The 42,900-nt window shown below is 61.2% G+C and carries 24 protein-coding genes (1 of these 24 cut by a window edge); 20 read left to right on the top strand and 4 right to left on the bottom strand.

Annotation, left to right across the window (positions count from 1 at the left end):
* Window positions 1-181: 181 nt before the first annotated feature.
* From ACH2AT_RS00335 to ACH2AT_RS00290, 10 genes are all read left to right on the top strand, one after another.
* On the top strand, window positions 182-1,573 hold the full coding sequence (locus ACH2AT_RS00335; protein WP_394962522.1) for an undecaprenyl-phosphate glucose phosphotransferase: 1,392 nt from the start codon (window positions 182-184) through the stop codon (window positions 1,571-1,573).
* A gap of 64 nt (window positions 1,574-1,637) precedes the next feature.
* Window positions 1,638-3,194, top strand: coding sequence for an oligosaccharide flippase family protein (locus ACH2AT_RS00330; RefSeq protein ID WP_394962520.1), 1,557 nt, complete (start codon window positions 1,638-1,640; stop codon window positions 3,192-3,194).
* Window positions 3,191-4,192, top strand: coding sequence for a hypothetical protein (locus ACH2AT_RS00325; protein ID WP_394962518.1), 1,002 nt, complete (start codon window positions 3,191-3,193; stop codon window positions 4,190-4,192). The genes ACH2AT_RS00330 and ACH2AT_RS00325 overlap by 4 nt, the downstream gene beginning before the upstream one ends.
* 47 nt (window positions 4,193-4,239) lie before the next feature.
* On the top strand, window positions 4,240-5,364 hold the full coding sequence (locus tag ACH2AT_RS00320) for a glycosyltransferase family 1 protein (RefSeq protein ID WP_394962516.1): 1,125 nt from the start codon (window positions 4,240-4,242) through the stop codon (window positions 5,362-5,364).
* A 43-nt stretch (window positions 5,365-5,407) separates the two neighbouring features.
* Window positions 5,408-6,697, top strand: a complete 1,290-nt coding sequence (locus ACH2AT_RS00315) for an O-antigen ligase family protein (RefSeq protein ID WP_394962514.1) — start codon at window positions 5,408-5,410, stop codon at window positions 6,695-6,697.
* A complete protein-coding gene (locus ACH2AT_RS00310) occupies window positions 6,663-7,961 on the top strand; it encodes a hypothetical protein (RefSeq protein WP_394962512.1) in 1,299 nt (432 codons plus the stop codon). The genes ACH2AT_RS00315 and ACH2AT_RS00310 overlap by 35 nt, the downstream gene beginning before the upstream one ends.
* Window positions 7,958-9,172, top strand: coding sequence for a glycosyltransferase (locus ACH2AT_RS00305; RefSeq protein ID WP_394962510.1), 1,215 nt, complete (start codon window positions 7,958-7,960; stop codon window positions 9,170-9,172). The genes ACH2AT_RS00310 and ACH2AT_RS00305 overlap by 4 nt, the downstream gene beginning before the upstream one ends.
* Window positions 9,169-10,344 carry a glycosyltransferase gene (locus ACH2AT_RS00300; protein WP_394962508.1) on the top strand — a complete coding sequence of 392 codons (1,176 nt, stop codon included), beginning with the start codon at window positions 9,169-9,171 and terminating at the stop codon, window positions 10,342-10,344. The genes ACH2AT_RS00305 and ACH2AT_RS00300 overlap by 4 nt, the downstream gene beginning before the upstream one ends.
* 333 nt (window positions 10,345-10,677) lie before the next feature.
* Entirely contained in the window at window positions 10,678-11,793 is a 1,116-nt protein-coding gene (locus tag ACH2AT_RS00295; protein ID WP_394962506.1) for a DegT/DnrJ/EryC1/StrS family aminotransferase, read from the top strand.
* 110 nt (window positions 11,794-11,903) lie between these two features.
* On the top strand, window positions 11,904-12,563 hold the full coding sequence (locus ACH2AT_RS00290; protein WP_394962504.1) for an acetyltransferase: 660 nt from the start codon (window positions 11,904-11,906) through the stop codon (window positions 12,561-12,563).
* A gap of 92 nt (window positions 12,564-12,655) precedes the next feature.
* On the opposite strand, the gene ACH2AT_RS00285 is transcribed toward ACH2AT_RS00290, so the two are convergent.
* A complete protein-coding gene (locus ACH2AT_RS00285) occupies window positions 12,656-13,855 on the bottom strand; it encodes a coenzyme F420-0:L-glutamate ligase (protein WP_394962526.1) in 1,200 nt (399 codons plus the stop codon).
* A 309-nt stretch (window positions 13,856-14,164) separates the two neighbouring features.
* Here ACH2AT_RS00285 and ACH2AT_RS00280 point away from each other — a divergent pair, with 309 nt between their 5' ends.
* Window positions 14,165-15,538, top strand: coding sequence for an MATE family efflux transporter (locus ACH2AT_RS00280; RefSeq protein WP_394962502.1), 1,374 nt, complete (start codon window positions 14,165-14,167; stop codon window positions 15,536-15,538).
* Window positions 15,539-15,605: 67 nt separating this feature from the next.
* Here ACH2AT_RS00280 and ACH2AT_RS00275 read toward each other — a convergent pair whose 3' ends face one another.
* Both ACH2AT_RS00275 and ACH2AT_RS00270 read right to left on the bottom strand, forming a co-directional pair.
* Window positions 15,606-16,745 (bottom strand): DUF4317 domain-containing protein, encoded by a 1,140-nt coding sequence (locus ACH2AT_RS00275; RefSeq protein ID WP_394962500.1) that lies wholly within the window; start codon window positions 16,743-16,745, stop codon window positions 15,606-15,608.
* A gap of 20 nt (window positions 16,746-16,765) precedes the next feature.
* Entirely contained in the window at window positions 16,766-17,653 is an 888-nt protein-coding gene (locus tag ACH2AT_RS00270; RefSeq protein ID WP_394962498.1) for a LysR family transcriptional regulator, read from the bottom strand.
* A gap of 176 nt (window positions 17,654-17,829) precedes the next feature.
* Here ACH2AT_RS00270 and ACH2AT_RS00265 point away from each other — a divergent pair, with 176 nt between their 5' ends.
* The 3 genes from ACH2AT_RS00265 (at window position 17,830) to ACH2AT_RS00255 (ending at window position 21,926) form a co-directional block, all read left to right on the top strand.
* A complete protein-coding gene (locus tag ACH2AT_RS00265) occupies window positions 17,830-18,183 on the top strand; it encodes a hypothetical protein (RefSeq protein ID WP_394962496.1) in 354 nt (117 codons plus the stop codon).
* Window positions 18,184-18,282: 99 nt separating this feature from the next.
* Window positions 18,283-20,022 (top strand): ABC transporter ATP-binding protein, encoded by a 1,740-nt coding sequence (locus ACH2AT_RS00260; protein WP_394962494.1) that lies wholly within the window; start codon window positions 18,283-18,285, stop codon window positions 20,020-20,022.
* 17 nt (window positions 20,023-20,039) lie between these two features.
* Window positions 20,040-21,926: an ABC transporter ATP-binding protein gene (locus ACH2AT_RS00255; RefSeq protein ID WP_394962492.1), complete on the top strand. Its 1,887-nt coding sequence runs from the start codon at window positions 20,040-20,042 to the stop codon at window positions 21,924-21,926.
* A gap of 73 nt (window positions 21,927-21,999) precedes the next feature.
* On the opposite strand, the gene ACH2AT_RS00250 is transcribed toward ACH2AT_RS00255, so the two are convergent.
* Window positions 22,000-24,576 carry a YhgE/Pip family protein gene (locus tag ACH2AT_RS00250; protein ID WP_394962490.1) on the bottom strand — a complete coding sequence of 859 codons (2,577 nt, stop codon included), beginning with the start codon at window positions 24,574-24,576 and terminating at the stop codon, window positions 22,000-22,002.
* Window positions 24,577-24,806: 230 nt separating this feature from the next.
* On the opposite strand from ACH2AT_RS00250, the gene ACH2AT_RS00245 reads away from it, so the two are divergent.
* The 6 genes from ACH2AT_RS00245 to ACH2AT_RS00220 all read left to right on the top strand — a co-directional run.
* The gene (locus ACH2AT_RS00245) at window positions 24,807-25,397 is read left to right on the top strand and encodes a TetR-like C-terminal domain-containing protein (RefSeq protein WP_394962488.1); all 591 of its coding nucleotides are present in this window, start codon (window positions 24,807-24,809) and stop codon (window positions 25,395-25,397) included.
* 322 nt (window positions 25,398-25,719) lie between these two features.
* On the top strand, window positions 25,720-26,112 hold the full coding sequence (locus ACH2AT_RS00240; RefSeq protein WP_394962486.1) for a FadR/GntR family transcriptional regulator: 393 nt from the start codon (window positions 25,720-25,722) through the stop codon (window positions 26,110-26,112).
* A 78-nt stretch (window positions 26,113-26,190) separates the two neighbouring features.
* Entirely contained in the window at window positions 26,191-28,140 is a 1,950-nt protein-coding gene (locus ACH2AT_RS00235) for a sensor histidine kinase (RefSeq protein ID WP_394962484.1), read from the top strand.
* A complete protein-coding gene (locus tag ACH2AT_RS00230; RefSeq protein ID WP_394962482.1) occupies window positions 28,137-28,802 on the top strand; it encodes a response regulator transcription factor in 666 nt (221 codons plus the stop codon). The genes ACH2AT_RS00235 and ACH2AT_RS00230 overlap by 4 nt, the downstream gene beginning before the upstream one ends.
* A gap of 119 nt (window positions 28,803-28,921) precedes the next feature.
* Window positions 28,922-29,956, top strand: a complete 1,035-nt coding sequence (locus ACH2AT_RS00225) for a tetratricopeptide repeat protein (RefSeq protein ID WP_394962480.1) — start codon at window positions 28,922-28,924, stop codon at window positions 29,954-29,956.
* Window positions 29,957-30,019: 63 nt separating this feature from the next.
* Window positions 30,020-42,900, top strand: partial view of a hypothetical protein gene (locus tag ACH2AT_RS00220; protein ID WP_394962478.1) — the 5' portion only. 12,499 nt of this gene lie beyond the right edge of the window; only the first 12,881 of its 25,380 coding nucleotides appear in the window; the start codon lies at window positions 30,020-30,022; the stop codon falls past the right edge of the window.

Here is a 42,900-nt window from a genome sequence, read left to right as displayed (position 1 = left end):
AACAATTTCCCCATGAGGCCTCTCAACTGGCTTTCTCCTTATGAGTTCACTGTCCAATATGTTTGACAAACCTACATGAACTAGAGACCGACGGATTCCAGCGTAGTTGGCAACTGTGGCTATTTGTGATATAATAAATCAACTATACATGCACACCATCTAAAAAGGGGGACGAACGCCCTTGATTCGGAAAAATCAACGTCTGATCAACGGACTGAATCTTCTTTCGGATTTGATCCTGATTTTTACAGCGTACTTTGCTGCGCTGCTCACCAAATTCTTTTTGCTGGAGGGACATAGCGGCCCTATTGTTTGGCTGAATGAGCCGGTCTATTGGGCAGTGGCTTTCGCTTACAGCGCGCTGCTCGTACTGGTGTATTTTTTTGCCGGACTGTATGGCTCCTACCGGTTCAAGCAGATGGGCAGCGAAGCACTAACGATCCTGCTCATCAATGGCGTCGGTGTGCTGTCTCTTATGGCCCTGATGTACTTGGTGCGCATGAGCGAATTCTCCCGTGTGGCGCTGTTTTTGTTCTGGCTCTACTCCAACTTGTTCGTCCTTTCCAAACGTACTTTTGCGCGGGCGCTTTTGCGCCATTACCGCAAGCTGGGTTACAACCAGAAACATGTGGTGGTGGTAGGCAGCGGCCACTTCGCTCATCAGTATATCGAGGACGTGAAGCGCAATCCTCATATGGGGTTCACAGTGGACGGCTATGTGAGCGAAGATAACTGCCCGGAGTTGGGGCAGCGGCTGGGCACCTTTGACGAACTGGAACAGGTGCTGGATGGACGCCTGGTGGACGAAGTCGTGGCGGCGTTGGAGCCGGACGAGATCGGCTATATGAAGCAGGTGCTGACCACCGCGGACAAGACCGGCGTGCGCATCAGCATCATTCCCTTTTACAACGATTACATCCCCTCTTACCCAACCATTGATGTGGTGGGCCGCACGAAGCTTATCAATATGCGCACCACCCCGCTGGACAATGTGATGTGGCGGATGATCAAACGGGGAATGGATGTGGCCGGCTCGCTTGTCCTCATTCTTCTTACCAGCCCGATCATGTTGTTTGCAGCCATCGGCGTGCGCCTTTCCAGTCCTGGCCCCATCCTTTTCAAGCAGGAACGTGTGGGGCGGAACAAAAAGCCGTTCCGTATGTGGAAGTTCCGCAGTATGCGCATCACTGGGACCGAGGACACTGGCTGGAGCACCAGCGCCGATCCGCGCAAAACGAAATTCGGCAGTTTTATCCGAAAGTACAGCATCGACGAACTGCCTCAGTTCTTCAATGTACTGAAAGGGGATATGAGCCTCATCGGCCCGCGGCCGGAGGTCCCGTTCCATGTGAATCACTTTAAGGAGGAGATCCCCCTCTACCTTGTACGCCAGCAGGTGAGGCCAGGAATCACCGGCTGGGCCCAAGTGAACGGCCTGCGGGGCGATACCAGCATCGAAAAACGGGTGGAGTATGACATCTGGTACATCGAAAACTGGAGCTTCTGGCTTGACATCAAAATTCTCTTCATGACTGCTTTCGGCGGCATGAAGAATGATGAAAAGATAGTGTGAGTGTATCTTGCGAATATATTCGTTCGACAGGTATGCGAAGTCTCATAACTGTGAGAGAATTTTCATGGACGAAAACATCGAAAAAAAAAGCAATCGACAGATTCTGTCAGGAAGTGCCATGGCATATTTGTCTTTGGCGGTAAACATCGTCGCAGGGATGATATATACTCCGTGGATGATCCGCCAGATCGGGCAGAGTCAGTATGGACTGTATACGCTGGCAGTTTCACTTATCAGCATCCTGATGTTTGATTTTGGTATCGGCACTGCCCTATCTCGTTTCGGGGCGCAGTACCGCGCGAAAAATGATGTTGAGGGAATGGCTCGGTTTTATGGCCTGGTCAACCGTTTGTATCTGGCGATTGATGGGCTGGCGCTCCTTGTAGCGTCGATTCTTTTCTTTTTTCTGGGGTCAATATACAATAGCCTTACAGCGAACGAACTTGCATCTTTCCGCGTTGTATATGTAATGGTGGTTGGCTACAACCTGTTCGCGTTTGCTTACACGCCGCTCAACGGAATGCTGAACGCCTGTGAGGAGTTTGTCGCGCTGAAGTTCAGCGAACTGCTCACAAGAGTTCTGACCATCATTTTGGTAGTAGTAGCTCTTACCCGTGGAGGCGGGCTGTATTCACTCGTAGCGGCTAATATCGTCAGTGGAGCAGCGGCGATTCTGTTTAAATTGTGGGTGGTTCGCCATAGGTTGAACCTTCGCCCCCAAAGGGATCGTCTGGATCTCAACATGCTTCGAGAACTGCTTTCCTTTTCTGTTTGGACGGCAGTCATGGGCGTGGCATCCACTTTGAGTACAGGCCTTATGCCGTCTATTGTTGCCATTGGCCGCGGGTCTCTTGAAACGGCGATTTATGGTGCGGCTACTACGCTCAATGGGTATGCATATTTGCTGACGGCCGCCATTGGAGGAATGTTTTTACCCAAAGTGATGCGCCTTTTTGAACGGGAGAACGCACCGCAGGCGCTGACTGCACTGGCAATTAAGGTTGGTCGACTTCTGATGATGCTGGCCTCCTTGATTTTGGCAGGATTCTTCTTGATTGGTAAGGAGTTTTTTGTGCTGTGGATGGGGTCGGAATATGCTCCGGCCTACGGAGTTGCTTGTGCACTTCTTGTGGCGGAACTGTTGGCAGCACCACAAACAGTTTTCTCCACAGCCATGACTGCACGGGGGTTCCTGAAGCCAATCGCCATTTCGAATTTGATTTTTTCAGCGGGGATACTTGTTGCAGGTTGCGCAGTGACCAGGGCAATGGGAGCGTTTGGGTGCGGTATGGTTATCTGCATAGGGTATCTTTTGCGTGAATTGGCTCGAATGATCTTTTATAAAAAATATTTAAGTATCGACCTTTCACAATATATTAAAAGAATCTACGGGCCAATGGCGATATATTTCCCATCAATGTTGGTGGCGTTTTTGCTGCTCCGTGGGTTCACGGCGCTCAATTGGGGGAGACTGGTAGCCAAAGGCGCAATTGTATGTGTGGCGTACCTGCTTGTAAGCGTAGTATTTGTTATGAATTGGCAGGAAAGAGCGGTTGTAACGGCGATTTTAAAAAAGATCTGGGCCAAGTTCAAAGGGCTAAGAAGGAGGAACGATATATGAAACCTTTTCTGGTGGATGTGCCGGTGGTGATTTATTTGTGGATCCGCCCACAGCTGCAGCGTGAGACTTTCGCACCGGTTTGTGAAGCAAGACCTAGTACTCTGTTCCTGATCTCTGATGGCGGAAGGAACGAGGCAGAGTGGGAAAAAATCTACGAATCCAGGCGCATAGTGGAGTCTATGATTGACTGGGACTGTAAGGTGTATAAATTATATGAAGAAAAAAACAACGGCATGTATGCGATGATGCGTAAAACCAACGCGTTTGTGTTCGCTGTTGTGGATCGTGCCATTGTGTTTGAAGATGACACTATTGCCGATCCCTCTTACTATGCCTTTTGCGCTGAGCTCCTGGAAAAGTATAAAGATGATCTTAGGATTCAAGGCATAGCCGGGCGGATCCTCGTAGATGAAAACACGGAAACGCCGTACGATTACTTCTTTTCCGGCTATATGGGGCCGGGCACAGGCGATGCAGTTTGGAAGAGAACCACGCAGATTTTTGACACCGATGATTGGTTGAAGGAACCGTATTATCGAAATGGGATATTAAGGATGCTTCCGGGGTTTAAAACGGTCTACAAACAGCTCGATGTGGATGGCCGTTATGATGGACATCTGCCCGGGAGCGAGTTTTACTATGCACTGCAGAAGCGGCTGGAGGGACAGTTATGTATTTGCGCGAAGAAAAATATGGTTCGGCAGATGGGAGCAACTGACGACGCTACTCACGGTGTGGAGTGGCGGAAGCTGGATAAAAAGACCCAACGAGCATATGTGCAAGAAGTACACCCTTGTACCTTCCCGCTGAAGCATCCGCCGTATGTGATGCGGGACGTTCGATACGATGCCACAGCAAAAAAGATTTCAGGTAGCAAACTTGAATTGCAACGGCGCAAGTTTGTCACACGCTGCAAACGATTATGGTACGGAGACGGGATCTTGATGTGGAAGAGTTTTGTTAAACGTTACATCAAGCGTGACATTCGGGAGAATTGAATGGGGGCTATCCCGAGAATCAAGATGTTCAAAGCGAGGAAAAGCCAGTGAGCAAACCGATTCGCATTGCCCAGGTGCTCAACCGTATGGACAGCGGCGGCATCGAGGCAGTGGTAATGAATTATTACCGCCACATCGACCACAAGCAGATACAGTTTGACTTTTACTTTGCCGAAGACAGCACTTTTCCGCAGCGTGCAGAACTGGAGCGCCTCGGAGCGGGAATCTACCCCATCCCGGCCTACAGCCATCCGCTGGCCTATCACAAGGCACTGTACGGTGCGTTCCGGGAGCACGGCTACAAGGTGGTGCATGCCCATCTGTCCACCATGTCGGTGTTCGCGCTCTTTGCTGCCTGGCGTGCCGGAGTGCCGGTGCGCATCTGTCACAATCACTCCACTGCCGCCTGGGGCGAGGGGAAAAAGACCTTGCTGAAGTATCTGCTTCGTCCTTTTAATAAACTTTTTGCCACCGCGTGGTTTGCCTGCGGCGAAAAAGCCGGGCGCTGGATGTACGGAGACCGGGCCTTCGAAAAAGGAAAAGTCTATGTGATGCCCAACGCCATTGATACAGAAAAGTTCACTTTCGACCCGATGGCCCGCGCTCAGCTGCGGCAGGAGTTGGACATACCCAATAGTGCTTTTGTGGTGGGCCATGTGGGGCGGTTCACTTATGCAAAGAACCATGAGTTCTTACTGCATGTATTCAAACTGATCAAGCAGAAGCGCCCGGAGGCCAAGTTGCTTCTGGTTGGTGAAGGCGAACTGGAGCAGCAGGTAAAAAACCAGATTAAACAGCTTGGATTGGAGCGTGCGGTGATTTTCACTGGCGCCCGGGAGGATGTGGCTAAGCTATATTCCTCGATGGATGTATTCTGCCTGCCCAGCCGATATGAGGGGTTTGCCATTGTGGCGCTGGAAGCTCAGGTAAACGGCCTTGCATGTTTCTTCTCAGACCGAATCACGAATGAAGTAATACTTCGCCCGATTAGTGGGAATATCCAGGAGGAGAACGTTTGCCAACTGCCCTTGGCTGAACCTGAAAGATGGTGTGAGGCCATACTGGAATCCAAACGCCAGCCTACGCATCTGGAACTTCGAAAATACGATATAGCGATATGCTGTGCGCAAATCGAAAACTTCTATTTAAAGAACGAGGAAAGAAATGGTTGACACAATAGGACGCCTCTATTCAAATAAGATCCGATGGAGACTTTTGTTAATCCAGCTGATCCTGCTTTATGTCCCCTCCTTTCAGTTTTTCTCCATTCCCACCGATAATGGAAGTATCCCTGCAAGCCTGTGCTACTTTTTCTCACTGGTATTTGCTCCATATCTTATGATTCTGCTTCCCCACCTTCGACTCCCTCACTGGTCGATACTTGGGCTTTTTGTGCTGGTATATGTCCTTGCGCTGATTCGATGGCCGCAGTACGGCCTTTCCAAAAGCATTTTGCATTGGGCGTTTGGGCTTTATCTGATCGTTACGGTGCTGAATGTGGGGGCGGATTTTACAAAAGAGCAGTGGCTTAGACTTTTGGAAGTCGGAGCTTGCACTTTTGCAATTTTGCATGTGTTTTACATGCTTGAAAATTATGACTTGGTTCTGAAACTTTTGAGGGAGTACCGGGAAGGCGTTCTTTCGGCAGATCAGATGCGGGTGAACTGTTCCGCAATAGCAAGCCTGACGCGCGGAGGGCGCAATTTGGATGCAACCTGGCTGGCCCTTGGCGGTTTTTTTGTGCGCGGGAAAAAGAAGGCGGTCTACGGCACCTACGCGATTCTTTTTGCGTTCTTCGGCGCTTCTCGGGTTGGAATGATTTCTTCACTGTGTCTGATTCTATGGACCTTGGTTTATGACCGTGTCTTTCGGTTGACATTCAAAAACCTGAAGTGGTACATTTTGTATGGCCTGTGTATTTTGTTGCTTTTGGCGGGTTCCGGAATGATGCGTGTTGGGGTAGAAAGTATCGTTCCCGACTCATTGATGTTCTGGAAGCAATCTGAGATGGCCGAAACAGAAAACCTCCAACCGGAAGAACCCCAGATCATTGACGGCTACCTAAGCGGGCGAGGAGCAATGTGGGAACGCTTCCCTCAAATGCTTCGGGATAATCCCCTGGGCTTTGGTGTTGGAAATGCCCTTCGAGTAATGCGTCAAAGCTATGGCTTTACCAGTTATGAAGACGTTATGCACAATGTCTTTATGCAGCTTGCGCTGGATGAAGGAATACTGGGCGGTCTTTGGTTCCTGGGGCTGTGTGCGGCATTTCTTTATGGTCAACGCAAAGAGCGGTTCCGATCCCCCTTTGCGGCTTATCTGCTGACCTATCTGATCCTGTCTGTTGTGCAGTTCCACGGCGGCGAGGCGTTGATGCAGTTCACCCTTGCGGTATTTCTTCTGGAACGAAACGCCTGGTTCATGGTGCCATGGGCGAAAAAGGTGATTAATGAAAGAGGGGAAACAACATATGCAACCCCTGAAAGTACTGTTGATCACCCGTGAGTGTTTGCGCGGTGATTCAAACGAAGGAAATACTTTGCTGAACCTGTTTGCGGGCCTGCCGGTGCAGCTGTGGAATGTCTATTGCAAACCCGGCTTGCCGGACAATGCGGTTTGCAATGGCTATTTTCAGCTCACAGACAACATGGCGCTGCGGACTCTTTTCAAAGGAGAGTCAATGGGAAAGCGGGTGGAGCCGGAAATTGCAGGGCAAGCAAACGGCTCTCAAGGTGAGCGGGAAAATAAGCAGCTGTACGATTTGTTTCGCAGCCATAACTGGGAAATCTTTTACCTGACGCGGGAGATCCTGTGGCAGCTTGCCGGCGTGAAAAGTGAAGCGCTTGCAGAATTCGTCCGTCAGGCTTCTCCGGATATCATTGTGGCGCCCCTTTGTTACAGCCGCTATGTTCTGGCTGTGCAGCGTTTTGCAATCAAAGCGGCAGGCGTGCCGGCGGTCACCTATGTTTACGATGACCTGTATTCGTTGCGGCAGTTCCGACTCTCGCCCTTTTACTGGCTCAACCGGTTCCTTCTGCGCGGAGCAATCCGCAAAACGATCCCGCTGTATCGATTTGCGTATACCATGACAGAACAGCAGGCACAGGAGTACCAAAAGTACTTTGACCTTCCGCTGAAAGTCCTGCGCAAAGGAGCGCAGACCGGCCCTTGCAAGAAAGCGGAACACAAGGGCGTGCGCATAATCTATGCCGGCGGGATCTATTACGGCCGCGACTGCACGCTTGCGAAGGTGGCTGATGCGGTGCGTAAACTGCGGGAGCAAGGAAACGACGTGGAGCTGCATGTCTATACTGCCTCTCCGCTGAAACAGAAAACAGCGGCGAAGCTGAACGATAGGGCGGCAAGTTTTGTTCACCCGGCAGTATCCGCCGCGGAGCTTGCCCGCCGCTATGCCGAGAGCGACATCGCTCTGCATGTGGAATCGTTCAAAAGAAAGGACGCCCTGCTTACCCGCTTGTCCTTCTCCACAAAAATCGTGGACTGCCTGGCCAGCGGTTGCACAGTGCTTGCCATCTGCCCGCCTGTCAATGCCGGTTGGCAGTACCTCAGAGAAAATGACGCGGCAATCTGTGTGGACAGAGAGGGCGGTATCGAAAGCGCAGTGTGCAGATTGGTCCTGGACGAAGCAACGCGCAAGTGCTGCGCGGAAAAGGCGGCGCACCTGCTGCGGGAAAACCACGATGAGCAGCAGATCAAGCAGGGGCTTTACAACGACCTGCTGTCGCTGGTGGAGAGGAAAAAACAATGAGAATTGCCCACATCAACGGCGTGTACGGGGTTGGAAGCACCGGTCGCCTGGTGAAAGATTTGGTAGAGTGTGGTCGTGAAAACGGCCATGAGAGCCTTGTGCTCTATTCGGAAGGTTCCGCTGAAGACAATTGTGCTGTGCGGTACATCAGCGACAGTGAGCGCAACGCCCATGCGCTGCTTTCCCGCCTGTCCGGGCTGCAGGGATATTGGAGCAAACGGCCCACCATGCGCCTGATCGAACGACTGGAAAAATTTTCACCTGATGTGGTGCATCTGCATGTGGTCCACGGAAACTGTCTCCATCTTCCTTCGCTTTTTCGATATCTGACCGTAAATAATATCCCGGTGGTGCTCACTCTGCACGATTGCTGGTGGTTTACCGGACGCTGCGCGTATCCGTTGCACTATCTGTGCGACCGATACCAGGCCCGCTGCGCGGATTGCCCCGCGAAGAACGATGTTTGCCCCAGTTGGCTGTTTGACCGGGCGAACAAAATGCAAAGGGACAAAGAGCGCTGGCTGTGCGGGCTGGCGCACTTAAAAGTGGCTGCCGTAAGTAAGTGGGGAGCCCGGGTGGCCGCGGAGTCCTTTTTGCGCAACAAGGATATCCTTTGCGCCTATAACTGGGTGGACACACAGGCATTCCGCCCGGAAGAGTGCGAAGCACAGCGTTCCGGGCTGATACCGGACGGGAAAAAGGTGATCTTGGGCGTTTCGTCGTTCTGGGACGAGCGCAAGGGGCTGGATGACCTGCTGTGGCTGGCGCAACAGCTGCCGGAATGCGCGATGGTGTTGGTCGGAACGATGAAGCAGAGGGGCGAATTGCCGGCCAATGTGATTTCAGTTCCCGCCACTGACAGCAAGGAGGAACTGGCCGGACTTTACAGCCAGGCGGATGTGTTCTTGAACCCAAGCCGTATGGAAACCTTTGGCTTGACCACGGTGGAAGCCATGGCATGCGGCACGCCGGTGGTCGTGTACGATGTGACCGCCTGTCCGGAACTTATCGGCCCGGGAACCGGCCTGGTCGTGGCGGTGCAGGACGGTCGGCAGGGCCTGTTGCAGGCAACGCGGACATTGCTGGAAACTCCGGCGTCCGGCGAGCGATGTGTGAGCTGGGCCAGAGAAAATTTTTCCATCAATGTGGGGTCTGCACGTTATTATCATATCTATCGTGAAATAGTGGAGGAGAAAAACAAACCGGCATGAAAACCGTTTACTATGTGGGCTTTTACAGCAGTCCGGAGGATAACCTTCGGCGCAAGAATGTGCGCCAAAGCATCGCCGGGACTGTGAAAATGGATTTTATCCTCAAATGCCTCAGAAAGCTGGACTGTAAAATCGTGCTGGTGTCCATTATGCCCTCGCAGGACAGTGGATTTCAGCGTCAGGAGACCATTGTGGTCAATGACCGTGAAACCCATGTTTATCTGCCGGCCCTTGTGCTGCGGGTGTTTGGCAAAAACATTGTGCGCGGGGATCTCAGCCTGTTTTTCCTGAAGCGCTTCTTGCGAAAGAATGTTGCTAAAGATGATGTGGTTATCAGTTATCACTCACTGGTTTTCGGTCAATTCTTTCAAGCGCTGCGCAAAAAACTTGGTTTTCGTTGGGTCAGTCAGGTAGAAGAACTCTATCGCTTGTCTGCTGAAGCGCACAAGAACAAAGAACTGTTGTGGAAAGAAGAAAAGATGATCGCAGGCGCTGACGGATACCTGTTCGTAAATGACATCCTTCCGGAAAAGTATGCAAAACAGGCGCCATACGCGGTGTCCTATGGGAATTATACTGTGTTCTTGGAAGAACGGGCCAAGGAAACGAATGCAGCAAAAAAGCACATTGTCGTTTATGCGGGTATAATTACAGAAGACAGCGGCGTGTACCTGTTGATACAAGCGATGCGCAATCTTCCCAGTCAATATCAACTTCGTATTATTGGCATGGGGCCGGACAGGAACATAGAAGAGATGCATAGGCAAATTGCGTATGTGAATGAGAAGACGGAACAGGGAAAAGTCCAGTATCTGGGCACAAAAACGGGGGAGGAACTTACGAGATTCCTGGCCGAATGTGATATAGGGTGTAGTATGCTGAACACCAGTGACGATTTTTTGGTGGCGTTCCCGTCTAAAATACTTACCTATCTGGGCCATGGACTAAAAGTGGTTGCCAGCCGTTCGGCGTGTGTTACAAAAAGCAAACTCGCTCCTGTTTTGTTCTTTTGCGATAACAATGAGGAGGCGCTCGCGCAGACCATTGTTAAGGCGGCAAATAGTGGATTCACTGGGGGTTCAGACTGTTTGCGGCAAATGGAAACATCATTCTGTGAACGTTTGGCGAACGTGCTTGATGTCCCAATGAAACGGGTTGATGGTGTGATGTGAATTTTTGGCGATACAAGGCACCGAGTTGTGTATTACCGGTGTCCCGGCCGGTATTAGGGAAAAAGAATCACAAGGAAACGCGAACGGACATGAAAATGAATCGGGGAAGATTATGGGTTCCGGCGCAGAACAAAGGTGTATCGGAACAGAGGGGCGTCGTGCTGAGCCCGTTTTGAGAAAGCTTGTACTTCCTTTCACAATGCGGAGAAAATCGGGAAACTGCCCTTTGAAGCGTTTGCGTTGCCATAAAGCAAAGCCTGAAAAAGGCGAAAGACGAGAAAATCGATGATCGAAACAGCATGCCGGAAATGTAGACGTTAAAGGTGAATACAAATGGAAAATAAAATTCTGGTCACACAATCTTCTTTACCCCCTTTGGAGGAGTACGTTGAAGAAATTCGGCCAATATGGGAATCTCATTGGCTTACCAATATGGGCGAGAAGCACAAGGAACTGCAGGCAAAACTTAAAATGTTCTTGGCTGTGCCTGAAATCGAGATGTTTACCAACGGGCATATGGCTATCGAACTGGCGCTGCAGGCCCTGGATCTACCAAAGGGCGGTGAGGTGATTACTACACCGTTTACCTTTGCGTCCACTACGCACGCCATTGTTCGCAATGGCCTGCAGCCGGTGTTTTGCGATATCGATCCCCATACCTTCACCATAGACTCTGCCAAGATTGAGGCACTGATCACCCCAAAGACCTGCGCCATTGTTCCAGTGCACGTTTATGGCAATATATGCGATGTTGACGCCATCGGCGATGTAGCAAGGAGGCATGGGCTTAAGGTACTGTACGACGCTGCCCATGCGTTTGGAGAAAGCTATAAAGGAATTGGCGTGGGCAATTTCGGAGATATATCCTGCTTTAGCTTCCATGCCACCAAGGTGTTCAATACCATCGAGGGCGGGGCTGCGACATACAAGGATCCAGAACTGGGAAAACGATTGTATGAATTGAAAAATTTTGGTATTCGTGGTCCGGAGTCAGTGGCAAGTGTAGGCGCAAACGCCAAAATGAATGAGTTCTGTGCCGCGATGGGGCTGTGTAATCTGCGGCATCTGGAAGAAGAGATAGAAAAGCGGCGCGCAGTGGTAGAACGATACCGCCAGCATTTGGAGGGTATAAACGGGATACAGCTGAATGCAATTCAGCCTGAAGTCCAATATAACTATGCCTATTTTCCGGTGCTGTTCGATAAAAAAGCATTCGGTGCAGACCGAAATGAAGTTATGGATAAGCTTGCGGAGAGCGATATCGGTGCACGTAAGTACTTCTACCCATTGACAAACCAATTTGAATGCTTCCAGGGGCAGTACGACCCCCAAAAGACGCCGATTGCGTACGACGCAGCGCAGCGCGTGCTGACGCTCCCGCTCTATTCAAATCTTCGGATGGAAGAAGTGGACAGGATCTGTAGCGTAATAAAAGCCAGCCCGCAATGAATGGTGAAAAGTGGCCGTTGGAAAAGAGTCTTTTTGCGGTATTGCCTAAATCCTTTGCGTCGAACGGCTCTGATGGCGCGCAACGGAGGAAGAAGTAAAGGGGGAGGGCCATGAAAACGCTTGCGATTTATGGAGCTGGCGGCATGGGACGAGAGGTGCTCGACCTTGCAAGAGAAATCAATGAACGAGAGAAGCGCTGGAAGGACATTGTGCTTCTGAATGATTTTCGGGCAAAAGACTCCGTCAACGGAGCTCCGATGTATACGTTCGCGGAGTTTTGTGCAGAATGGGATCCAGTCTGCGCAGAGGCCGTGGTCGCACTTGGAGAACCGGAGCTGCGCGCATTACTAGCGCAAAAGCTCACAGAAAAAGGATATAGCCTCGCCACATTGCTCCATCCCACTGTGACAATAGGCACAGGGGCGAAGATCGGTGCAGGCACGATTATTTGCAATCGGACTTTCGTTTCCTGCAACACACAGATCGGTGCGAACGTGTTGATTCAGCCGGGATCATGTGTTTTTCATGATGTAACAGTGGGAGACCACTCTGTAATCTCTGCGTTTGTAAGCCTTGCAGGGCATGTAACCATTGGAGCGAGGACGTACATCGGAATGAGTGTTCCAGTGCGGGAGAAAGTTACCATTGGCAGTGGGTCCATTGTAGGTATGGGTGCAGTAGTCATAAAGGATATTCCGGACGATGTTTGCGTGTACGGAAATCCGGCAACAGTGATACGAAAAAACGAGTCCAAGCGCGTATTTCGCTAATGTGGGAAATGGAATAAGATCATCAAAAACCAACAGGCGGCGCAGCAAAAGCTGCGCCGCCCGTTAGCTTTTGTATCCGAGCTAATCTGTGGTCACTTCGTCTCCTTGGCGAAGTTATCAAAATACCCCTGGATGAAGATGATGGGGGTGCCCTTGTCGCCGGAGCCGGAGGTCAGGTCGCACAGGCTGCCGATCAGGTCGGTCAGGCGGCGGGGGGTGGTGCCCTGGCTGGCCATCTGGCCCTTCAGGTCGGCGTCCTTGTGGGAGATGCTGTCCTTAATGGCGGCGGTGAGGGCTTCGCCGGAAAGATTGGCGAAATCGTTGTCCGCCAGATACTTCAGTTTCAGCTCGTTGGGCTGGCCTTCCAGGCCGGAGGTGTAGGCGGGGCTGACCACGGGGTCCGCCAGCTCCCAGATCTTGCCCACGGGGTCCTTGAAGGCGCCATCGCCGTAGACCATGGCCTCGATCTGCTTGCCGGTGGCCTTGCGCAGGCTGTCGGCCAGGGCGTTCACAAAGGTCTGACAGTCGCGGGGGAAGAGCTTCACGCTGTCTTCGGTGGCCTTGTTGGAGCCCAGCAGGCCGAACTGCTCGTTGCAGCCGCTGCCGTTCACCGGGGCGGTCATGATGTCGCTGAGCAGCAGCACCTTCTCCGCGCCCGCGGCCTCCAGGCGGCGTTTGGAGCGGAAGCGGCTGTGGATGTCGCAGCACAGCACGTTCTTGGTGTAGGGCAGGATGGCCCGCACGTCGTTGGCAAACACAAACTCCACCTCGCAGCCCTGGCTGCGGAACAGTTCGCCGTAGTACTCCACATAGTCCACGCCGGTGAAGGGGTGCTTGCCATAGCCGAACAGCTCGCGGTATTTCGCCTCGGTCAGCACGTCGCTCCAGGGGTTCACGCCCTTTTCATCCAGCAGGTCCTCGTCGAACAGGTGGTTGCCCACCTCGTCGGAGGGGTAGCTCATCAGGATATAGGCCTTCTTGAAGGCGCGGGCGATGCCCTTGAGGCAGATGGCGATGCGGTTGCGGCTGAGGATGGGGAAGGTCAGGCCGATGGTGTCGGCGCCGAACTTGGCGGCACAGTCGGCGGCGATGGCGTCCACGCTGGCGTAGTTGCCCTGGCTGCGGGCCACCACGGCCTCGGTCACGGCCACGATGTCCCTGTCCTGAAATTCGATGTTCTGCTCCTCGCCGCAGGCGAGGATGGCGTCGGTGACGATCTTGACCAGGTCGTCGCCCTCCCGGATGACCGGGCAGCGCACGCCGCGGGATGTAGTGCCGACAGTTCGCATAATTCAGTTCTCCTTTACCCTTTCGATCTGCGCCCGGTCCTGGGGCCCGCCGGCCTGCCGGGAAAAAGTCCGTTCCTATTATATAGGATACGCCCGGTGAAATGCAAGGGAGCAAACCGCCCAAAGGGCCAGATTTGGCCAAAGGCGGGCACTTTTTTCTTTTTGATCTTCGTTTTTGCCCGCCAGTGAAGAAGTGAAATGTAAAGAACATGTGAAATAACCGCTTGCGCCCGGCCCGTTTTGTGCTATGATAGGACACGGACGTTGTTTTTTCGAATGGAAACGAATGTGTGAGAAAGAAGGCGCATCGGCTTGGCTGGCAGCTATGAGATGAACATGACCAGCGGCCCGCTTCTGGGCAAGATCCTGACCTTTTCCTTTCCCTTGATGTGCTCGGGCGTTCTGCAGCTTTTGTTCAACGCGGCGGACATCATCGTGGTGGGCCGGTATACCGGGCACACGGCGCTGGCGGCGGTGGGTTCCACCTCGGCGCTCATCAACCTGATCGTCAACCTGTTCGTGGGCCTTTCGGTGGGCGCGAACGTGCTTATTGCCCGCAGCTACGGCGCGAAAAATATGGACGCGGTGCACAAGGGCGTGCACACCGCCATGCTTACCGCGGTGGTGGGCGGCGTGTTCCTGATCTTTGTGGGCGTGGCGGCCTCCCGCCCCATGCTGAGCCTGATGGGGACCCCGGACGACGTGATCGACCAGGCCGCCCTCTACCTGCGCATCTACTTCGTGGGCGCGCCCAGCCTGCTGGTCTACAACTTCGGCGCGGCTATCCTGCGGGCGGTGGGCGACACCCGGCGGCCCCTCTACTTCCTCACCCTGGCGGGCATCATCAATGTGGTGCTGAACCTGGTGTTTGTCATCGTGTTCTCCCTGGGAGTGGCGGGCGTGGCCCTGGCCACCATCATCAGCCAGACAGTTTCCGCCTATCTCGTCGTGGTCTGCCTGCAGCACAACACCGGCGCGTTCCGGCTGGTGCTGCACGAGCTTCGCATCGACCCGGCGCAGTTCCGGGAGATTTTGCGTATCGGGGTGCCCGCCGGCGTGCAGGGTATGGTGTTCAGCCTGTCCAACGTGCTCATCCAGTCCTCGGTGAACAGCTTCGGCTCGGCGGTGATGGCGGGCAACACTGCGGCCTCCAACATCGAAGGCTTTGTCTACACCTGCATGAACGCCGTGTCCCAGACCTCCATGAGCTTTGTGAGCCAGAACGTGGGCGCCCGCCGCTTCGCCCGGGTGGACAAGGTGGTGGCTCAGTGCATGATGCTCTCCACAGCGGTGGGCGTTGTCCTGGGGGGGAGCGCCTATCTGGCGGGCCGCTGGCTGCTGGGCATCTACACCTCCGACGCCCAGGTCGTTACTTATGGCCTTTACCGCATGAGCGTGATCTGCACCACCTACTTTCTTGGCGGCTGGATGGACTGCATGGCCTGCACCGTGCGGGGGCTTGGGTTCTCGCTGCTGCCCATGGTGGTGTCGGTGCTGGGCGCCTGCGTGCTGCGCATCATCTGGATAGCGACCCTGTTCCAGTGGCAGCCCACCCAGTTCTGCCTGTACCTGTCCTACCCGGTGTCCTGGGGAATAACGGCGGCGGCGCACCTTGTGTGCTTTTTCATCCTGCGCAAAAAGGTGCGCACGCAGACCCCCGAAGAACCGGCTGCGGCAGCGGCCTGAACTCTGAAGCGAAGAAAGGCCCCCGGCTTTCAAAAAGCCGGGGGCTTTTTTCTGCGGAAATGAGGGCTCACTCCCCGATGCGCACCTCCACGCCGTTCACCTGCACGCCCTCCTCGGCGCGGATGAGGATGTAGCGCACCCCGTCGATGACCCGGGTCTCCACCAGGTCGCCCCGCTCGGGGTTCACCTGGATGGTCACATCGGGGCAGCGCAGTTCCAGGCGCTTGGTGTCCACCAGGTTCTTGGGCGGCAGGGCGGCTTCGGGGCCGAAGTCCTCCTCGAAGCGCTGCTCGAAGGCCTCCACCCGGGCGTCCTCCACGCCGCATTCCTCCAGCACACGGGCGGCGGCGTGCCTGTCCAGCAGCAGGGGCTGGGCTTCGCCGCTCTCTTTGTGCTCGGCGATCATGCTGCACAGCTGCTCCTGCACCGACTGCACCACCTGGCAGCTGCACTCCTCGCCCAGCGCTTCGGTGAGGATGGCGTCAAAGGTCTCCTTCTGGGCCTCGGCGGGCATGGGCAGCGGGGCGGCGAAGATGCGGTCGGTGAAGGCGGTGTGGCTGTGGGAGGTGTCTTTGGTGTAATAAAGCGCGCCGTAGAGGTTGGTGGAGCGGTCGTCGAAGGCGGGGAAGAGAAAGCCCATCTCCGGGGCGCTCACCAGCCAGTCGATGTCCCGGCTGCGGAAGAGGTTCTCGTAGACAAAATAGCTCAGCGCGGGCTTGGTCATCTTCACCGGGCACACGCTGCACAAAATGCCGGCGTACATCTCCTCGCTGCCGTCCTCGGCGCGCTGGCCGTCCTTGGAAAAGCCGGGCACGTCGTAGGCGTCGCAGGTGAGCAGGATGAGGTAGTTGCCCTCCACGTCGATGGTCTCGATGGCCCGGGCGAAGAACTCCTCCCGGGCGGCCTCGTCCTGCAATCTGGAATCGCGCAGGGCCATCAGCAGGGCGTGCTCGTCTCCCGCGTTGCCCGCCACCTGGGCGGTGGTGAAGGTGATGTCCAGCAGGTTGCGCCCCAGCGCGCCCGAGAGGGTGCGGCGCAAAATGGCCAGGAACTTGTCCGCTTCCTCCTGGCCGGAGAGGGTGAGGGACTGGTCGAACCGGGCCACGATCTGCCGCTCCTCGTTCACATAGCAGCCCACCACATGGCTGATGTTCGACTTGCCCTGGCGGTAGCGGCGGCGGATCTCGGCGATCTCTTTTTCGTTCATGGGGATGTGTTCCTTTCTTTTCATGGTTGAGGGTCGGACAGCGAGCCCTCCAGCAACGTGAACAGCCGCTTGAGGGTCGGCGTGAGGCTGCCGGTGCGGTAGAGCGCACCGAAGGAGAGAGGCTGGAACTGGGGCATCGGGATGTAGCGCAGGCCCGGCAGGCGCGCGCCGGGCAGGTCCGGCAGCAGGGTGAAGGCGTAGCCCGATTCCACCAGGGTGCAGGCGATCTCAAGACTGTCGCAGAAGAGCATCCGGTCCGGCCCGCGGCCTGCCAGAGCCTGGGTCAGGACTTCGGAAAAAGGCTGGGAATAAAGAGGCGGCGGGCAGCTGGCGATGCGCCCGTCCTGGCGGTTCAGTTGTTCCAGGGTGAGCTGTTCGAAGCCCGCCAGCGGGTGGCCCGGCGCGCAGACGCAGGCCACGGGGCAGTCCGCCAGGCGGCGCCGGCTGGTCTTGGGGCCCGCCTGCTGCATGGTGAAGATGGCCTGCACGTCGTCTTCCTCCAGAAGGTGGTCCAGCGAGGCGGAGGGCACCTGCCGCAGCACCGGAAGCAGCCCGGGCAACTCTAAGCGCAGCTTTGCCAGAGGCTGTCGCAAGGCCTGCAGCACCAGAAAATTCCGGCATCCCAGCCCGAGGCGCTGGGGCAGCGCCTCCCGCCACTGGCGCATCCGCGCCCGGGAGAGGCCCGTCAGCTTCAATATCTCCCGTGCATACTGGCTGAACTGATGGCCCGCCAGGGTCAGACGCACGCTCTTGCTGGTGCGGTGGAACAGCTTGACCTCCAGCTCCGCCTCCAGCGTGTTGATCTGGTGGCTCACCGCCGGCTGGGTGATGTGCAGTTCCTGCGCTGCCCGGGAAAAGTTCAGGTGGTTGGCCACCGCCAGGAAGCATTCCAGCTGCGTCGTATTCAACAAAAACCCCTCCCCGGTTTCGAGTGTTTTTTATTGTATGCGTAAATATAATAAAAGCTGTTTATAGATAATAACACATTTGAATTTCCCTTGCAAGCAAAGCTGTGCTATAAATTGATAAGGCAGCGAACAGTTTTCACCTTAAGGATTCCCAAAAGAGGCGAAGGAGCATGGAAGTGGACCGCAGAAGCCTGGCGACGCAGAACCGCCAGATCAGCATCCGTATGGAGCAATTCACCGACCGGATGGTGGAGCGCACCGGGCTTTCCACGGCGCAGGCGCATCTTTTGATGCGCATTCTGAGCTTTGGGCCGGAGGGCACCACCCTCACCGAGCTGCACCGTCAGTGCGGCTACTCCATGGCGGCGCTGAGCAGCATCCTCGGAGCGTCTGCGCAAGGGCGGTTACGTTCGGGCCGAGACCACCGAAGCCGACAACCGCTGCAAGCGGCTGTTCGCCACCGAAAAGGCGGAGCAGGCGCGGGCCGCGCTGGACCGGGCGCTGAAAAGCAGCTACGAAGCGGCTTTTGAGGGGTTCACCCAGGGGGAACTGTGCCAGCTTGAGGCGATGCAAAAGCGCCTTTTGCAAAACCTGGCAAGCCCAGGCAATGTTTGAAGGGAGTGGATACAATGAAGCAAGTGCTCAGTCAACTGAAGCAATACAAAAAACCGACCTGCCTTTGCATTTTGATGGCGGCGCTGGAAGTGATGATGGAGATCCTGCTGCCGTTTGTTACCGCCCGCATCGTGGACGAGGGGCTGGAGGCCGCCAACATCGGCGCGGTCTACCGTTACGGCGCCGTCATGGTGGCGCTGGCCTTTTTGGGCCTTTTCTTCGGCGCGGCGGCGGGCAGGTTCGCCTCCACAGCGGCCTCGGGCCTTTCCGCCAACCTGCGGCAGGCGCTGTATGACAACATCCAGACGTTCTCTTTCTCCAACATCGACAAGTTCAGCGTGCCGGGCCTTGTGACCCGCATGACCACCGATGTGACCAACATCCAGAGCGCCTTTATGATGATCATCCGCGTTGCGGTGCGCGCGCCGCTGATGTTTGTTTTCAGCTTTGCCATGTGCGTGTACATCAGCCCCCGCCTGTCCGCCACCTTCCTCATCGCGGTGGTGTTCCTGGTGGCGGCCATCGGCGCCATCATGGTGGTCACCCTGCGCATTTTTGACCAGGTGTTCCACAAGTATGACGAGCTGAACGCCAGCGTGCAGGAGAACGTCTCCGCCATCCGGGTGGTAAAGGCCTTCGTGCGGGAGGACTATGAGAACGAAAAGTTCACCAAAGCCTCTGAAAACATCCGCAGGATGTTCGTCAAGGCCGAGGGCCTGCTGGCCTTCAACAACCCCGCCATGATGATCGCGGTCTATTTCTGCATCATCATGGTCAGCTGGCTGGGCGCCCAGTTCATCGTGGCGGGCGATCTGTCCACCGGCGATCTGACCAGCCTGTTCAGCTACATCATGTCCCTGCTGATGAGCCTGATGATGCTCTCCATGGTGGTGGTGATGATCGCCATCTCCCTGGCCAGCGTCCACCGTGTGGGCGAGGTGCTGCGGGAGACCCCCGACCTGGCCGAGCCTGAGGACCCCATCACCGTCATCCCCGACGGCAGCGTCGATTTCGACCATGTGAACTTCTCCTACAAACACGGCAGCGGCAAAAACGCTTTGTCGGACATCGACCTGCACATCCGTTCCGGCGAGACCATCGGCGTCATCGGCGGCACCGGCAGCGGCAAGAGCAGCCTGGTGAACCTCATCTGCCGCCTTTATGACGTGGACGGGGGATGCGTCAAGGTGGGCGGCGTGGACGTGCGCCGCTGCGACATGGAGGCCCTGCGCGACCAGGTGGCCGTGGTGCTGCAAAAGAACACCCTGTTTTCCGGCACCATTCTGGAAAACCTGCGCTGGGGCGACCCCGACGCCACCGAGGAAGAGTGTGTGGAGGCCTGCAGGGCGGCCTGCGCCGACGAGTTCATCGACCGCATGCCCGACGGCTACAACACCCGCATCGAGCGGGGCGGCGCCAACGTCTCCGGCGGCCAGAAGCAGCGTTTGTGCATTGCCCGGGCGCTGCTGAAAAAGCCCAAGGTGCTGATCCTGGACGACTCCACCAGCGCGGTGGACACCGCCACCGACGCCAAGATCCGCGCCGCCTTTGAAAAGAAGATCCCCGGCACCACCAAGATCATCATCGCCCAGCGCGTTTCCAGCGTGGAGCATGCAGACCGCATCCTGGTGCTGGACAACGGCCGCATCAACGGCTTTGACACCCACGAGAATCTTTTGAAGACCAACGCCATCTACCAGGAGATCTACGAGTCTCAGGTCAAGGGCGGCGGCGACTTCGACCAGCCCGCGTGAAAGGAGGGGGAGAGAATATGAATCCGAAAATGTCGCGCCCCGCAGACCCTGCCGCGGTGCTCAAGCGGGTCATCCGCTATATGCTTCACTACTACAAGGTGCCCTTTGCGCTGGTGGTGCTGTGCATCATCATCAATGCCGGCGTCAGCGTGCTGGCGGCCACCTTCCCCCAGACCCTGGTGGACGATTACATCATGCCCATGATCGCCAGCGGCTCCACCGATTTCAGCGGCCTTGCCGCCCAGATCCTGCGCCTTGCCGTCATCATGGCTCTGGGCGTGGTGGCGGCCTTCAGCTACAACCGCATCATGGTCAGCATCAGCCAGGGCACCATGTGCCGGCTGCGGGGCGATCTGTTCCGCAACATGGAAGCGCTGCCCATCAAGTATTTTGACACCCATGCCCACGGCGACATCATGTCGGTGTACACCAACGACGTGGACACCCTGCGCCAGATGCTGGGCCAGTCCACGCCGCAGATCATCAACTCCTCCATCACGATGGTGGCCACGCTGGCGACCATGATCGTCATCAACCCGGCGCTCACCGTCATCTCCATCCTCACCGCCGTCGTGATGCTCATGGTGACCAAGAACTTCTCCCGCATCTCCGGCAAGTACTACATCCGCCAGCAACGGGACCTGGGCGCGGTGGACGGCTTCATCGAGGAGATGCTGGACGGCCAGAAGGTGGTCAAGGTGTTCTGCCACGAGGAGGCCGCCAAGGCGGACTTCGCCAAGGTGAACGAGGCGCTGCGGGAAAGTGCCGACCTGGCCAACCGTTACGCCAATCTGCTCATGCCCATCAACGCCAACATCGGCTGGCTGAGCTACGCGCTGGTGGCCATCCTGGGCGCGGTGCTGGGCATCAACGGCCTGGCGGGCGTCACCCTGGGCACCGTCGTCACCTTTGTGGGATTGAACAAGAGCTTCACCCAGCCCATCACCCAGGTGAGCCAGCAGGTGAATTTCGTGGTCACCGCCGCCGCCGGCGCCCAGCGTGTGTTCGACCTGATGGACCAGAAGCACGAGACCGACGAGGGCTATGTGGAACTGGTGAACGCCAGGGAGAACGCCGACGGCCAGCTGGAGGAAGTGACCGAGCGCACCAACGTGTGGGCCTGGAAACATCCCCACCACGACGGCACCACCACCTACACCAAGCTGGAAGGCAGCGTGGTGTTCGAGGGCGTGGATTTCGGCTACGATGGGAAGAAACTGGTGCTCCACGATGTGAGCCTGTGGGCAAAGCCCGGCCAGAAGATCGCCTTTGTGGGCGCCACCGGCGCGGGCAAGACCACCATCACCAACCTCATCAACCGCTTTTATGACATCGCCGACGGAAAGATCCGCTACGACGGCATCAACATCGGCAAGATCAAAAAGCCGGACCTGCGCCGTTCCTTGGGCATCGTGCTGCAGGACACCCACCTTTTCACCGGCACCGTGATGGACAACATCCGCTACGGCAATCTGGACGCCACCGACGAGGAATGCATGGCCGCGGCGAAGCTTGCCAACGCCGACGGTTTCATCCGCCGCCTGCCGGACGGCTACAATACCATGCTCACCGGCGACGGCGCGAACCTCAGTCAGGGTCAGCGCCAGCTGCTGGCCATCGCCCGGGCGGCGGTGGCGGACCCTCCGGTGCTGATTTTGGACGAGGCCACCTCCTCCATCGACACCCGCACCGAGGCGCTGGTGCAGAGCGGCATGGACGCGCTGATGTACGGGCGCACCACCTTCGTCATCGCCCACCGCCTGTCCACCGTGCGCAACGCCGACTGCATCATGGTGCTGGAGCAGGGGCGCATCATCGAGCGGGGCACCCACGACGAGCTCATCGAAAAGAAGGGCAAGTACTACCAGCTCTACACCGGCAGTTTTGCCGAGGAGCCGGCGTAAGACAAAACACAAATCGCCCCCGTCCGGCACAGAAGCCGGGCGGGGACACTGTTTTGTTTTATTCAGCTGTGGTTTATGCCAGCCGGTGGCGTTCCAGCCAGGGGGTGAGAGTGGGTCTGCCCGCCCGGATGTGCTTTGCCCGCACCGCGAACACCGCCACCGTGAGCAGGGTGAACGCCAGGGCCCACAGCGCCAGATACACGGCGCAGCCGCTCACGTCCTGCCCGGCGCAGATGGCACTGCGGAAGGCCTTGACGGTGTAGGTGAAGGGCACCCAGTCGTGGAGGTATTTCACGAAGGAGCCGGAGATCTCCAGCGGGTAGGTGCCCACCGAACCGGCCAGCTGCACCACCATGAACACCAGCATCAAAAAGCTGCCGATGCGGCCCAGCAGGCTGGTGAAGAAGTACATCACCGACATGAAGGTGACCGATGCGAGGCAGGCGATAAGCAGGGTCTGGCCCATCCGCGCGGGGGCAAAGCCGTCCAGCGCGTGGAGCGCGCCCACCATCACTACTGCCTGCAGCAGCGCCACAGGGTAGAGCACCGAGGCTTTGCTCAGCCACCAGGCCGCGCCGCTCTTGAGTTCACCCTGATACTCGGTGAGGGGATACATCAGGCTGAAGGCGATGCACCCCACCCACAACGCCACCGACATCATGTAAGGCGCCATGGCGTGGCCGTTGTCCGGCACTTCGGTGAGCTTGGCCTCCTCAGCGCTCACCGGGGCGGCGATCATTTCGGCCGCCTCGTCGCCGGTGTTGGTCTCGGCGATTTGCTGCGCGCCGTCCGAAAGGGAAGCGCCCAGCGTGCCGGAACCCTCCTTCAGCTGGTCCAGGCCGTCGGTCAGTTCACCGCTGCCCTCATAGAGCTTGGAAGCGCCGCCGCCGATCTGGGCCGCGCCGCTGGCCAGGGCCGCCGCGCCGCTGTTCAGCGCCGCGCTGTTCTTCTGCAGCTCGCCGGTGCCGTCCGCCAGCTGGCCCGCGCCCTTTTGCAGTTCGTCCACGCCGGTCTTCAGGCGGGTCAGCCCGTCGGTGAGGGCGGGCAGCTTGGCGGAAAGGTCGCCCAGCCCGGTCTGCAGCGCCGCGCTGCCCCCGGCCAGCTGTTCCAGGCCGCCGCTCAAATCCTGCGCGCCCTGGCGCCCCACGCTGGTGCCCTCCTGTTGCAGGTTCTGGCCGCCCTGGGCGGCCAGGTCGATGCCCTGCACCAGCTGGGGAGCCTGCTGGGCGAGGGTGGCCGTGCCCTGCTGCAAGGTGGCAAGGCCGCCGGTCAGTTCAGCGGACTTGCCCGCCATCTGGCCGAGACCCTCCGCCAGGGCGGGCAGGCCGGTGCTCTCATCGTTCAGCGCCGCGGCTCCGGCGGCTGCCGTGTCCACCCCGGCGGTGTAGGTGCCAAGGTTCTGCTGCAAACTGGCCGCGGCCTGCTGCAGCTGGTCCAGTACAGCGGCGGTCTCCGGAGAAAGAGTCTGGGCCTGCGCTGTCAGAGCGTTCAGACCCTGGGCCAGCGCCGCGGCCCCCTCGTTCAGAGCGGCGGAATTGGCCGTCAGGGCCTGCAGGCCGCTGTTCAGCCGGGCCGCGCCCTCCCGGGCGGCAGCCGCCCCGGCAGAGGCGCTTTCCAGCCCGGTTTGCAGGGCCGCCGCGCCGGACTGGGCCTGCTGCGCCCCCGCGTCCAGCGCCGCCGCACTGTCCGGCAGGGAGGCGGTCTGGGTCTGCAATTGGGCAAGGCCGCTGTTCAGTTCGGTGAGTTTGTCGTCCACCTGGGCGGCCCCGGCGGCAAGGGTGTCGCCGCCCGTTTTGGCGTCGTTCACACCGGTGGCCAGGTCCTGAACGCCTTTGCTCAGCTTGCCCGCGCCCTCCGTCAAAGCGGGGGCCGCGTCGCCCAGCTGCCCGGCGCCCTGGGCCAGCTGGCCCGCGCCCTCTTTCAACTTGGCCGCGCCCTGAGCCGCCGCGTCCACACCGGCGGTGTACTTGGCAAGGCCCTCGGTGAGTTCGGTGCTGCCATTGCGGAAGGTGAGGGTGCTGTCCGCCAGGAGTTTCAGGTTATCCCGGATGGTCTGGCCGCCCTCGGCCAGATCGGATGCGCCCTCTTCCAGCTTCGCCGCGCCGCCGGCCCCATCCTGCAGCCCATCGCCGATGTCCGCCAGCCGTTCCAGCATGGTCTCTGCGTAGGTCCGGGTCACACTCTCCCGCACTTCGGCCTCGATTTTGGCCATGGCGCTCTCGCCCAGCTTGGAGGCGATGTAGTTGGTGCCGGGGTTGGTCTCATAGCCCAGCTCCATGGCCTTGGGCGACGGGCCGGTGACGGTGGCCGCGTTGGCCGAAAAGTCCTTGGGGATGGTGATGACCATGTAATAGGTCCCGTCCGCAAGTCCCTTTTGGGCGTCGTCCGCGTCCACAAAATGAAAATCGAGGGAGCCGTCCTCCCGCAGGTTGTCGGCCAGCTCGCTGCCGATGGACAGCGTCCCGCCGTTGTATTCCACCGGCTGGTCCTCGTTCACCACCGCCACCGGCAGACGGTCCACACTGCCGTAGGGATCCCACATGGACCCGAGAAACAGCGTGGTGTAGATGGTGGGAATGGCCACCACGGCCGCCATCACCACCAGCATGATCCAGTTGCTCCGCAGAGCTTTCCATTCGTTTTTCAGCATGACCTGAAATTTCGCACCCTTTCCTGTGCAGTCTTGCAAAAAAAAGCAACACAGCGTTGATTTTGCATCGCGGTATTGCTTTTTCCGTGAGGAGAATTATACTGAAAGGGAGAAAAACACTCAACCGTTGATTTTTCAGCCAAATGGCGTTTAATCGACACGATGACGAGAAACTGTTGAACATTCAAAAAAGATTTACAATTTGCCCGGCGGGCAGAAAAGGAGAGGCCATGGACGAAACAAAGGACCGGCGCATCCGGCGCACCCGCCGGCAGATACGGCGGGCGCTGGCACAGCTGATGCGGCAAAAGAGCGCCAGCGAGATAACGGTGAAGGAACTGGTGGACCTGGCGGACATCAACCGCTCCACCTTCTATCTGCACTACAACGACATCTTCGACCTGCTGGCGGCGGTGGAGCAGGAGCTGTTCGACGAGATATACGCGGCGGTGCACATCCACCCGGTGAGCTCCTTCGAGCAGGAGGGCCTCGCCTTCATTGAGGAGGTCTTTTCCATCCTTTACGACAATCAGGAGATCTGCGCCGCCCTGGTGGGGCCCCACGGGGACATGGCCTTTCTGCACCGCATCGAGCGGATGATGGAGGAGAACGTGCTGCAAAAGCTGCGGGAGGATTTCCCCGAGCGGCGCAGCAGCATCGACTACGGCTTTGCCTTCTGCACCACCGGCGCGGTGGGCCTCATCAAGCGCTGGCTGGCGGACGGCTGCGGCGAGCCGCCCCGGACGATGGCGCGCCTGACCTATCGGATGATACACAACATGATGACCCTCGGCCTTGCCCGGCCCGTGGACGAGGACTGAACGCACAAAAAGAAAACGCCCCGCGAAGCCGCCAGAGACGGCCCCGTGAACACCGGCAGACAGCCCGGCAGCTGCCAACCGGCGGTCTCGCAGTAAATTTGAAACAACAAGGAACACGCCCATCTCCTTCAGCCATTTGCATGGTAAAATAGGGGCGTGGTATCTGGTATGACCAATGCGGGGAGGAAGACGCAGTGGAATTTGAAAAAATCTCGGCCCCCAGCCTGAAGGACCTGTTCGTCAAGCAGATACAGGGGATGATCCTTTCAGGGGAGCTGGCCCAGGGCACGGCGCTGCCCCCGAGCGGGAACTGGCCCGTCAGATGCAGGTGCGCCGGGCGCTGGAACAGCTGGCGGCGGGGCTGGTTTTGCGCAACGCCACCGACAAGGATATTGACCGCCTGGGCGGCCTTGTGGCCCACATCGCCGGGGCCCAGACGCCCCAGCAGGCGGCGGAGCGGGCCTTTGAGTTCCAGCACGAGCTGGCCCTCATCAGCGGCAACAGCATCCTGCCCCTGTTCTATTGCTCCTTCCGTGCGCCGGCCATCGTGTTGTGGGTGCGCTTTTGCCGCCGCTACGGCATCGAGGCCCTCTGCCGCAACACCAGGTTGCTCTACACCCACCTGAAAAACCGGGACGAGCAGCAGCTGCGCCGCTGGATCGAGACCTATCTGGGTGAGGCCATCGAGGGCTGCCAGCAAATTTATAGCGAGTGACTTTGCAGTTTTGCAATGATTTTGGCGTTGTGCGGCGGATGTGGTACAATATTTAAAAAGGGGGAAAGGGGCCTCGCCATGGGTTTTAAAGGCATTCTTCGGGAAACGGCCCGCTGGCTCTTGCCGGTCATGGTGGTCGCCTGCAGCCTGCTGGCTTTGGCGACGGCTTTTTTCGGGCGCGCCTCCTCAGAGCAGAGCATCGCGGCGGCAGACGGCGTGCTGGACGTCCGCGCGGCCAGCCTGGAGGACGGCGTGTACCAGGTGGGCGGCAGCTGGGACTTTTACCCCGGCGCACTGTACGGCCCGGCGGACTTCGCCGCGGGGACCGTGGGGGCAAAGGCCGGTCAGGACGCCTCGCCCTCCGACTGGGCCTGCGGCACCTACCGCCTGCGCATCCTGGCCCGGCCGAACCAGTATTACGCCCTTTGCGGCTTCTCGCTGGACTATGCCACCCGCGTCTTTGTGAACGGGGTGCAGGCGGCGGAGTACGGGCAGGTGTCCGAAACGGAGGAAGGCTTTGTGCCCCGGGTGGGCTACATGACCGTTCCGCTCTTCTCCGGCACAGGCGGCGAGATCGAACTCATCGTTCAATATTCCAATTACGTCCACAACGACGGCGGCCACATCCCGCCCTTCGAGCTTTCCACACCGCAGAACATCGAGGAATTCAAGGCGGCGGGCGACCTTGTGTCCCTGGCCCTCAGCGGCGGCCTTCTGCTGCTGGCGGCCTACTTTCTGCTCAGCGCGGCGGTGCGGAATAAACCCAGCTTTCTCTGCCTTGCCCTGTGCTGTGTGCTGACGGCCCTGCGGGACCAGAACTTCTTTGTGGTCCATCTGCTGGCGCCGGACGCATCCTGGTATCTGGCCTACCGGGCGCTCATCCTCATCGTCATGTTCATGCCGGTCTGCGTTCTGCTGATGTTGAAATGCCAGTATTGGACGGCCAGCGCCCAGGGCCCCCTTTGGGCCTATCTGGGCATGGCCGGGGCCGCGGGCGTGCTCGTCTGCCTGCTTCCCACCCGGGAGCTGGTCACCATTTCCACCCTGGTGTACTATCTGTCCATTCCCTATCTCGCGTATCTGGCGTTCGGCGTCGCGCGGGTCTATCTGCGGCGGAAAAAGCTGGGCCCGGCGGATGTCCTTGTGCTTCTGGGCTTTATCCTGCTGCTGGCCGGGCTGGCTTATGAAGCGCTCATGACAGGGCGCAGCGCCCAGGTCACCCGCTACGGGGCCGCCGCCTGCGGCATGCTGGGGTTTGTGTTCCTCAACGCGGCGGCCATGAGCCTGCGGGGGCAGCGGCAGGAGGCGGAACTGATCGCCAGCCGCAGCCGCAGCGAGATGCTGGAAAAGATGAACCAGCTGAACATGGATTTTCTCCACAAGGTGGCCCACGAACTGAAAACGCCGCTGACGGTCATCTCCGGCTATGCCCAGCTCACCGGCATGCAGCTGGCGGCAGGCCGCATCGCCGGCGAGGCCCCCGCCAACCTCAAGACCATCCAGCAGGAGGCCCAGCGCCTGGCAAACATGGTGACCCGGCTGATGGAGTACTCCTACGGGCGCAAAAGCGAGCTTTCCTTTGGCCCGGTGGAGGTGGAGGAACTGCTGGAAAGCGTGGGCGCCATCGCCGTGCCCATGTGCGTGAAAAACAACAACACGGTGCAGGTGCTGCCCGGCTCCGGGGGACAGGTGCACGGCAACTTTGAAATGCTGGTGCAGATCTTCATCAACCTGGTGGTGAACGCCAGCAAGAACACCCGGAACGGCCGGATCACCATCAGCGCCGGGGACGGCGGGCCGCAGGGGAGCGTGCTGTTCCGCGTGGCGGACACCGGCGGCGGTATCGACCCGGCGCTGCTGCCCCGCATCTTTGAGCAGGGCGTCAGCGGCACCGGCGGAAGCGGGCTGGGGCTGACCATATGCCGGGAGGCGGTGGAGGCCCATGGCGGCCGCATCTGGGTGGAGCGCACCGGCCCCGGCGGCACCACGATGGCCTTTACGGTTTTGAAGGAGGCGAAGGAGCAATGAATACCATCCTGCTGGTGGAGGACAACCCCCACATCATGCGCATCAACGCCGAAGTGCTCAGCCTGCGGGGCTACGAGGTGCTGCGAGCGGCCACCGCCGCCGAAGCGCGCAGGCAGCTTCAATGGCATCCGGTGGACCTCATCGTGCTGGACATCATGCTGCCCGACGCAAACGGCCTGGACCTGTGCCGCGAACTGAAGTGCCGGTACCATGTACCCATCCTGTTCCTCACCGCCCTGGGGGAGAACCAGGACGTGGTGGAGGGCCTTCGCGCCGGGGGCGGCGATTACATGACCAAGCCCTATGACCTGGAAGTGTTCGTGGCCCGGGTGGAGGCCCGCCTGCGGGAAAGAAGCGACAGCCGCCGCCACATCACCTACGGCTGCCTGCTGCTGGACACCGTCGCCCTGACGGGGTTCGTGAACGGGCGGGACATCCAGCTCACCCAAAAGGAGTTCACCGTGCTCTTGCTGCTGGCCCAAAACGCCGAGCGGCGTGTGTCCAGCAGCGAACTGGCCCGGGAGGTGTGGGGCGACGGAGCGGACCAGGAGAACAGCGCCCTGTGGACCCTCATTTCCCGCCTGCGCAAAAAGCTGAAGAGCGATGAATCCCGGCTGGAGATCGCCTCCCTTCGGGGCGGATACCTGCTTGAGCAATTATGACAGTTTTTTTGAAAGAGAGCCTTGCAATTTTGTAAGGCTCTCTTTTTTTGGCGTTCCGATTGGTAAGATAAAAACGGAGACGTGTGCCCTCCGGCAGGGGGGTGGAAGGAGGCCGAAGGATGAAACAGGAAAAACGCAGGCTGAAGCCGTGGGTCCGCTGGGCCGCCGCTTTTCTGGCGCTGGCCTTCGCGTTCACCTTCGGCGCCCAAAGCTGGATCACCGTGAAGATATCGGCGGAGGAGAGCAACGCCGCCAAGACCTACCTGGCCCAGCAAACCGATTACGTCAACGCCTCCCAGCTGGAGCGGCTGCGCACCAAGCTACAGACCCTCACCCGGCCCGACGGCCTGGAAGACTACTACCGGCTGGCCGAGACCCACATCGCCGCCGAGGAATACGACGAGGCGCTGGAATGCGTTCAGCGCTGCCTTGAACTTTACGAGCCGGAATACGGCGCCACCCTCCAGGCGGAACTGCTGCTGAAGGAGGGCTGCCTGCTCACCATCCTGAACCGGGCGGACGAGGCCGAAACCGCCATGGAACAGGTGGTGCGGCTGGCCCCCGGCCTGGCGGACGCCTATCTGGTGCTGGCCCAGCTCCACGCGGGCAGCGGCGACACCCAGGCTCTGGCCGCCGATCTGGAACGCTATCTGGAATTGCAGCCCGCTGCGGCGGACATGCGGCTGCTGCTGGCCCAGCTTTATCTGGCCCAGGGCCAGAGCGGCGAGGCGCTGCAACACGCCGTCTGGCTGCAGGCCAACGGCGGCGCGCAGAACGCCGATGTGGCGGGGCTGTTCGCCGGCCTGGGGCTGGCGAAGCTGCAAGCGGAAGACACCGCCGGCGCGCTGGAATTTTTTGAGACGGCCCTTGCGCTGGACAGCACCGTTGACTCCCTGTGCTACTACGCCGGGCTGTGCTGCCTGCTGATGGAGCGCTACGACGAAGCGGTGGACTACTACAGCCGCTCCATCCAGCAGCAAAGCTCTTTGCAGATGAGCCATTACGGGCGGGGCGCGGCGGAGCTGATGCGCGGCGAGCCGGACATGGAGCAGGCCGCCGGGGATCTTGCCTTTGCCGCCGGATATGACGGGGCGGACGCCGACCCGGTCATCAGCGCGCAGGCCGAAGACCTGCTGAACACCATCACGGAATAAACGGGAAAACCGAACAGGGAAGAACGCGGCGCGGTGCGCGCCGGGGCCGAAGGAGGCGTTTCCATGAGAGACTCTTTGACAGCGAAAAACGCAAAGAAGGGAGCACAGCGCGCTCTTGCGCTGCTGGCCGCACTGACGGCAGCTTTGTTCCTGTCTGTCAGCGTTCATGCCGAAGATGCCGCTGCCCAGACGGGCGGCGGCCTTGCCGCGCCTGTGACCCAGGGCACACAGCCCACCGGCACCGAGCCTGCGGATGCGCCCCCGACTGCGCCGGCGGGGACAGAACCCACGGGCGGCACGGACCCCACGGACGGCACCGAGCCCACGGACGGCACCGAGCCCACGGATGGCACGGACCCCACCGGCGGCACCGAGCCCACGGGCGGCACGGAACCCACGGACGGCACCGAGCCCACGGACGGCACGGAACCCACGGATGGCACCGAGCCCACCGGCGGCACCGAGCCCACCGGCGGCACCGACCCCACCGGCGGCACCGAGCCCAACGGTACCGACCCTGACGGTACTGACCCCATCGGCGGTACCGACCCTGACGGTACTGACCCCATCGGCGGTACCGACCCTGACGGCACGGACCCCGACGGTACTGACCCCGACGGCACCGACCCCGATGGCACTGACCCTGACGGTACTGACTCCGACGGGGAGGGGCTGGAAGACGCGGGCGGTTCCGTGGTGGACCCGAACGCGCCGGAAGACACCGCGCCCCCCACCGACGGCAGCGTTCTGGAAGACAACGGCGGCTCCGAAGTGGAAGAGGACTTCATGGTGCCGGAGGGCAGCGCCACTTTGTCGGTGAACGGCAAAACGCTGGACTCCGAGGCCTTCAAGAACGACACATCCAACAGCGCGATCGTCAACGCCCTGAACGGCGCGGTGGACTACCTGCTCACCAAACCGGCCGCCGCCACGGGCAAGTACGCGGTGGAGATCCAGGTGGAGGTCACCGCCGGCACCTACGAGGGCGACGTGGACCTCTCGGCCAACAGCGCCCTCTACACCGCTTTGCTGGACGCCATCCAGTTCTATCTCACCGGCGGCGACCCGGGCCCCGCCCCCACGGAGGACAATTCCGTCAGTTCGGTGCTGTTCACCGACGCCACCCCCGCGTACCCCTACGCCTCCATCTCCATCGTCTCCGACCAGTATAAGAACGGTCAGGCTTCGGACGGCAGCGCCAACATGCAGGGCAACTTCATGGCGGACGGCTTCGACGTGCTGCTGGCCGGGCTGTACTTCTCCTCAAAAGAGCAGATCCAGATCAAAAACGCCCTGGAGTTTACATACGAGGGCACCGAGCTGGACGACAACGTGGCCATCACCACCGAGAACGTGGCCGTGGTGAATGTGAGCAGCGGCGGCGGCGATGACCGCATCGGCCTGCAGGTGACCCAGGCGCCCAGCGCCACGGTGGGCATCGGCAACTCCGACCCGCTGGCCATCTTCAACGCGGTGAAGGACATCTACAACGCCTCCCAGTCCTCCTCCACCGGCGAGGTCGTGCAGGACACCGCCAACAACTTCGCCCTTGCCATCAAGGAGCGGGTGAAAGAACTCATCGCGGACATTGAAAGCCGCACCATGACCAAGGTGAACGTGAACACCGGCGACGGCGTCGACGATCTGGTGGTCCGTCTGGTGAACTCCACCAACGTCTACGCCGGCAGCGGCATCGACCCCCGCACCGGCAAGTTCATGGCCCTTTACAACTTCGACATCGACCTGGGCGGCACCGACCTCACGGTGGACCTGGGCGCCGGGGCTGACACCATGTCCGTCACCGGCGGCCTGACCATGGTCAATGGCCGCAACCTCTACCAGGAGTTCTCCCAGCTCATTTCCAAATACGGGCTGGAAGAGGACCAGATGCAGTACCGCAGCAGGTACGTCATTTCCGGCGGCGGCGGCGACGACGTCATCACGCTGGACACCACCAGCGCCTTCCACGACGTGTTTGGCCTGGACGTGACCATCAACGAGGAAGCGGACGGCGGCTACGACCGGCTGCACCTCACCGGCAGCCTCGCCGCGAAGTACGTCTATAACGGCGAGGACATCCTGGGCGACGTGCCCTTTGAACAGCGCATTTGCAAGACCGAGGACGGCCTGCATCTGAACGCCCAGAGCGTTATCCGGCTGCTGCCCGATCTGTCCATCGACATCGTGGAGGAACTTCTGAACACGGTGGCCCTGCGCCAGGCCATGGACATCCGCTTCGGCGGCGGCCTGGACGCTGTGACCGACCGGCTGGAAAACAAGCGCACCATCGAACTCAACGACAACAACGCCCCCACCATCAATGCCCAAGACTTCACCGACTATGTGGTGTGCCGCGCGCTGGACCCCACCGTGGACGTCACGGTGAACCTGGTCGCCGCCGTGCGGGGCATGGCGACGTACCTGTCCAACCTGCTGGTGGAAGCCTCCGGCAAAATTACCGTTGAAAAGCTGCTGGCGGACGGCCTCACCGTCATCCTCGAAGCGCCCGAAGTGGAGATTTTGGGCCCGGTGTCCGGCGGGCACATCCTCATCCTGGCCGAGGCCGAGGACCCGGACGTTCTGGCCGAGGACGAGCTGACCATCACCGTGGCGGAGGACGAACTCAGCGGGACCGCGCTGGAATACGGCGTGGGCCTTTACGAGGCTTCCCCCACCGTGCGCATCGTGGTGGCTGATGGCGCGTCCCTCAACGCCGCCGGCGTGGTGGACCTCATCGCCTCCATCCGTCAGACCTCCGGCATGGTGGACGTGATGGCGGGCGTGGCCTCCAACTTCCCCAACTTCGTCATCGTCAAGCAGCCCACCGCCGAGATCCTGCTCCACGGCAGCATCACCGCCGCCCAGGGCCCCATCCACGCCCTGGCCTCCACCCTGGTGAACTTTGACTGCGCCGAGCTGCTCAGCTACATCCCCCTGTCCTTCGCCTGGGGCCAGGCCCGCACCACCCTTCTGGTGGACGGCGGCGCCAGGCTGACCAGCGGCGCGGGCACGGCCCTGCGCACCGACAGCGAAGTGTACATCAGCGCCGTGGATAAGGGCAGCTTCCCCAAGGCGCTGCTCTCCCTTTCCAGCGCGGTGGCCATCGCCGAGACCGAGACCATCGTCACCGATGCGGCGGCCATCACCGCCGGCGGCGACGTGCTGCTGGACGCCCGCAGCCGCATGGAGACCGAGGCCGCCAGCATTGCCGGCCCCACCGACATCGCCCGCATGAAACCCAAGAGCGGCGTGTTCGTGGCGGTGAGCATCGCTTTGGGCCGCACCGGCGTGTATGTGGGCAATTACGGCGAAGTCACAGACAGCACTGCCTCGGTGGTCAGCACCGGCGGCACCGTCCGCGCCGAGGCCGACAGCCTCATCCGCAACCGCACCTATGCCATCTCCTCGCCCATCAGCGTGTATGTGGACGAGTACGGCAACCCCACCTTCACCCAGCAGCCCACCCAGAAGCAGTCGCTGCGCTCGATGGTCAGCCTCACCGAGTCGGTGCTGGGCATGCGCACCGGCACCTCCGGCACCCCCGCCTGGGCGCTGAGCAAGATCACCGGCAGCAACACCCTGGGCAGCCTGTTCAACAAGGGCGTGGCCGAGACCGATCCCAACCAGGACGTGGCCCGCACCCAGGCCATGGGCGCGCTGGCCCTGGCCGTGATCGACAACGACATCCTGGCCCTCATCGACACCGCCGGCGTGGTGAGCGCCGCGAACGGCGTGCAGCTGCATGCCTATGGCGAGACCACCTCCCAGACCCGGGCGGACGGCTCCCTTTACAATAACTCCACCATCGCCGTCATCCCCGGCTTCGGCAAGGTGCAGATCACCAAGGAACCCACCAACACCGCCGCGGGCATCGCCGTGAACGTGACCGTCTTCACCCACAACGCCGCCGCCCGCATCCGGCGGGGCGTCGTCGCCGCGGGCGAGGCTCTGGCCGTGACCGTGGAGAACCGCCGGGTGGATTCCTCCGCCATCGCCAAGTCCGGCCACATCCCGCCGGCTGAGACCGCCATGCTGGGCGGCGCGATCACCGTGCACGTGATCACCCTGAACTCCAAAGCCGAACTCGCGCCCGCCGCCGAATACCGGCTGGGCGAAGGCGCCGGCCTGACCGTGGCCTCCCGCGTGGCCGACAGCCGCCTGGAGACCGTGGCGGACGCCAGCGGCAAGCGGGCCCGCCGCTCTCTGGGCATGTTCCCCCTGGAAGACGAAAAATCCTACAGCCGCTCCAGCGTTGGCGTTGGGGCCGGCATCGCCGTGGCCGTCACAGGCATCGACGTTGTCGCCTCCGTCCCCGACGGGGTGGTGTTCCTGGCGCTGGACGGTACCCGGCCCGCCGACGTGGCCTTGGGCAACGTGACCGTTGACTCCTATTATATGGGCAGCGAGCGGGTGTTCGCGGCGGCAGGCTCCGCCGGCGGCACCTCCGTCACCCCCGTGTCCGCCACCAGCATTTCCGGCGTGTATGTCCTGTCCGAGCTGGGCGAAGCCGCCGGTCAGGGCGTGGACGCCGCGAGCGACGTGGCCCTCACCGCCCAGAACCGCATGATCCGCTTCCTCACCGCGGACGCCGCGTCTGCCGGCACCAATGTGGGCATTGGTGCCGCGGTGGCCGTGGGCGTGTTCAACGACAGCGCCGAAAGCCTGCTCAAGCGGCGGGCCAAGGCGGGCAAGAACATCTCTGTGGCCGCCCAGTCGGTGAGCCGCGTCACCCAGACCATCAAGGCGTCGGTGAAGGGCGCCCCGGCTGCCACCGGAACCGCGGGAGCGGACGCAGGCAGCGCCGGTGCGGCAGGCACCGAGGGCCTGGTGGGCGGCACCATCACCCCCGGCGGCAGCACCTCCTCTTCCGACGGCTCACACCTAAGCCAGGCGGACCAGACCGCCGACCAGAAACTGAACAACGGCAAGGCCCTGGCGGGCCGCGTCAACACCAAAAACGTGAACACTGCCTCGGTGGAAAAGGCAGCTGCCGGCCGCAGCCCCTTTGAGACCATGGAGGGCAGCATCCAGGTGGCGGCGGCCATCGCCGTGAACCTGCAGAATAACCTCTCCCGCGCCCTCATCGCCGATGTGGACGTGTCCGCCGGCGAGGACATCTCCGTCATCTCCCGCAACGACACCGACGCCAAGGTCACCTCCAACGCCGGCACCACCAACAGCTATGTGGGCGTGGGCGCGGCGGTGGCCGTGAACATGGTGGACCACCAGAACATCGCCCAGGTGGGCAAGGGCAAACTGGCCGCCGGCGGCAACATCACCGTGGCTGCCGAGATCTACGAGAAGGCCCAGGCCGACCTGCTGGACAAAGCCTACGACCTGCTGGTGGACTATATGCTCCAGACCGGTCATCTGGAGGAGCTGCTGGGCGCGGTGGGCGGCAACGCCCTCACCACCAGCACCGAATACACCTTCCTGACCCTGAAGGATAAAGACAGCCTCACCGACCAGGAAAAGCAGACCCTGGCCAAAGCCATTGAGGAGATGATCGCCATCGCCCTGTGGCAGCAGGACCTGAAGGAGGAAGAATGGGTCAAGGTGGGCCAGGTGGTGGTGGACGGCGCGGGCCAGCGCACCCTCACCGAACTTTTGGAAGAACTCATCTATGCCGCTTACAAGGCGGATAAGAACACCGAACTGACCATGGACCACGTCTATGGTCTGGAGCAGTATGTCATCGCGCAGGTCATCGAAAGCTACACCGGCGCGGAAAATCCCTATGCGGAATACGGCGCGCAGTGGGGCTACGAGGCCCTCACCGCGGACCTGGTAAGTGAATTGCAGACCATGATGGCCTACGCCGCCGAAAAGCGGGTGCTGGGCTATGAACTCATGTCCATTCTGCTCCAGCTGGCCCAGGGCGGCAGCCCTGCCCTCACCGAGGAGCAGAAGCAGGCGGTGGACCAGCTGCTGGGCGTTACCGGGGCCACCGAAGAGGAAAAGCAGGCCCAGCGCATCCAGGCGGCCAAGGAATACCAGGCCGTTCTGACCGAACAGATCAAGGCCAGCCTCACCGGTGACACCAACACCGCCGAACAGAACGCCAAACTCTATTCCGACGCGCTGACGGCCTACATCGGGGACGTCTTTGCCGTGATGGGCGAAGAGAGCAACTGGATCCCCTACCTGGGCGACGGCAACCGCCTGCAGGTGCCGGTGCTGGATAAGATCAGCGCCGAGATGACCCAGCTGGGCTTCGCGGTGAACGACCTCTACGAGGCCTTTGCCGCCCTGCTCACCACCAAATTCGCCACCGGCAGCGAGCTGGACGGCGTGGGTCACACCATCTCCACCCAGGCCGTTTCCGGCGTGGGCGCTTCCAGCGTGGGCGTGGCGGGTTCCGCCGCCATCACCATCATCAACGCCGTGTCCAGCGCCACCATCGCCGGGCGGGACGCCGCTGCCTCCGAGCCGGACATCACCGCCGGCGGCGACATCCGCGTGGAGGCAAACGAGGCCCAGAAGGTCTACACCACCGCCTCCGCCAGCGCCGACAAGTCGCTGGGTATGGCCGCCAAGGCGGTCACCGCCCGCAAGCCCGGCAGCTCGGTGGGCGTGGGCGCGTCCTTCGCCACCAACCTCATTGACGCCGTGGTCACCGCCATAATCGGCACCGAGACCACCGCGGGCGACGCCGTCACCACCCTGGGCAACCGGGTCATCCGCGCGGCGTCCCTGGCCATTCTGGCCAATTTCCGCGACGATGTGGACACCGTCTCCGTGGCGGGCAGCGACCCCATCGCCCGGCGGGACAAAGCCTTTGAATACGTTCCCACCCTGGGCTCCGCCACCAACAAACAGCTGGCCCAGGCCGCCGCCAGCGGCACCAACACCAAGGGCATCTCCTTTGACGCGGGCGTGGCCGTGGCGGTGGTGAACAACATCGTCAAGGCGGCCCTGCTCTCCGGCGGCAGCCTGACCACCACAAATTCCGTGGATACCCTCGAGACCGCCATCGTCACCGGCCAGAACGCCCAGGGCGAGGACATCTTCGCCATGGCCAACGTGCTGGTGCAGGCCCTCTACGGCGGCGACAGCTACACCGGCGTGTCCGCCTTCGCGGCGGGAAGCCGGGCCGCCGTGGGCGCGGCGGTGGGCGTGAGCCTGGTGGACAGCGGCATCACCGCATCCCTGGAAGCGGACACCACCGCCGCCGGCAGCGTGCGGGTGCACAGCGCCACCGACGTCACCGACGAAAGCTACGCCATGGCCACCTCCATCGGCGCGGACCTGGACCGCCTGCTGGAGAAGTTCCGCGAGGGGCTCAACTACATCAGCCCCGGCGCCGCCGAGACCAGCACCATCCGCAACAAGATCGTGGCGGCCACCAACAAGATGGGCGGCGTGGCGCTGCAGAACAAGGCCAACCAGGCCGCCGGCGGCATCGGCGGCAAGCTGGACGCGGTGCCTTATTCCTCCAATCTGCTCAAGGCCTTCGGGCTGGACCTGACCAAGGCCACCTCCAAGACCGGCGGCCTGGACGCTTCCGTGTCCGGTTCCGGCGCGCAGGTGGCAGGCGTGCAGCCCCAGACCTCCAGCCTCAACGTGGCGGCGGCCATCGCCCTGGCCTTCACCGAGCACCACACCCTGGCACGCATCCTGGGCAATGTCACCTCTCAGACGGGCGACGTGCAGGCCAAGGCCGAAAACGTGGTCAACTTCCGCAACCGGGCCACCGGCGCCACCGTGACCACCGCGCCCGTAGGGGCCAACACCGTGGCGGCAGCCGTGGCCGTGACCCTCAATGAGAACACCGCCGAGGCCAATGTGGCAAGCGGCGTGACCCTGAACGCGGCAAAGGACGTTTCCGTCACCGCCGACACCACCCAGAACCTCACCGGCAACTACCCCGGCTACATGAGCGCCCAGGCCGTGGCGGCCTCCATCGCCACCGGCATGCAGGGCACGCTGGGCGTGGCCGGCGCGGTGGCCGTGCTCACCGACAAAGCCGACACCCTGGCCCTGGTGGACGACAACGTGACCATCAACGCCGGGGGCGACGTGCGCGTCGCCGCCAAAGACCTGAGCAAGCTGGCCATCCGCGCCCTGGGCGCCAATATCGGTGCGCAGACGGTGGGCGTTGGCGCGGCCTTTGCCATGCTGCATTCCTTCAGCAACATCCACGCCCAGATGGGCGATAATCTCACCGCCCAGGCAAACAGCCTCACCGTCACCGCAGACCGGCCCCTGGTGGACGAGAGCATGTACCAGTTCCCCTTTGACTGGAGCGACCTGTTCACCGTTGCCAACCAGGACGCCACCGTGGGCGAGACCGACAAGGGCCTCATGCACATCACCCTGCCGGACGACCTGGCCCACATCCGCCAGATCAAGGTGGAGTGCACCATCGGCACCGACGATCTGCTGGACGTGCTGGATATGATCAACTATCTGGCCACCGTGAACTACTATGTGGAGGCCGTTTCCGGCAGCCTGCACCATGGCGTGGCGGGCGCGGCCAACGTGGCGGGCACCGTGGCCCAGCTGCTGGCCGAGAACAGTGTGCTGGCCTCCATCGGCGACAACGCCGCCCTCACCCTGGGCGGAGACCTGACCGTGCGGGCGGATTCCTCCGCTGAAAGCCGGGTCATCGCCGGTTCCGCCAGCCTGGGTACCGCCAAGGCGGGCGTGGGGGCCGTGGTGTCCCTGGCCCAGATGAACGACAAGGCCGAGGCCAAGGTGGGCAATGGCCAGGCGGACCGCGCCATCAACGCGGCGGGCGACGTGACCGTTGCCGCCAACGCCAAAAATGTTGTGTGGGACGTGGCCACCGCCGACGCGGTCACCGGTTCCGCATTGCTCACTTTGGGCGGCGGCTTCAACCTGGTGGAGAGCAGTGCCGCGGCGCTGGCCTCGGTGGGCGACGGCGTTACTGTCAACGCCTCCGGCGATTTTGCCGTGGACGCGGACAACGACTTTGAGCTGGCCCTCATCGCCGCCAACATGGGCCTTGCCGCCGGCAGCGCCAACGTGGCGGCGGGCGGCACCGTGGCCTGGACCGACATCCGCAACGAGACCGGCGCCCGGGTGGGCGATAACACCGTGGTCAAGGCTGATTCCGTGGCCCTCACCGCCGACAGCGCGGACCGGGTGATGGAGATTTTGGCCTCCGCCTCCGGCGCGCCCTCCGGCACCGCGAACGCGGCGGCCACCCTGGCGTATTTTGCCACCTCCTCCGAGACCATGGCCCTGGCGGGTAGCGGCGCGCATCTGGAAGCCCTTTCCGGCGACGTGCTGCTCCACGCCTTCAACGAAAGCGACCTGCTGGCGGCTCTGGCGAGCCTCTCCGCCACCGGCAGCAGAACTGCTGCGGCGGGCGCCACCGTGCTGGTGCAGCGGTTCAGCCAGAAAGCCCACGCCGGCGCGGGCGTCAGCGAGAACGGCGCCGTCACGGCCCAAGGGGCCACCCTCATCGCCCGCAAGGGCAAGGTGCTGGTGGAATCCAGGGCAAACAACCGCTCGCTGGCCGCGGGCGCGGCCCTGGCCCCCACCGGCAGCACCACCCTGGACCTGGCGGGCACCTATGTCCACAACGAGTTTTCCAGCGAGGCCATCTCCCGCCTGGGCGACAACACCAAGGCGGAAGCCTGGGACAGCATCGGCATTCTGGCCGACGCCGACAACCTGGTGGTCAGCGGCGCGGGCGGCCTGGCCGCCGCCGGCAGCGCCACCGCGGCCCTGGGCGGCAGCGCCACCACCGTCATCTTCAAGAACATTGTGCAGGCCCTGGCGGGCGAACACTGCGACCTCACCGCTTACGCCCTGAACACCGGCTCCGACGCGGGCATCCAGACGGCCAACCGTCAGGACCGGCGGCGGGGCGTGGTGGTCCATGCCCATTCTGCGGAAGAAATCTACATGGCGGCGGTGGCCGGTTCGGTGACCGGCTCCTCCACCGCGAACCTGGTGGGCGTGGCCGACACCCTGCTGGTGCAGAACATCGTGAACGCCCATGTGGGCAACAACAGCCGGGTCAGCGCGGGCCTCAACAGCGCCGAAAAGAAGGACGCGGACGGCGACGGCCAGTCCGACGACTCTCACGGAGAAGGCGAGATACTCGTTGAAGCAAAGGACGACACCTTTGTGGTGAACTTCGGCGGGGCTCTTTCCGCCTCCGGCAGCGCCACCGCGGCCCTGGGCGGCACGGTGGTCACCATCCTCTTTGAAAAGCAGGTCTTTGCCATTCTGGACGGCGGCGACAGCGAAGTGCACGCCGAAAAGTCCATCACTGTGGACGCCGACAGCATTGATGAGATGTTCCTGCTGGCCGCCACCTTCGGCGTGACCGGCGGCACCGTGGCCGCCGGCGGGGCGGGCAACATCCTGCTGTTTGAAAACGCCGTCAAGGCGCATCTGGGCGGCCGGATCACCAGCGGCGGCGATGTGAACGTCACCGCCGACACCCGCATCGACCTTTACAACGTGGCTCTCAGCGTGGCCGGGGCCGCTACCGCCGGCGTGTCCGGCGTGGCGGTGGTCACCAGCTTCAGGGGCCTCGCCGAGGCCGTGCTGCTGGCGGGTTCCAGCGTGGACACCACCGGCAAGCTGAACATCCTGGCCAATTCCAAAGAGTTCATCACCGCCGACGGCGCGGGCGTCTCCGGCGGCGGCACCGCGGGCGTTTCCGGCACCGTGGACGTCATTCTCAGCGAGAACACCGTGCTGGCCATCGTGCAGGACAATGCCGGCGGCACAAAGCCCGTCATCAAGGCAGCGGCCATCACCCTAAACGCGCTGGACGATTATCAGCTCATCGGTGTGGCGGCCTCCGCGGCCTTCGGCGGCACCGCCGTCGCGGGCGTCACCGCCATCGTCACCCTGGCCGACAACCAGGTGGCCGCCGGCATCGACGAAAACTACGCGGTGCAGACTCTCACCGGCGACGTGCTGGTGAACGCCCTCAGCAAGCGGGATGTGCGCACCTACGCGGGCAGCGTGGGCGCAGGGGCCACCGCCGGCATCGGCGCGGTCATCATGGCGCTGGTGGTGGGCGGCAAGCTGGACGATGACACCGCCAAGGCTCTGGCCGAGCACTTCCACCCCGCCGACCTGCTGGCCGGCATGGAAGAAAAGGCCCCCGCCGGGGCGAAGGGGGTCTACGACGGGCACGACGCCGCCTGGCTGAGCGAGGCCCTGGCGGGCAGCGGCAACCGCTACAGCGACGTGCCGGTGGACGACGAATACGACGGCGCGGACCAGTATGTGAGCGAAGATTTCAACAAGGATCACACGGTGACCCAGAACGCTGACGGCACCGTGACCGCCGGCGAGCCCGGCGCGGACCTCACCGTTACCCCGGTGGGCAGCGGCAGTTCCGACGCGGACGAAGCCTACAAGATCTATGAGGGCTTCAAGAATGTGGCCAGCGCCGCCTTCACCCGTGCCTTCATCGGCGCAGGCACCACCGTGACCAGCGCGGGCAGCATCACCGTCCGCGCCGCCGACCAGCTGAACGCCAGCCTCGGCACCGTGGCCTTCGGGGCCTCCGGTGCGGTGGGCGTGGGCGTGGGCATGGCCGCGGCCATCCTCAACGGCACCGTGGAAGCCTGGGCAGGGGAGGGCTCCGTCCTCTCCGCCAAGGGCGACGTCGCCATCGAAGCCGTCGCCGAGAGCCCGCGGCTGGCCGGCGGCGGCCTCTCCGAGGACGACCAGAAAAACATCGACTTTTTGAACGACCAGAGCGAAGAATTCAATGTGTCCGACCTGACCATCCACGCCCTTTCTGTGAGCGGCGGGGCGGCGGGCACCGCCGGCATGGGCGTGGCCCTGGCCGTGGTGCATCTGGGCAGCAGTGTCAGCGCCCGGCTGCTGGGCAGCGTGGAAGAGGCAAACGCCCTTGCCATCCGCGCCGACAGCGATTACCAGAACATCGTGGCTGCCACCCTGGGCCTGGGCGGCGGCATGGCCGGCGTTTCCGCCAGCGTGGCCGTCACCGTGTTTGACGGCAATACCCGGGCCTCTGTGGAGGGCGCGGGCTCTCTGCGGGACGTGGCCGACATCCGCATCACCACCGCGGTGGACAACACCGCCATCAGCGCCGCGGCGGGCATCGCCGCCGGCGGCGTGGGGGTGAACGCGGGCGCGGCGGTGGCCATCAACAAGAGCCTGGTGGAGACCTTCATCGCCCAGGGCGTGTCCACCGGCGGCAGCGTCCGCACACCGAACATCACCCTGAACGCGCTGGTGAACAGCGACGCCAAGGCCTTCACCCTCGGCGTCGCCGCCGGCGGGGTGGCCGTGGGCGCGGCGGTGGCTCTGGCCAAGACCGCTCCCACCGTGCGCACCTACATCGGCGCGGCCCCAGACGCCACCGGGTCTGTGGCCCCCGGCACCATCAACGCGGGCAATATCTCCATCCGCAACGACGTGAGCACCGCCGCCGAAAGCTACGCCGCCAATGTCACCGGCGGCGCGGTGGGCGTCACCGCCCAGGTGCTGCTGGTGTTCAACACCGCAAACCTGTTCGCGGGCCTTGACCGGGTCAATGTGAACGCCGGCAGCGTGGCCATCGACAGCGCGTTCCACGCCAGCGGCCGGGCCTATGTGGCCAGCCTCACCGGCGGCGCGGTGGCGGTGGGCATGGTGGTCAGCACCGTGCTGCTGCAGGCCGGGAACATCGCCCAGGTGGACGTGACCGGCGTGGAGATGAACTTCGCGGACCTGAGCGTCACCACCGGGCGGCAGAACGATCCGAACACCTCCAGCGCCGAGGCGCTGGCCCTTGCCGCCGGAGCGGGCGCTGTGGCCGTGGGCCTCAACGCCGCCGTGGCGGACAACAACACCAAAAACATCGCCCGCATCCTGGGCGGCAAGGAGGCGGGCAGCCATCTGCTGAACGTCACCGGCGCGCTGGCCATCGGCTCCTTCGGCCAGGCCACCGCCAACGCCCAGGTCTGGGGCGTGAACGCCGGCGCCATCAGCGTGCT

This window comes from Candidatus Allofournierella excrementigallinarum (assembly GCF_944388085.1).
Taxonomy (GTDB): Bacteria; Bacillota; Clostridia; order Oscillospirales; family Ruminococcaceae; genus Allofournierella_A; species Allofournierella_A excrementigallinarum.
Note: the sequence above shows the minus strand (reverse complement) of the source record. Positions and strands in the feature narration are given on the sequence as shown.

Excerpts from the sequence above, each read along its gene's own strand:
- ACH2AT_RS00330 (WP_394962520.1), top strand. The coding sequence starts at position 1,638 with ATGGACGAAAACATCGAAAAAAAAAGCAATCGACAGATTCTGTCAGGA.
- ACH2AT_RS00325 (WP_394962518.1), top strand. The coding sequence starts at position 3,191 with ATGAAACCTTTTCTGGTGGATGTGCCGGTGGTGATTTATTTGTGGATC.
- ACH2AT_RS00310 (WP_394962512.1), top strand. The coding sequence starts at position 6,663 with ATGCAACCCCTGAAAGTACTGTTGATCACCCGTGAGTGTTTGCGCGGT.
- ACH2AT_RS00305 (WP_394962510.1), top strand. The coding sequence starts at position 7,958 with ATGAGAATTGCCCACATCAACGGCGTGTACGGGGTTGGAAGCACCGGT.
- ACH2AT_RS00300 (WP_394962508.1), top strand. The coding sequence starts at position 9,169 with ATGAAAACCGTTTACTATGTGGGCTTTTACAGCAGTCCGGAGGATAAC.
- ACH2AT_RS00295 (WP_394962506.1), top strand. The coding sequence starts at position 10,678 with ATGGAAAATAAAATTCTGGTCACACAATCTTCTTTACCCCCTTTGGAG.
- ACH2AT_RS00290 (WP_394962504.1), top strand. The coding sequence starts at position 11,904 with ATGAAAACGCTTGCGATTTATGGAGCTGGCGGCATGGGACGAGAGGTG.
- ACH2AT_RS00275 (WP_394962500.1), bottom strand. The coding sequence starts at position 16,745 with ATGAACGAAAAAGAGATCGCCGAGATCCGCCGCCGCTACCGCCAGGGC.
- ACH2AT_RS00260 (WP_394962494.1), top strand. The coding sequence starts at position 18,283 with ATGAAGCAAGTGCTCAGTCAACTGAAGCAATACAAAAAACCGACCTGC.
- ACH2AT_RS00255 (WP_394962492.1), top strand. The coding sequence starts at position 20,040 with ATGAATCCGAAAATGTCGCGCCCCGCAGACCCTGCCGCGGTGCTCAAG.
- ACH2AT_RS00250 (WP_394962490.1), bottom strand. The coding sequence starts at position 24,576 with ATGCTGAAAAACGAATGGAAAGCTCTGCGGAGCAACTGGATCATGCTG.
- ACH2AT_RS00245 (WP_394962488.1), top strand. The coding sequence starts at position 24,807 with ATGGACGAAACAAAGGACCGGCGCATCCGGCGCACCCGCCGGCAGATA.
- ACH2AT_RS00240 (WP_394962486.1), top strand. The coding sequence starts at position 25,720 with ATGCAGGTGCGCCGGGCGCTGGAACAGCTGGCGGCGGGGCTGGTTTTG.
- ACH2AT_RS00235 (WP_394962484.1), top strand. The coding sequence starts at position 26,191 with ATGGGTTTTAAAGGCATTCTTCGGGAAACGGCCCGCTGGCTCTTGCCG.
- ACH2AT_RS00230 (WP_394962482.1), top strand. The coding sequence starts at position 28,137 with ATGAATACCATCCTGCTGGTGGAGGACAACCCCCACATCATGCGCATC.
- ACH2AT_RS00225 (WP_394962480.1), top strand. The coding sequence starts at position 28,922 with ATGAAACAGGAAAAACGCAGGCTGAAGCCGTGGGTCCGCTGGGCCGCC.